Origin of the sequence: Haloterrigena gelatinilytica (genome assembly GCF_013342145.1) — an archaeon.
GTDB lineage: Archaea > Halobacteriota > Halobacteria > Halobacteriales > Natrialbaceae > Haloterrigena > Haloterrigena gelatinilytica.
In genome coordinates this window covers 334,162-389,083 of the sequence record NZ_JABUQZ010000001.1, presented here as the reverse complement: position 1 = coordinate 389,083, position 54,922 = coordinate 334,162, and the positions used below count along the sequence as shown (strand labels likewise).

Annotated in this window: 55 protein-coding genes, 1 tRNA gene and 1 rRNA gene (1 of these 57 cut by a window edge); 23 read left to right on the top strand and 34 right to left on the bottom strand. The window is 67.0% G+C overall.

Features of this window, described 5'->3' with window-relative positions; translation table 11 throughout:
- Positions 1 to 161 precede the first annotated feature (161 nt).
- Together HTZ84_RS01920 and HTZ84_RS01915 are read right to left on the bottom strand one after the other, a co-directional pair.
- Positions 162 to 235 (bottom strand) — tRNA-Thr (locus HTZ84_RS01920).
- Between the two features lie 93 nt (positions 236 to 328).
- Entirely contained in the window at positions 329 to 1,360 is a 1,032-nt protein-coding gene (locus HTZ84_RS01915; protein ID WP_174679135.1) for a class I SAM-dependent methyltransferase, read from the bottom strand.
- 125 nt (positions 1,361 to 1,485) lie between these two features.
- Here HTZ84_RS01915 and HTZ84_RS01910 point away from each other — a divergent pair, with 125 nt between their 5' ends.
- The 4 genes from HTZ84_RS01910 to HTZ84_RS01895 all read left to right on the top strand — a co-directional run bounded on the left by HTZ84_RS01910 (position 1,486) and on the right by HTZ84_RS01895 (position 4,091).
- Positions 1,486 to 1,950: a Rieske (2Fe-2S) protein gene (locus tag HTZ84_RS01910; RefSeq protein WP_174679134.1), complete on the top strand. Its 465-nt coding sequence runs from the start codon at positions 1,486 to 1,488 to the stop codon at positions 1,948 to 1,950.
- A 118-nt stretch (positions 1,951 to 2,068) separates the two neighbouring features.
- Positions 2,069 to 2,239: a hypothetical protein gene (locus tag HTZ84_RS01905; RefSeq protein WP_254611692.1), complete on the top strand. Its 171-nt coding sequence runs from the start codon at positions 2,069 to 2,071 to the stop codon at positions 2,237 to 2,239.
- 74 nt (positions 2,240 to 2,313) lie between these two features.
- Positions 2,314 to 3,102, top strand: a complete 789-nt coding sequence (gene dph5, locus HTZ84_RS01900; protein WP_174679132.1) for a diphthine synthase — start codon at positions 2,314 to 2,316, stop codon at positions 3,100 to 3,102.
- Positions 3,103 to 3,224: 122 nt separating this feature from the next.
- On the top strand, positions 3,225 to 4,091 hold the full coding sequence (locus tag HTZ84_RS01895; protein ID WP_174679131.1) for a hypothetical protein: 867 nt from the start codon (positions 3,225 to 3,227) through the stop codon (positions 4,089 to 4,091).
- Between the two features lie 6 nt (positions 4,092 to 4,097).
- Here the strand turns inward: HTZ84_RS01895 and HTZ84_RS01890 are convergent, their stop codons facing one another.
- The 17 genes from HTZ84_RS01890 to HTZ84_RS01810 form a co-directional block, all read right to left on the bottom strand.
- On the bottom strand, positions 4,098 to 5,183 hold the full coding sequence (locus tag HTZ84_RS01890) for an alpha/beta hydrolase (protein WP_174679130.1): 1,086 nt from the start codon (positions 5,181 to 5,183) through the stop codon (positions 4,098 to 4,100).
- 96 nt (positions 5,184 to 5,279) lie between these two features.
- Entirely contained in the window at positions 5,280 to 5,723 is a 444-nt protein-coding gene (locus tag HTZ84_RS01885) for a PTS fructose transporter subunit IIB (RefSeq protein WP_174679129.1), read from the bottom strand.
- Entirely contained in the window at positions 5,720 to 7,441 is a 1,722-nt protein-coding gene (gene ptsP / locus HTZ84_RS01880) for a phosphoenolpyruvate--protein phosphotransferase (protein ID WP_174679128.1), read from the bottom strand. Before ptsP ends, HTZ84_RS01885 begins: the two co-directional genes overlap by 4 nt.
- 4 nt (positions 7,442 to 7,445) lie before the next feature.
- The gene (ptsH1, locus tag HTZ84_RS01875) at positions 7,446 to 7,739 is read right to left on the bottom strand and encodes a phosphocarrier protein HPr (RefSeq protein WP_012943901.1); all 294 of its coding nucleotides are present in this window, start codon (positions 7,737 to 7,739) and stop codon (positions 7,446 to 7,448) included.
- The gene (locus HTZ84_RS01870; protein WP_174679127.1) at positions 7,739 to 8,209 is read right to left on the bottom strand and encodes a PTS sugar transporter subunit IIA; all 471 of its coding nucleotides are present in this window, start codon (positions 8,207 to 8,209) and stop codon (positions 7,739 to 7,741) included. The genes ptsH1 and HTZ84_RS01870 overlap by 1 nt, the downstream gene beginning before the upstream one ends.
- Positions 8,210 to 8,254: 45 nt before the next feature.
- Entirely contained in the window at positions 8,255 to 9,433 is a 1,179-nt protein-coding gene (locus HTZ84_RS01865) for a PTS fructose transporter subunit IIC (protein WP_174679126.1), read from the bottom strand.
- Between the two features lie 111 nt (positions 9,434 to 9,544).
- Positions 9,545 to 10,453: a 1-phosphofructokinase gene (pfkB, locus tag HTZ84_RS01860; protein WP_174679125.1), complete on the bottom strand. Its 909-nt coding sequence runs from the start codon at positions 10,451 to 10,453 to the stop codon at positions 9,545 to 9,547.
- Entirely contained in the window at positions 10,443 to 11,216 is a 774-nt protein-coding gene (gene glpR, locus HTZ84_RS01855) for an HTH-type transcriptional regulator GlpR (protein ID WP_174679124.1), read from the bottom strand. The genes pfkB and glpR overlap by 11 nt, the downstream gene beginning before the upstream one ends.
- A 243-nt stretch (positions 11,217 to 11,459) precedes the next feature.
- Entirely contained in the window at positions 11,460 to 12,440 is a 981-nt protein-coding gene (leuB, locus tag HTZ84_RS01850; protein ID WP_174679123.1) for a 3-isopropylmalate dehydrogenase, read from the bottom strand.
- A 75-nt stretch (positions 12,441 to 12,515) separates the two neighbouring features.
- Complete coding sequence (locus HTZ84_RS01845; protein WP_174679122.1) at positions 12,516 to 13,430, bottom strand: DMT family transporter; 915 nt, start codon at positions 13,428 to 13,430, stop codon at positions 12,516 to 12,518.
- A 186-nt stretch (positions 13,431 to 13,616) separates the two neighbouring features.
- Positions 13,617 to 14,306, bottom strand: a complete 690-nt coding sequence (gene leuD, locus HTZ84_RS01840; RefSeq protein WP_174679121.1) for a 3-isopropylmalate dehydratase small subunit — start codon at positions 14,304 to 14,306, stop codon at positions 13,617 to 13,619.
- A complete protein-coding gene (gene leuC / locus HTZ84_RS01835) occupies positions 14,303 to 15,724 on the bottom strand; it encodes a 3-isopropylmalate dehydratase large subunit (RefSeq protein WP_174679120.1) in 1,422 nt (473 codons plus the stop codon). The genes leuD and leuC overlap by 4 nt, the downstream gene beginning before the upstream one ends.
- Positions 15,721 to 16,002, bottom strand: coding sequence for a hypothetical protein (locus HTZ84_RS01830; RefSeq protein WP_174679119.1), 282 nt, complete (start codon positions 16,000 to 16,002; stop codon positions 15,721 to 15,723). The genes leuC and HTZ84_RS01830 overlap by 4 nt, the downstream gene beginning before the upstream one ends.
- Before the next feature lie 16 nt (positions 16,003 to 16,018).
- Complete coding sequence (gene ilvC / locus HTZ84_RS01825) at positions 16,019 to 17,077, bottom strand: ketol-acid reductoisomerase (protein WP_174679118.1); 1,059 nt, start codon at positions 17,075 to 17,077, stop codon at positions 16,019 to 16,021.
- A complete protein-coding gene (gene ilvN, locus HTZ84_RS01820) occupies positions 17,070 to 17,735 on the bottom strand; it encodes an acetolactate synthase small subunit (RefSeq protein ID WP_174679117.1) in 666 nt (221 codons plus the stop codon). Before ilvN ends, ilvC begins: the two co-directional genes overlap by 8 nt.
- Positions 17,732 to 19,546: a biosynthetic-type acetolactate synthase large subunit gene (ilvB, locus tag HTZ84_RS01815; RefSeq protein ID WP_174679116.1), complete on the bottom strand. Its 1,815-nt coding sequence runs from the start codon at positions 19,544 to 19,546 to the stop codon at positions 17,732 to 17,734. The genes ilvN and ilvB overlap by 4 nt, the downstream gene beginning before the upstream one ends.
- Before the next feature lie 347 nt (positions 19,547 to 19,893).
- Positions 19,894 to 21,138, bottom strand: a complete 1,245-nt coding sequence (locus HTZ84_RS01810; RefSeq protein ID WP_449271954.1) for a LeuA family protein — start codon at positions 21,136 to 21,138, stop codon at positions 19,894 to 19,896.
- A gap of 469 nt (positions 21,139 to 21,607) precedes the next feature.
- Between HTZ84_RS01810 and HTZ84_RS01805 the strand changes: the two genes are divergently transcribed.
- Both HTZ84_RS01805 and HTZ84_RS01800 read left to right on the top strand, forming a co-directional pair.
- Positions 21,608 to 22,063: a ferritin-like domain-containing protein gene (locus tag HTZ84_RS01805; protein ID WP_174679115.1), complete on the top strand. Its 456-nt coding sequence runs from the start codon at positions 21,608 to 21,610 to the stop codon at positions 22,061 to 22,063.
- A gap of 213 nt (positions 22,064 to 22,276) precedes the next feature.
- Positions 22,277 to 22,567 (top strand): DUF5779 family protein, encoded by a 291-nt coding sequence (locus HTZ84_RS01800; protein WP_174679114.1) that lies wholly within the window; start codon positions 22,277 to 22,279, stop codon positions 22,565 to 22,567.
- Between the two features lie 51 nt (positions 22,568 to 22,618).
- On the opposite strand, the gene HTZ84_RS01795 is transcribed toward HTZ84_RS01800, so the two are convergent.
- Positions 22,619 to 23,116, bottom strand: coding sequence for a YciE/YciF ferroxidase family protein (locus tag HTZ84_RS01795; RefSeq protein WP_174679113.1), 498 nt, complete (start codon positions 23,114 to 23,116; stop codon positions 22,619 to 22,621).
- Between the two features lie 229 nt (positions 23,117 to 23,345).
- Between HTZ84_RS01795 and HTZ84_RS01790 the strand changes: the two genes are divergently transcribed.
- Positions 23,346 to 24,932, top strand: coding sequence for a sensor histidine kinase (locus HTZ84_RS01790; RefSeq protein WP_174679112.1), 1,587 nt, complete (start codon positions 23,346 to 23,348; stop codon positions 24,930 to 24,932).
- A 75-nt stretch (positions 24,933 to 25,007) separates the two neighbouring features.
- On the opposite strand, the gene HTZ84_RS01785 is transcribed toward HTZ84_RS01790, so the two are convergent.
- Positions 25,008 to 25,691 carry a VOC family protein gene (locus HTZ84_RS01785; RefSeq protein WP_174679111.1) on the bottom strand — a complete coding sequence of 228 codons (684 nt, stop codon included), beginning with the start codon at positions 25,689 to 25,691 and terminating at the stop codon, positions 25,008 to 25,010.
- Positions 25,692 to 25,878: 187 nt separating this feature from the next.
- Between HTZ84_RS01785 and HTZ84_RS01780 the strand changes: the two genes are divergently transcribed.
- Positions 25,879 to 26,562, top strand: coding sequence for a hypothetical protein (locus tag HTZ84_RS01780; protein ID WP_174679110.1), 684 nt, complete (start codon positions 25,879 to 25,881; stop codon positions 26,560 to 26,562).
- Between the two features lie 162 nt (positions 26,563 to 26,724).
- Entirely contained in the window at positions 26,725 to 27,150 is a 426-nt protein-coding gene (locus HTZ84_RS01775) for a hypothetical protein (RefSeq protein WP_174679109.1), read from the top strand.
- A 397-nt stretch (positions 27,151 to 27,547) separates the two neighbouring features.
- Here the strand turns inward: HTZ84_RS01775 and HTZ84_RS01770 are convergent, their stop codons facing one another.
- Positions 27,548 to 27,757, bottom strand: coding sequence for a ribbon-helix-helix domain-containing protein (locus HTZ84_RS01770; protein ID WP_008894315.1), 210 nt, complete (start codon positions 27,755 to 27,757; stop codon positions 27,548 to 27,550).
- A 169-nt stretch (positions 27,758 to 27,926) separates the two neighbouring features.
- Between HTZ84_RS01770 and HTZ84_RS01765 the strand changes: the two genes are divergently transcribed.
- Positions 27,927 to 28,256 (top strand): DUF5789 family protein, encoded by a 330-nt coding sequence (locus HTZ84_RS01765; protein WP_174679108.1) that lies wholly within the window; start codon positions 27,927 to 27,929, stop codon positions 28,254 to 28,256.
- Positions 28,257 to 28,260: 4 nt separating this feature from the next.
- Here the strand turns inward: HTZ84_RS01765 and aglJ are convergent, their stop codons facing one another.
- The 3 genes from aglJ to HTZ84_RS01750 all read right to left on the bottom strand — a co-directional run bounded on the left by aglJ (position 28,261) and on the right by HTZ84_RS01750 (position 31,500).
- On the bottom strand, positions 28,261 to 29,283 hold the full coding sequence (aglJ, locus tag HTZ84_RS01760) for an S-layer glycoprotein N-glycosyltransferase AglJ (RefSeq protein ID WP_174679107.1): 1,023 nt from the start codon (positions 29,281 to 29,283) through the stop codon (positions 28,261 to 28,263).
- A gap of 136 nt (positions 29,284 to 29,419) precedes the next feature.
- Positions 29,420 to 30,709, bottom strand: a complete 1,290-nt coding sequence (gene aglM / locus HTZ84_RS01755; protein WP_174679106.1) for a UDP-glucose 6-dehydrogenase AglM — start codon at positions 30,707 to 30,709, stop codon at positions 29,420 to 29,422.
- A gap of 104 nt (positions 30,710 to 30,813) precedes the next feature.
- Positions 30,814 to 31,500, bottom strand: a complete 687-nt coding sequence (locus tag HTZ84_RS01750) for a helix-turn-helix domain-containing protein (RefSeq protein ID WP_174679105.1) — start codon at positions 31,498 to 31,500, stop codon at positions 30,814 to 30,816.
- Positions 31,501 to 31,674: 174 nt separating this feature from the next.
- Here HTZ84_RS01750 and HTZ84_RS01745 point away from each other — a divergent pair, with 174 nt between their 5' ends.
- Entirely contained in the window at positions 31,675 to 32,469 is a 795-nt protein-coding gene (locus HTZ84_RS01745; RefSeq protein ID WP_174679104.1) for an alpha/beta fold hydrolase, read from the top strand.
- A gap of 63 nt (positions 32,470 to 32,532) precedes the next feature.
- Here HTZ84_RS01745 and HTZ84_RS01740 read toward each other — a convergent pair whose 3' ends face one another.
- Entirely contained in the window at positions 32,533 to 33,492 is a 960-nt protein-coding gene (locus tag HTZ84_RS01740) for an alpha/beta hydrolase (protein ID WP_174679103.1), read from the bottom strand.
- Between the two features lie 108 nt (positions 33,493 to 33,600).
- On the opposite strand from HTZ84_RS01740, the gene pyrE reads away from it, so the two are divergent.
- Positions 33,601 to 34,125 carry an orotate phosphoribosyltransferase gene (gene pyrE, locus HTZ84_RS01735; RefSeq protein ID WP_174679102.1) on the top strand — a complete coding sequence of 175 codons (525 nt, stop codon included), beginning with the start codon at positions 33,601 to 33,603 and terminating at the stop codon, positions 34,123 to 34,125.
- Between the two features lie 28 nt (positions 34,126 to 34,153).
- Here the strand turns inward: pyrE and HTZ84_RS01730 are convergent, their stop codons facing one another.
- Both HTZ84_RS01730 and HTZ84_RS01725 read right to left on the bottom strand, forming a co-directional pair.
- On the bottom strand, positions 34,154 to 34,798 hold the full coding sequence (locus tag HTZ84_RS01730; protein WP_174679101.1) for a class II aldolase/adducin family protein: 645 nt from the start codon (positions 34,796 to 34,798) through the stop codon (positions 34,154 to 34,156).
- Positions 34,795 to 35,502 carry an HAD family hydrolase gene (locus HTZ84_RS01725; protein ID WP_174679100.1) on the bottom strand — a complete coding sequence of 236 codons (708 nt, stop codon included), beginning with the start codon at positions 35,500 to 35,502 and terminating at the stop codon, positions 34,795 to 34,797. Before HTZ84_RS01725 ends, HTZ84_RS01730 begins: the two co-directional genes overlap by 4 nt.
- A 141-nt stretch (positions 35,503 to 35,643) precedes the next feature.
- Between HTZ84_RS01725 and HTZ84_RS01720 the strand changes: the two genes are divergently transcribed.
- The gene (locus HTZ84_RS01720) at positions 35,644 to 37,785 is read left to right on the top strand and encodes an NERD domain-containing protein (protein ID WP_174679099.1); all 2,142 of its coding nucleotides are present in this window, start codon (positions 35,644 to 35,646) and stop codon (positions 37,783 to 37,785) included.
- Positions 37,786 to 38,012: 227 nt separating this feature from the next.
- Positions 38,013 to 39,968, top strand: coding sequence for a threonine--tRNA ligase (gene thrS / locus HTZ84_RS01715; RefSeq protein WP_174679098.1), 1,956 nt, complete (start codon positions 38,013 to 38,015; stop codon positions 39,966 to 39,968).
- A 6-nt stretch (positions 39,969 to 39,974) separates the two neighbouring features.
- Here the strand turns inward: thrS and HTZ84_RS01710 are convergent, their stop codons facing one another.
- Complete coding sequence (locus tag HTZ84_RS01710; RefSeq protein ID WP_174679097.1) at positions 39,975 to 40,595, bottom strand: methyltransferase family protein; 621 nt, start codon at positions 40,593 to 40,595, stop codon at positions 39,975 to 39,977.
- Between the two features lie 178 nt (positions 40,596 to 40,773).
- Between HTZ84_RS01710 and HTZ84_RS01705 the strand changes: the two genes are divergently transcribed.
- From HTZ84_RS01705 to glmS, 3 genes are all read left to right on the top strand, one after another.
- Complete coding sequence (locus HTZ84_RS01705; protein WP_174679096.1) at positions 40,774 to 41,493, top strand: helix-turn-helix domain-containing protein; 720 nt, start codon at positions 40,774 to 40,776, stop codon at positions 41,491 to 41,493.
- Between the two features lie 109 nt (positions 41,494 to 41,602).
- On the top strand, positions 41,603 to 42,313 hold the full coding sequence (locus HTZ84_RS01700) for a phosphoribosyltransferase family protein (protein WP_174679095.1): 711 nt from the start codon (positions 41,603 to 41,605) through the stop codon (positions 42,311 to 42,313).
- Between the two features lie 210 nt (positions 42,314 to 42,523).
- Positions 42,524 to 42,973, top strand: coding sequence for a methylaspartate mutase subunit S (glmS, locus tag HTZ84_RS01695; RefSeq protein ID WP_174679094.1), 450 nt, complete (start codon positions 42,524 to 42,526; stop codon positions 42,971 to 42,973).
- A gap of 108 nt (positions 42,974 to 43,081) precedes the next feature.
- Here glmS and HTZ84_RS01690 read toward each other — a convergent pair whose 3' ends face one another.
- Positions 43,082 to 43,516, bottom strand: coding sequence for a universal stress protein (locus tag HTZ84_RS01690; RefSeq protein WP_174679093.1), 435 nt, complete (start codon positions 43,514 to 43,516; stop codon positions 43,082 to 43,084).
- A 61-nt stretch (positions 43,517 to 43,577) separates the two neighbouring features.
- Positions 43,578 to 45,689: a pyruvate dehydrogenase (acetyl-transferring) E1 component subunit alpha gene (pdhA, locus tag HTZ84_RS01685; RefSeq protein ID WP_174679092.1), complete on the bottom strand. Its 2,112-nt coding sequence runs from the start codon at positions 45,687 to 45,689 to the stop codon at positions 43,578 to 43,580.
- A gap of 237 nt (positions 45,690 to 45,926) precedes the next feature.
- Here pdhA and HTZ84_RS01680 point away from each other — a divergent pair, with 237 nt between their 5' ends.
- Positions 45,927 to 47,465 carry a S8 family peptidase gene (locus HTZ84_RS01680; RefSeq protein ID WP_174679091.1) on the top strand — a complete coding sequence of 513 codons (1,539 nt, stop codon included), beginning with the start codon at positions 45,927 to 45,929 and terminating at the stop codon, positions 47,463 to 47,465.
- Positions 47,466 to 47,576: 111 nt separating this feature from the next.
- Here the strand turns inward: HTZ84_RS01680 and HTZ84_RS01675 are convergent, their stop codons facing one another.
- Both HTZ84_RS01675 and HTZ84_RS01670 read right to left on the bottom strand, forming a co-directional pair.
- Positions 47,577 to 48,167 carry a 50S ribosomal protein L15e gene (locus tag HTZ84_RS01675; RefSeq protein ID WP_174679090.1) on the bottom strand — a complete coding sequence of 197 codons (591 nt, stop codon included), beginning with the start codon at positions 48,165 to 48,167 and terminating at the stop codon, positions 47,577 to 47,579.
- A gap of 207 nt (positions 48,168 to 48,374) precedes the next feature.
- Positions 48,375 to 48,908, bottom strand: coding sequence for a hypothetical protein (locus tag HTZ84_RS01670; protein WP_174679089.1), 534 nt, complete (start codon positions 48,906 to 48,908; stop codon positions 48,375 to 48,377).
- 255 nt (positions 48,909 to 49,163) lie between these two features.
- Between HTZ84_RS01670 and HTZ84_RS01665 the strand changes: the two genes are divergently transcribed.
- The 4 genes from HTZ84_RS01665 to HTZ84_RS01650 all read left to right on the top strand — a co-directional run bounded on the left by HTZ84_RS01665 (position 49,164) and on the right by HTZ84_RS01650 (position 53,630).
- Positions 49,164 to 50,060, top strand: a complete 897-nt coding sequence (locus HTZ84_RS01665) for a helix-turn-helix transcriptional regulator (RefSeq protein ID WP_174679088.1) — start codon at positions 49,164 to 49,166, stop codon at positions 50,058 to 50,060.
- A 408-nt stretch (positions 50,061 to 50,468) separates the two neighbouring features.
- Positions 50,469 to 51,620 (top strand): ABC transporter substrate-binding protein, encoded by a 1,152-nt coding sequence (locus HTZ84_RS01660; RefSeq protein WP_174679087.1) that lies wholly within the window; start codon positions 50,469 to 50,471, stop codon positions 51,618 to 51,620.
- A 4-nt stretch (positions 51,621 to 51,624) separates the two neighbouring features.
- A complete protein-coding gene (locus HTZ84_RS01655) occupies positions 51,625 to 52,737 on the top strand; it encodes a FecCD family ABC transporter permease (RefSeq protein WP_174679086.1) in 1,113 nt (370 codons plus the stop codon).
- Complete coding sequence (locus HTZ84_RS01650; protein ID WP_174679085.1) at positions 52,737 to 53,630, top strand: ABC transporter ATP-binding protein; 894 nt, start codon at positions 52,737 to 52,739, stop codon at positions 53,628 to 53,630. Before HTZ84_RS01655 ends, HTZ84_RS01650 begins: the two co-directional genes overlap by 1 nt.
- A gap of 195 nt (positions 53,631 to 53,825) precedes the next feature.
- Here HTZ84_RS01650 and rrf read toward each other — a convergent pair.
- A 5S ribosomal RNA gene (gene rrf, locus HTZ84_RS01645) occupies positions 53,826 to 53,947 on the bottom strand.
- A 339-nt stretch (positions 53,948 to 54,286) separates the two neighbouring features.
- On the opposite strand from rrf, the gene HTZ84_RS01640 reads away from it, so the two are divergent.
- A protein-coding gene (locus tag HTZ84_RS01640; protein ID WP_174679084.1) for an SDR family NAD(P)-dependent oxidoreductase crosses the window boundary here: on the top strand, positions 54,287 to 54,922 show its 5' portion. The gene runs 135 nt beyond the window's last position; the window shows 636 of its 771 coding nt (coding positions 1-636); its start codon is at positions 54,287 to 54,289; its stop codon lies off the right edge, out of view.

The window sequence follows — 54,922 nt, the reverse complement described above, 5'->3', positions numbered from 1 at the left end:
TTCACCGAAAAGGCTTCAAATGCAGCGGTTACCGGAATTCGCTTCGAACCGACGGAAGAAAGCCGGTGGAGGGGATTGTGAACCACGGTCGGAGCGAAGCTCCTCCCTGATTCGAATCCCACCAGTCGCTCTTTCGTTCCCACTATCGTTCGAACAGAAAGAGCCGGTGGAGGGATTTGAACCCTCGACCTAATCCTTACGAAGGATTCGCTCTGCCAGTCTGAGCTACACCGGCACACCGTCGCGGTGCGCGTTTAATCGTAGGGCCGATACCAGCCATAAGGATTGCGAATCGTTGCGGCCGTGCGATGGGATCCCGCACCTCGAGTCAGCGCTCGAGTCGGACGTCCAGACAGACGTTCAGTTCGTGGGGCGCGTAGGAGCGAACGACCCGTTCCGTCTCCACCGAAACGTCGTATTCCGGTTCGGCGGCCTCGCGGATCGCCCGCTCGCCCGGACCGAACGGGTCGTCCTCGTGCTGGATGTCGTAGTAGTGGAGCACGCAGTCGTCGCCCGCGACGGTGACGGCGGCCTCGAGGAACTCGTCGGCGCTGTGGGGGAGGTTCATCACGACGCGGTCGGCCCAGCCCTCGTACTCGGGCGCCACTTCGCGAACGCCGTCGCACTCACACCGTTCGCGCGACGAGCCCGCAACGAGGTTGCGGACGTCATCACAGATCGCCGTCACCCGGTCTTCGACGCCGTTGCGGCGCGCGTTCTCGCGCAGGTAGTCGATCGCGTCGGGGTTGACGTCGACGCCGACGCAGTCGGCGCCGCGCTTCGCGAACGGGATCACGAACGGCCCGACGCCGGCGAACATGTCGAACGCATGCTCGCCCTCGGTTACCTGCTCTGCCACTCGATTGCGCTCGGTCGCCAGCCGCGGCGAGAAGTACACCTCGGCGAGATCCAGCAGGAACTCGCAGCCGTACTCGCGGTGGACGACCTCCGTGTTCGCGCCCGCGAGCAGTTCCCAGTCGCGGACGCGGGTCTCCCCCTTCACTTTCGAGGCCTTGTTGAGGACCGTCTCGAGGGGCAGATCCGACTCGCAGATCGCATCGGCGATCGCGCGAGCGCGCTCGGGATCGTCCTCGTCGAGCAACGCCGCCTCGCCGAGCCGCTCGTAGGTGGGTTCGAACCCCAGCAGATCGGTCGGGGTGGTCTGGGTTTCCCGTTCCTCGAGCGTCCGGGAGACGAGCTCGAACTCCGCGGGAACCGCGTCGGGGTCGGTGACCGGGATGTAGAGGCTGCCGTCGTCGACGGTCAGTTCGTACTCGTCGTCGATCAGGTCCGCGTCCGCGAGTCGCTGACGCGTGGCTTCCCCCTCCTCGCGCGGCGCGCGGACGCACGGCACTTCCATACCCGGACGAAGCCGTCGAACCGCCGTAACGGTGACGTTTCGCCGCGCCGTCGGACGCCGAGATCGAGACTCGAGCCGCGGACGCCGGAGTGACAGTTTTCAGGCCGCCGCCGGTACTGGTCAGTATGCGAGCGCTGACGACCGCGGAGACGGTCCGCGAGGAGGGATCGTGGCTGTTCACGGTGCGGGACCGGTACGGCGAACTGGACGAAGTGATTCTCGTTCCCTGCGATGACGATGACGAGAGCGGCTCGACCGGCGGTCCGGCGTCGACCGACGGCGGCGTCGAGGCGTGGATCAACCGCTGTACGCACGAAGCCCAGCGCTTCGATACGGGCCGGGGCGTCCCGATGCGCGAGGGCCGGATCATCTGTCCGAAACACGGCTCGATGTTCGATTCCTGTTCGGGCTACTGCGACAACGGCGAGGCCGCCGACACGACGCTCCCGTCGGTCGACGTCTCGGTCCGAAACGACGGCCGAATCGTGCTCACCGACGACGAACTGACGTTCGTCGGCGAGGGCGGGATCGACGATAACGAGGGCGACGGCGACGACGGGCCCGCCTCGACGTCCCACATCGGGTTCTGAGACTCGTTCGCCGCGGACGGCCCCCGCGTGGCAAGCGCAACCCGCCGTCTTTTCCCCGTCGCGGTCGTCGCTCAGTCCGATACAGATGTCGTCGACAACGGACGATCGATCGGGACTGATGAGGAAGGTCAGCGTCGTGACGACCCTGATAGACGCGATACGGGAGTTCTCGAAGGGACACCGCGGAAGCGGTCTGGTGCTCCTCGTCGCGGCCGCGCTCTCCTCGCGGATCCCCGGTATCGGAACGGCCGCGTCGCTGCTCCTGCGGGCGTACCGACGGCTCCGCTGAGACGGCGGCGCGATCGGTGACCGCCGTCTCGAAATCTCGAAAGCGTATTCCGGACGCTGATACTACGAGCGTCCATGCTCACCTTCATCGGTCTCGGACTCTACGACGAGCAGTCGATCACCGTCGAGGGCCGGGACGCCCTCCGGAACGCCGACCGCGCCTACGCCGAGTTCTACACCAGCAAGCTGCTCGGCGCGACCGCCGCGGACCTCGAGTCCGCCCACGACGTCGACGTCGAGGTCCGCGACCGCGCGGGCGTCGAACAGCACCCCGACGACATCCTCGAGGCCGCCGAGAGCGAGGACGTGGCCTTTCTGACCGCCGGCGACACGATGATCTCGACGACCCACGTCGACCTCCGCCTGCGGGCCCACGACCGCGGGATCGAGACGCGGGTGATCCACGGCGTCACGGCCCAGACGGCCGCCAGTTCCCTGACCGGGCTCCAGAACTACCGCTTCGGGAAGGCGACCACCCTCCCCTTCCCCTACGCCCACGGCGCCGACGGCCTGCCGGCGAGCGTGACGGACACGATCGACGCGAACCGGGAGGACGGCCTCCACACGGTCGTCTACCTCGATATAAAAGTCGATCACGAACTCACCGACGAGGACGAGTACATGACCGCCGACGTCGGCGCCGACCTGCTCGCCGAAGCGTATCCCGACCTCGTCGGCGTCGTCGTCGCTCGCGCCGGCAGCCCTGATCCGCTCGTCGCGGCCGGAACCGTGTCGGAACTCGCCGAGCGGGAGTTCGGCGATCCGCTGCACCTGCTCGTCGTTCCCGGCGAGTGTCACGCCCTCGAGGCCGACGCGCTGGTCGAACTCGCCGACGCCGATCGGGACGCGCTCGAGACGCACTGACTCGGATCGCGAGCGATGTCGTCCGGGCGCACTGACGCGACGCGAGCGGATCCGTCGGTCTGCCAGTGACGCGAGCGCGTCGAACGCGTGACTATTTAGGGCCCCGGCGGCTGTCCTGATCCATGAGCGGTCGGGAGCGAACGGACGAATCGGCCGGTGACGAGGCGATCGGCACCGCGACCGACGGAACGAACGACCTCGACGCGGAGACGGTCGCCGTCGCCCGCGAGGAACTCCAGCGGACGTTCGACTACCAGGTCGAGCGCCTCCAGGAGATCGACGCCAAGGCCATCGAGATCCTGAAGGCGAACCTCCTGCTGATCGGGCTGGTCGTCACCGGCGGCTCGATCGTTTTCCAGACCGATATCCACATCATGGCCTTCGCGAACCTCTTTACGATCGCCGGCGGGGTACTCCTGCTGGTCTCGACGGGACTCGCCGGAGTGACCTACACCGCGTCGAACCTCCGGGGCGGCGTCGACACCGACGCCGTCGAGGTCGCGCTCGCGTCGGCTCGAGCCGACCCCGAGACGCGAGCCGGGACGGCGCAGTTCGAGGAGCGCCTGCTGCGCAGCTACGGCCGCTGGATCGAGTACAACGCGCGGGTGACGGCCGTCAACGACATGTTCGCGACGATCACCGTCCTCATGGTGATCGCCTCGCTCGTCTACGTCACCGCCGGGATCGCGGTCGGTGCCGCCGGCACCTCGAGGATCGTCTCGGTGCTCTCGTTTCTCGTCCTCACGGCCGTGCTGGCGTGGCTCGGCGCCTTCGCGTACTACATGGACCACCTCGGCGTGAGCGAGGAGTCCTGGGAGGGAACCTTCGACGGCGTCCGCCTCTCGAAGGGCGTCACCCGAAAACGGGGCCTCTCGACGCTCCGGACGATGCGCAGCGAACGCGACGAGGCGGAGGCGGACGAGGCGGAGGCGGGGGCGGACGGAGCGGAGGCCGACGGAGCAAAAGCCCGAACGAACCCGCTCGATTGACCGCCGTTAGCCGTCCAGCACGCCCTCGAGTTCGTCGCGGAAGTCGCCGGGAACCTCGATGTGGGGCGCGTGGCCGGTGTTCCCGAAGACGACCTCCTCGAACTCGCCGCCCGCGTCGGCGTAGTCCTCGAGGACGGCCCGGGTCTGGTCGACCATCGGCTGGGGCGGGAAGACGTCCTCGCCGGGCCAGTCGGGGACCTGTCCCATCCGGCCGAGCGTGCCCACGTCGAAGACGGACTCGTTGGAGACGATCTGGTCCGAGTCGCCGCGGATCCACAGGACGGGCGGTTTCTCGCCCGGGTCGATATCGGTAATCGCCGCGAGGTCGCAGTACTTCGGCGAGATGGCGTTGTTCACGCCGCGTTCCCCGGGCGCGACGCCCGGCCAGTTCTCGCTCTCGACCGCGTCGCCGGGATAGTGCTCGTCGCCGGTCGCGGTGTCGAGCATCCCCGTCAGGTACGACTCCTCGCGCTCCTCGTCGAACACGTAGCTCGGATCGACGTAGAACGTCCGCAGGACCTTCCGCGGCGAGGATTGCCCCTCCTCGCCGCGGTCCCGTTCGGCGAGTCCCGCGACGAACCCCTCGTTGCCCAGACCGCCGCCTGACCCGGCGTAGTCGTCGAAACACGGCGTTCCCTCCTCGTCTTTCGTCCCGCCGAAGCCGTACGGCGAGAGCGGGTTGACCAGGACGAGCGAATCGACCGCCTCGGGATTGTCGATCGCGTACCGCATCGCAACGCCCCCGCCGTTCGACCAGCCGACCAGCGTCACGGGCTCCTCGAGGTCCAGTTCGGAAAACAGCGCGCGGAGGTCCGCCTCGAAGTCCCGGAGGCCGTCAGTTGCATCGATCGGCTTCGTCTCGGAGTCGCCGTACCCCCGTAGATCCGGCGCGATGGCGCGATAGCCGGCCGGCAGTTCGCGCATCACGTCTTCGAAAAAGCGCGACGATGAGACGTTCCCGTGGATGAAAACGACGGTTCCGTCGGCCTCGGCGGCCCCGTCCGGGGCGCCGGCCTCGAGGTAGTGGGTCTCGAGGCGGTCGGTGTCGGCGACGTGCGATTCGATGCCGGCGAGGGTGTCGTCTCGAGGCATGGCCGGGGGTATCACGGCGACTGTGATAGGTGTCGGTGTTGCAGAAGTGTCACTGCGGCGAACCGCCGAGGCGAACGCCGGCCAGCGTCGCCCCGCTCAGGAGAGGAGTCGCTTGAGTCTGGCGAACAGTCCCTTCGAGGGGTCGCCGCCCCGGCGCGGCGCGCCCGAATCGGCCGTCTCGGTGCCTGAACCGGCCGCGTCCGCCGGCTGCGTCGATTCGGCGTTTGCCCCCTCGCCGTCGGCCGCCGCGATTGCTCGCTCGAGGAGGTCCTCGACGTCGTTGACGGCGTCTTTCACCGGCGCCGTGACGACCGGTTTCCCCTCGAAGCGATCCTGATTCACCGACGTGTCCGCGGCGATGATCACCGCGTCCGCCTCGGCGATCGCGTCGCTCGAGAGTTCGTTCTCCTGACCCATGGCGCCCTGGACCTCGACGTCGATCTCGTGGCCGAGATCGGTCGCGGTCTGCTCTAGGTTTTCGGCCGCCATCTGGCTGTGTGCGATACCCGTCGGACAGGACGTTACTGCGACGAATTTCATTGGTCTGTGGTGGTATTGACGTGCTCGTACACGGTCGTTCTGGTAGCCGCATCGGTCGCTCGGTTCGCGAGCGCTTCGGCCGCGTCGGTCTCGAGGTCGGCGATCGCGGCCTTCACCTCGGGGATCGTGACGGCGCTCATGCTGAGTTCGTCGAGCCCGAGCCCGACGAGCAGCGGCGCCAGGTCGGAATCGCCGGCCATCTCGCCGCACATCCCGACCCAGGCGTCGCCGGCGTCGGCGGCCGCGACGGTGCGTTCGATCGCCCGGAGGACGGCCGGCTCGCAGGGATCTCGGAGGTCGGCGACGCGCTCGTTCTCCCGGGCGGCGGCCATCACGTACTGGGTGAGGTCGTTCGTGCCGATGCTGAGGAAATCGACGCGCTCGGCCAGCTCCTCGGCGATGAAGGCGGCGCCGGGCGTCTCGATCATCGCGCCCAGCTCCGGCCGCTCGTGTTCGATCCCCTCGGACTCGAGGTCGGCCGCGACGTCCGCGACCGTCTCGAGGGCCGCCTCGAGCTCCGGCACGGTCGCCACCATCGGGAACATCACCGAGAGCGTCCCCGATTCGGCGGCGGCCGCTCGCAACAGCGCCCGGAGCTGGGTCTCGAAGAGGTCGGCGTCGGGACCGAGCGAGCGGCGGATCCCCCGCTGGCCGAGGAACGGGTTGTCCGCGTCGGGCGTCTCGAGGTAGGGGATCGGCTTGTCGCCGCCGACGTCCAGCGTCCGCACGACGACCCGCCCCTCGGGAAACGCCGCCAGCGCCTCGCGGTAGACCTCGAACTGCTCGTCCTCGTCCGGCGGCGCCTCGCGGTCGAGAAAGAGGAACTCGGTCCGGAAGAGGCCGATCCCGTCCGCGCCCTGCGCGACGGCGCCCTCGAGTTCCGCGAGAGTACCGACGTTGGCCGCGACCTCGACGGCGCGCCCGTCGGCCGTCGCGACCGGCTCCTCGCGAATCTCGACGTCGCGACCGCCGGCCGCGCGCTCGCGCTGGTCGGGCGTCGGATCGGCGATCACCGTCCCGTCCTCGCCGTCGACCAGCACGTCGGTGCCGTCGTCGATCGACTCGAGGTCGTCGCCGACGCCGACGACGGCGGGGATCCCCAGCGAGCGGGCGAAGATCGCGGCGTGGGAGGTCCGGCCGCCCTCGATCGTCGCGAAGCCGGCGACGCGCTCGGGATCGAGCTGGGCGGTGTCGCTCGGCGTCAGTCGCTCGGCCAGCAGGATCGAACCGGTCGACAGCGAGGCGAGGTCGACGCGATCCGCGTCGGTCAGCAGCCGCAGCAGTCGGTCCCGCACGTCGCGGAGGTCGTCGGCGCGCTCGGCCATCCGGCCGTCCATCCCCTCGAACTGCGCGATGGGGTCCTCGAAGGCGGCGTCGACCGCGTGCTCGGCGGGCAGGCCGTCGTCGACGGCCGCCTCGACGCCGTCGATGATCTGCGGATCGTCGACGAACTGCTTGTGGGCGTCGAACACCGCGGCCTCGTCCTCGCCGACGCGCTCGGCGGTCCGTTCGCGCTCGCGCTCGAGTTCCGCTCGGGCGCGGTCGCGGGCGTCCTCGAACCGCTCGCGTTCGGCGTCCGGGTCGACCGCTTCGGCCGCCGGCGGCTCGCCGAGTTCGAGATCGGCGTTCGGATCGTACCAGACGGCGCTGCCGACGCCGGACAGCGGCGTGACGCCGGTTCCCGCGTGCGATCGCGGTGCGGACTCGTTGGCGGCCATCGGTTCAGGTCCCCGAACTCGATTCGGCCGCGGACTCGGTCTCGGGCGTCGCGAGCAGTTCCTCGAGGTCGTCGAGGGCCGCCTCGGCGTCGTCGCCCTCGGCGATCAGCCGGACGTCCTCGCCGCTGGCGACGCCGAGGCTGGTCACGGCGAGCATGCTCGCCGCGTCGACCGGGTCGTCCCCGTCGGCCGGGGCGACCCGCACGTCGGCGTCGAACTCGGTCGCCGTCTCGACGAACTTCGCGGCCGGCCGCGCGTGGAGCCCGTCCTCGGGGACCACGGTGACGGTGCGCTCCATCACGCGACCGCCTCCGTGATCGTCTCCTCGATCGCCGCCTTCGAGTCGGCCTCGTGGAGGCGCTCGCGGACGTCGTCGTGCATCAGGGCCCGCGAGAGCGAACTCAGGAGCTCGAGGTGGTCCTCGCCGCCCTCGGCGGGGACGAGCAGCATGAACAGCAGCGTCGCCGGCTCGCCGTCCATCGCGTCGAAGTCGATGCCGGCCGAGGAGCGCGCGAAGACGATGGTCGGCTCTGCGACCGCGTCGGTCTTCGCGTGCGGGATGCCGATTCCCATACCGACGCCGGTCGTCGTCTCCTCCTCGCGGGCGAGCAGCGCCTCGAGGGCCGCCTCGCGGTCGGTGACCCGGCCGGCGTCGACCGCGCGGTCGAGCAGGAACTCGATCGCGGCCGCCTTCTCTTCGGGCGGTTCCTCGAGCGTGATCAGTTCGGGGGTCAGTACGGCGTCGATCGTGGGTTCGGACACAGTCATCGTATGATCGCTATGGTGTTGAACGGTGAGGGTTGCGTCGGGGAGTCAGTCGTTCGTCTGTCCTGCGTTCGTCTGTCCGGAATCGGTTACGGATTTCGCTGGTTCGGCGCCGGCGACGCGCTCGTGGTAGTCGGGCTTGATCAGCGTGGCGACCGTCGCGGTGACCGCCGTTCCGAGCGCGATGCAGGCGAGGAACAGCAGCGCGCTGCTCGAGAGGATCACGACGAAGATGCCGCCGTGGGGCGCCGGCATCGTCACGCCGAGCCAGAGCGCGGCCGCGCCGGCCGTCGCGCTGCCGAGAACTGCCGACGGAATCACCCGGAGCGGGTCGGCGGCGGCGTATGGGATCGCTCCCTCGGTGATGAAGGCGAGGCCGAGCGGGACGGCCGCCTTCGCGTTCTCGTACATCTCCGCGGAGTACTTCTGGGGCGCGATGAAGTTCGAGAGCGCGAGGCCCAGCGGCGGGACCATCCCGCCGATCATCACGGCGGCCATCGGCGCGAAGATCTGGTCCGCGACGAGGACGGTCCCGAACACGTACGCGACCTTGTTGATCGGGCCGCCCATGTCGACCGCCATCATCGCGCCGAGGATCGCCCCGAGCAGGATGGCGTTCGACCCCTGCATCCCCTCGAGCGCGGACGTCAGCGCGTCGTCGATCATGGCGATCGGGACGCCGAGTCCGAGGATGACGATCGGGGCGAGCAGCAGCGTCGTGAAGACGGGAATCACGAGGATCGGCATCATCTGGGAGACGACCGACGGCACCGACCATCCCTTCATCCAGCGAGCGACGTAGCCGGCGAGCAGCCCGGCGACGATCGCCCCGAGGAAGCCGGCGGCGGCTCCGTCGGCTTCGAATCCGATGACCAGGCCGGCGGCCTCGATGATCGCCTCCTGCTGGATCGCCCACGAGAGGATGAACCCGGGCGCGAGACCGGGCTTGTCCGCGACCGCGTACGCGATGTACCCGCCCAAGACGGGGATCATAATCGTCAGCCCGAGATCGCCGATCTGGGCCATGTACCACGCGATCGAGCCCGTCTCCTCGAACACCGTCTCGGTGTTGCCGGCCGTCCACGGCAGCTCCGCCACCATGAACGCGAGCGCGAGGAAGATCCCGCCGATCGTCACGAACGGGATCATGAACGACACGCCCGTCATCAGATCCTCCTTGACCGAGAGGAGGTGGGCGCGGAGTCGTGATTCTACATCGTTTTCCATGCTATCTCTGCCGCAGTTCTTCGACAGCGGCTGCAAAAGTGGTTTCGAATATGTTTGTTTTAGATCGAATTTATTCGAAATATGGTTTCGATCGGATATTCGGAGCGGCGATCAGTACGCGGAGACGCTGATCGACTCGCGTTCGTCCCGGAGCCCCGTCAGCGACGGCGCTCGCGTCCCCGACACCGAGACCACCCGGGAAGCGACGGCGACGCCCGATCTGAGCGCGACCGCGTCCGATTCCTGGCGGGTCCGAGCGGCGAGCACGCCCGACAACAGGGCGTCGCCCGCTCCGACGGTGTCGACCACGTCGACGTCCGCCGCCGGCGCGCGCAGCGTTCGGTCGGGCGTCGCCATGATCGCGCCGTCGGCGCCCAGGGACGCGACGACGCGCTCGAACCCGTCAGTCTGTAGCTCCTCGGCGGCCGCGATCGCCGACTGCACGTCGTCCACGCGCCGCCCCGTCGCCGCCGCGAGCTCCTCGTGGTTGGGTTTACAGAGCGCGTACTCGGCCTCGAGGTCGGCGAGGGTCGCCCCGCCGACGTCGACGACCGTCTCCCAGGGGCCGGCCGCGGCCAGGCGGTCGATCGTCTCGGGACCGGTTCCCGGCGGCAGACTGCCGGCGATCACGACCGTCTCGGGATCGTATTCCCGAAGCGTGTCGACGATCTCCTCGATCGCCGGCGGAGCGATCCGAGGGCCGTTCTGGTTGATCTTGTACTCCCCGTCGGGGCCGAGGAGGGTGGTGTTGAGCCGCGTCTCGCCGTCGATCTCGACGAAGTCGGCGTCGATCGCCGCCGCGGAGAGTCGCTCGAGGAGCGAGCGACCGAGGAAGCCGCCGGCGACGCCGGTCGCAACGGTCTCGACGCCGAGTTCGGTCAGGTACTTCGAGACGTTGATCCCCTTGCCGCCCGCGTCGTAGCGGTGCTCGTCCGAGCGGGCGACGGCCCCGTCGGTCAGCGGTTCGGAGAGCTCGACCGTGTAGTCGACCGCCGGGTTGAGCGTCACGCTAGCGATCATCCGGCACCTCCACGCCGACGGTCACGTCGGCCGCCGCGCAGGCCTCCTCGATCTCGCCGGCCGGTTCCGCGTCGGTCACCAGCACGTCCACGTCGGCGAGCGACGCGAACTCGACGAAGCTCCGCTCGCCGAATTTGGTCTCGTCCGTGACGAGGACGACCCGCTCGGCGCTCTCGACCATCAGCTCCTTGATCCGGGCCTCGTCCTCGTTCGGCGTCGTCAGGCTCCCGTCGCCGGCGATACCGTTCGTCCCCAGAAAGAGCAGGTCGAAGTTCGTCCGATCCATGAACGCCTCCGCGCTGGGACCGACGAGCGCCCGCGTCCGGTGGCGGAGCGTCCCGCCGGTGAGCTTGACGTCGTCGGCGTTCTTCCCGAGCTCGAGCGCCAGCAGGGGCGAGTTCGTCACCGGAATGAACGCCGTCTCGGTCGGCGCCCGCTTTGCGACCTGCATCGTCGTCGTCCCCGAGTCGAAGAAGACGACCTGCCCGTCGTGGATCTCCGTCGCGGCGCGCTCGCCGATCGCGGTCTTCGCCTCGAGGTTCTGGACTTCCTTCTGGACGTACGTCTGCTCGCGTCCGACCGCCGTCACCGGGACGGCGCCGCCGTGGGATCGCTCGACGAGGCGCTCCTCCTCGAGGGCGTCCAGATCCCGCCGGATGGTCGCCTTCGAGACGTCGAGTTCGGCGGATAGCTCCTCGACGGAGCAACCGTCCCGCTCCGACACGAGTTCGACGATCGTCCGTTTGCGCTGTTCGGGTAACATGTGCCTGGGTGGTCTTCCGATCTACCTGCGTCCTGCACGGTTTTATTTGTTTATGCCGGTATTCGTGATCGTTTCTGATCGTAGAGGACGAATACAATACGGGTCGGAAACAGACCGGTGAACTTCGACCGCAAATACGCATCTCGAGCGTTCGAAACGGCGACGAACCGTAATACAGAAACGAAAGTCAGCCTGCGAATAACGAGAGGAACGCGCGATCGAGCGCCCGCGACTCGAGCGCCGTTACAGTCGCTCGATGATCGCGTCGGTCACGTCCTCGGTCGACGCGTCGCCGCCCAGATCGGGCGTCCGCGGCCCGTTCTCGAGGGTGTCCTCGACGGCCTCGTGGACGCGGTCGCTCTCCTCGTCGTAGCCGAGGTACTCGAGCAGCATGGCGGCGGAGACGATCGTCGCGGCCGGGTTCGCGACGCCCTCGCCGGCGATGTCGGGCGCGGTGCCGTGGACGGGTTCGAACAGGCCGCGCTCGGGGCCGACGTTGGCCGAGGGCAGGAGGCCGAGTCCGCCGACCAGTCCCGCGGCGAGATCCGAGAGCACGTCGCCCGCGAGGTTCGGGCAGACGACGACGTCGAACTGCTCGGGGTCGAGACAGACCCGCGTCGCGAAGGCGTCCATCAGCACCTCGTCGGTCTCGACGCCCTTCTCGTCGGCGACGGATTTGACGGTGTCGCGGAAGAGGCCGTCCGTCTCGCGCATGACGTTGGCCTTGTGGGCGATTGTGAAGCCGTCGTGGTCGCCGTCGGAGACGTAGTCGCAGGCGAACTCGGCGAGGTCCTCCGAGGCCGATTCGGTGACGACGCGAGTCAGCGTCGAGACGTCCTGGGTCAGCCGATCCTCGATCCCCGAGTAGACGCCCTCCGTGTTCTCCCGGAGGAAGACCAGATCCGTTTCGGGTCGGACGGCGTCGATGCCGGGGTAGGCCTTCGCGGGTCGGATGTTGACGAACGAGTCGACGGCGGTCCGGAGCGGCAGGATGACGTCGGCCGCGGTCTCGCCGGCCGCGCCGAACAGCGTCGCGTCGGCCGACGCCGCCAGATCGTAGGTCTCCTGGGGCAGCGCCTCGCCGGTCGCTTCTTTCACCGCGTCGCCCGCGTCCGCTTCGGTGAACTCGAAGTCGATCTCGAGGGACTCGAGCACGTCGACCGCGGCGGGGGTGACTTCCTGTCCGATTCCGTCGCCCGGGATGACGGCGATCTCGTGAGTCATACTCACCCCTCTCTGCGGCGGCGAAAAGAGGGTATCGATACGGGCATCGCGTCGGCGATCGGTGACCGCCTCGAATCACGGACTGCCGACGCCCGTCGAGAGCCCCACCGCGTCGGCGATGGTTCGGCGCTTGAGTAGGGCGAAGCCGACGGCGACCAGCGCGAAGCCCGCGATCGTCAGCGCGCCGATCGACTCGCCGAGCAGGACGACGCCCGCGGCGGTCGCGACGATCGGCACCAGGTAGCCGATCAGCGCCGCCTCGAACGCGCCGTGTTCCTCGAGGATCGTGAAGTAGATCATGAAGGCGACGGCGGTCGCGAAGACCCCGAGGTAGAGCAGGGCAGTCAGCGAGACGGGACCGATCGCGGCGGCGCCCGGACCCTCGCCGGCGCCGAGGCTGACGGCGTGGAGGACGAGGCCGCCGACGAGCATCGACCAGCCGACCAGCGGCAGCTGCTCGAGGGTCGGGCCGGCCCGCTGGATCAGGACGCCGCCGAGCGCGACGCTGCAGACTTGCCCGACGATGAGCAGCCGCGCGCCGGTGTCGCCCGCCAGCAGGTTCCCCGGATCGGGTTGGACGACCAGACCGACGCCGAAGAAGCCGATCGCGGCGCCGACGGCCCCGAGCCCCGAGAGCCGCTCGCCCAGCAGCGGGATCGCCCACAGCGCGGTCAGGATCGGCACCAGTCCCTGCAGGATCGCGGCGACGCCGCTGGGGACCGTCTGCTGGCCGAGGAAGAGCAGCCCGTTCCCGGCGATGAGGAAGACGCCGCCGCCCGCGACCGCCGCGAGGTCGTTTCGGGCGGTCGGCCGCCACTTCTCGACTCGGACGATAGCCGCCGTCAGCAACAGGACGGCGGCGATATCGTACCGGGCGGCCGCGAAGAGCAACGGCGGGAGCGACTCGAGGCCGACCGAAATCGCCGGAAAGGAGAAACCCCACAGCACGGCCAAGGACAGAAACATCGCGATATCGCGGTTCCGAGACATACCCGTCGTTGCGGACTGGCGCCGAAAGCGGTAGCGATGCCGGCACGGATCTGCCGCTTCCGGTGTGATAGCGAATCGCTCGACCTCGAGCGCTCGAGCGGGGATCAGGCCGGACGAGCGCGAAATCGAGATGTCTCTGGCTGGGTTTCGGAAACGGAAAAACGGCGAACGAGCGTCTCGAGCGAGTTACTCGGCGTCCGGAATCGCCGCGTCCTCGACGTAGGGAAGCTCCGCGGCCTTCTTCCGAACTTCGCCGGCGTTGGACTTCATCAGCGCCGTCGTGTCCCAGACGCCCTCGACTAAGGCCTTGCGCTGGGCGTCGTCGACGGTGACGTCGATCGTTCGCCCAGCATCAGAACTCTCCGAGTTCTGATTAGCACCCGAATCATCCGATTCGGGAACGCCGTAGGTGACCTCCTCGGACTCGACGTCGATGTCGATCTCGCCGTCGGGGTTCTCGTCGACCCAGTCCTGGAGGTCCTGGATCGTCTCGCTGTCGGCCGTGACGGTCGGGATCCCCAGCGCCAGACAGTTGCCCGCGAAGATCTCGGCGAAGCTCTCGCCGATGATCGCGTCGATGCCCCAGCGCATCAGGGCCTGGGGCGCGTGCTCGCGCGAGGAGCCACAGCCGAAGTTGCTGTTGACGACCATCACCGAGGAGTCCTGGAACCGGTCCTCGTTCATCGGGTGGTCCTTGGGGTTGTCGTCGTCGTCGAACCGGACGTCGAAGAACGCGAACTCGCCCAGTCCGTCGAAGGTGACGACCTTCATGAACCGCGCCGGGATGATCTGGTCGGTGTCGATGTCGTTGCCCCGAATCGGGACGCCCGATCCGGAGACGCGGGTGACCTCGGGAATCTCGACTTCGTCACTCATACCGAGGTCACCTCCTTCAGTTCGCGCACGTCAGAGACTTCCCCGGTGATCGCCGCCGCGGCGACCATCTGCGGGTTCATCAGGACGGTGCGACCGTCTTTCGAGCCCTGTCGGCCGACGAAGTTCCGGTTCGAGGACGAGGCGCTGGCCTCGTCGCCCTCGAGTTGGTCTTCGTTCATACCGAGACACATCGAACAGCCGGCGTTTCGCCACTCGAAGCCGGCCTCCTCGAAGATGTCTTTGAGCCCTTCCTCCGCAGCGGCTTCCTGGACGCGCTGGCTGCCGGGGACGACCAGTGCGCGGACGTCATCGTCGACCTGCCGTCCCTCGACGATCTCGGCGGCACGTCGCAGGTCGGGCAGGCGCGCGTTCGTACAGGAACCCAGAAAGGCGACGTCGATGTCGTAGCCCTCCATCGTGTCGCCGGGTTCGACGCGCATGTGTTCCTGAGCGCGTCGGGCCGTATCCTGTTTGTCTTCGGGCAGGTCCTCGGGGGCCGGAATCGGCTCGGTGACGCCGACGCCCTGGCCGGGCGTGGTCCCCCAGGTGACGACCGGCTCGAGTTCGTTCGCGTCGATGTGGACGACGTCGTCGTACTCTGCCGTCTCGTCGGAGCGAATGGACTCCCAGTACGGTTTGAGTTCCTCGAACTTCTCCGGGTTCTCCCGGAAGTAGTCCGTCTCCTCGAGCCACTCGTAGGTGGTCTCGTCGGGGTTGACGTAGCCCGCGCGGGCGCCGCCTTCGATCGACATGTTACAGATCGACATTCGGCCTTCCATCCCCAGGCTCTCGATGGCCTCGCCGGCGTACTCGTAGACGTAGCCGACGCCGCCCTCGGTGCCCAGACGACGGATGATCTCGAGGATGATGTCCTTGGCCTCGACGCCGTCGCCGAGTTCGCCGTCGACCTGGATCTTGCGGACCTTCTGTTTCTCCATCGCGACCGTGCCCGTCGCGAGCACGTCGCGGATCTGGCTGGTGCCGATCCCGAACGCGAGCGCGCCGAAGGCGCCGTGGGTGGAGGTGTGGCTGTCGCCACAGACGATCGTCTTGCCGGGCTGGGTCAGTCCCTGCTCCGGGCCGATGACGTGGACGATCCCCTGATCGCCCGTCGTCGGGTCGGAGAACTCGATGCCCGCCTCGCGGACGTTCTGCTCGAGTTCGGCCATCATCTCCTCGGCCGCGTCCTCCTCGTAGGGTCGGGACTGATCGGCCGTCGGGACGATGTGGTCGACCGTCGCGTGAGTCAGCTTCGGATAGGCGACCTCGAGGTCGCGCTCGCGGAGCATCCCGAACGCCTGCGGACTCGTGACCTCGTGGATGAGGTGGAGTCCGACGAACAGCTGATCCTGTCCCGTCGGCAGCGTGGTGACTTTGTGTCGATCCCAGACCTTGTCGTACAGTGTTCCCTCGCTCATTCCTCGTCCTCTACGGGGTGGTCCCGTCCGCGCTCGAAGACGCGGTTCGCGTCTTCGGCGTCCTGTGGCGGCGTGTGATCCACGTCCGCCATCGTGTCGTTCGGTTGCTCGTCCGTGCGTTCGCTCGAGTCGGTCGCGGCTCGCTCGCGGCCGTCCGTCCCGCCGTCGGCGACGACCGTCGGCCCGCGACTGAACAGCCGACCGACCGTCTCCCCCGTGTAGGGGTTGGTGTGGCTGACGTCGGCCATCGTCTCGGATGTCGTTTCGTTCTCGTTCATTGGTGGTGTCCCCTCGTTAGTCGTCCGCCTGCACCTGGACGGACTCGTCTTCGTCTTCCGCTTGTTCTTCCTCCTCGGCCCAGGCGAACAGGTCGCGCAGCCGTTCGCCGACCTGTTCGATCTCGTGGTTCTTCTCGGCCTGTCGAAGCTGGGTGTAGCTGGGTCGGCCGGCCTGGTTCTCGACGATCCACTCGCGCGTGAACTCGCCGTTCTGGATCTCCTCGAGGGTCTCCTCCATGTTCTCGCGGACGTTCTCGTCGACGATCCTGTCGCCGCGCGAGAGGCCGCCGTACTCGGCGGTGTCGGAGACCGAGTCCCACATCTCGGAGTGGCCGCCCTCGTACATCAGGTCGACGATCAGTTTGAGCTCGTTGAGACACTCGAAGTAGGCGATCTCGGGCGAGTAGCCCGCGTCGACCAGCGTCTCGTAGCCGTGTTTGACCAGCGAGGTGACGCCGCCACAGAGGACGGCCTGCTCGCCGAAGAGGTCCGACTCGACCTCCTCCTGGAACGTCGTCTCGATGACGCCGGCGCGAGTGCAGCCGATCCCCTTCGCGTAGGCGAGCGCGCGCTCTTCGGCGTCGCCCGTGGTGTCCTGGTAGATCGCCAGCAGGCCGGGGGTCCCCTCGTCGTTCTCGTAGTTCCGCCGGACGAGGTGGCCCGGGCTCTTCGGCGCGACCATCGTCACGTCGACGCCCTCGGGGGGCTGGATCTGGTTGTAGTGGATGTTCAGCCCGTGGGCGAACTGCAGCGTGTCACCCGCCTCGAGGTTGGGTTCGATGGCGTTCTCGTAGACGTCCGGCTGGACGGTGTCGGGCACCAGCACGGAGACGTAGGAGGCCTGGGCGACGGCGTCGCCCGGCGTCGCGACCTCGAGACCGTCGGCTTCGGCGGCCGAGCGCGAGGACGACCCCTCGCGCAGGCCGACGACCACGTCGACCCCGCTGTCGTGGAGGTTCAGCGCGTGAGCGTGGCCCTGGCTGCCGTAGCCCAGCACGGCCACGGTCTCGTCGTCGAGCGTCGATACGTCTGCGTCGTCGTCGTAGTAGATGTCGGTGGTGAATTCGTCAGTCATCGTTAGCTGTCTGGTATGGTTTGTCGTGGTTCGCCTCGGTGGCGGTCGATTCAGTCGCGTTCACGGCTGCCGCGGTCTCCTCGGTGCCGCGGGCGAGCGCCGTCGTCCCGGTTCGGGAGATCTCTCGGATCCCGAACTGGCCGAACGTGTCGATCGCCGCCTCGATCTTCTGGCGCGCCCCCGTGATCTCGAAGGTCGCCGTCTCGGGACTCGAGTCGACTGTCGTCGCGTCGTACATGTCCGCGACGGCGCTGACCTGCGCGGGATCCTCGGCGTCGACCTTGATCAACGCCAGCTCCCGCTGCATCGCGTCGGGCTCGAGTTCGCGCACCGAGATCACCGGCACGAGCTTTCGCAGCTGTTTCTTGATCTGGTCGATGCCCGGATCGGGCTCCTCGACGACGACCGTGATCCGCGCGCGGTCCTCGTCTTTCGTCGGCCCGACGGTCAGGCTCTCGATGTTGAACTGGCGCCTCGAGAATAGTCCCGAGACGTCCGAGAGCACGCCGGGCTCGTGTGCGACCAGCGCCGAGATGACGGTGCGCCGGGGCTCGTGGGTCGCTTCGACCTCGGGGTCGATGCGGATACCCTGCTTGTTGCGTCGACCCGCGGGGGTCGGTCGGTCCTCCGGCGGTGGTCCCTCGAGTCCTCGTTTCATAGTTGGTCCTCCGTCAGAGCGAACTGTCCGTTGTCGCCGCCGCTTGGAACCATCGGGAAGACGTTGGCCTCGGGATCGATGTGGACGTCGATCACCGAGGGGCCGTCGTAGGAAAGCGCCTCCTCGATGGTGTCGGCGACCTCGTCGTAGTCGTCGATGCGGAAGCCGGCCGCGCCGAAGGCCTCGGCGAGCTTGTCGAACTCCGGCATCCAGTGGTAGTCCGAGGCGGAGTGGCGGCCCTCGAAGAAGGCGTCCTGCCACTGTCGGACCATCCCGATGTACTCGTTGTTGAGCACGGCGACCGTGATGTCCAGATTCTCGCGGACCGCAACCGAGAGACCCTGCAGCGTCATCAGGAACGAGCCGTCGCCGTCGAAACAGACGACGTCCTGATCGTCGTCGGCCGCGATCCGGGCGCCGATCGCCGCCGGCAGTCCGTACCCCATCGTCCCGAGTCCGTGACTCGAGACCCACGTGCGGGGCTCGGTGTAGGTCCAGTACTGGCAGGCCCACATCTGGTGTTGGCCGACGCCGGTCGTCACGATGGTGTCGTCGTCGGTCGCCTCGTCCAAGGCCTCGACGACGAACTCCGGCTGGAGCGGCTCGTCCTCTGGCGCGTCGTAGGCCATCGAGTAGTCGGACTTCCACTGCTGGCACTGCGCGCGCCACTTCGTGGCCTCGGGCGACTCGTCGACGGCCGCGGTCAGCTGTTCGACGACGGTCGCGGCGTCGCCGATCAGCGGGTAGTCCGCGTGGATGTTCTTCGAGATCTCCGCGGGGTCAATGTCGACGTGGATGAGCTCCGCGTCGGGCGCGAAGGTCTCGATGCCGCCGGTCAGGCGGTCGTCGAACCGCGTGCCGATCCCGATCAGCGTGTCGCAGTGGGTGATCGCCATGTTGGCGTAGCCGGTGCCGTGCATCCCCGCCATCTCCAAGGAGAGCTCGTGGTCCTCGGGGAACGCACCGATGCCGGGCATCGTGGTGATGACCGGAATCTCGTGTTCGACGGCGAACTCGCGGCAGGCCTCGCTGGCCTCGCCCTTGATGACGCCGCCGCCCAGCAGCATGACGGGCTTGTTCGAGTTCTCGATGCGCTCGGCCGCGGCCGCGACGATCTCCTCGTCGGCTCGCTCCTGGACCTCGTAGGTCTCGGGCACCGACGGCGCGTCGGGCTCCCGGTCGGTCTCGCCGTTGGTCACGTCCTTCGGCAGGTCGACCAGCGTCGGACCCGGCCGGCCCTCGCCGGCGAGAGCGAACGCCTCGCTGACGTCGCTACCGACGGTGTCCGAGTCGCTCGAGAAGGTGTTATCCTTCGTGACCGGCGTCGTGACGCCCGTCGTGTCGGTCTCCTGGAAGGCGTCGTTGCCGACGAGCTCCGTCGGAACCTGCCCCGTCAGGGCCACCATCGGATCCGAGTCCATGTCGGCGTCGGCCAGCCCCGTGACGAGGTTGGTCGCGCCCGGCCCGGAGGTCGCCAGGCAGATGCCCGGCTTCCCCGAGACGATGCCGTAGGCGTCGGCCGCGTGGGCCGCGCCCTGCTCGTGGGCCATCGTCACGTGGTAGATGTCCGAGTCGTAGAGGGCGTCGTAGACGGGCATGATCGCCCCGCCCTGCACGCCGAAAGCGTGTTCGACGCCCGCGTTTTCTAGCGCGCGGACGACCGCTTCGGCACCGCTGGTGACGGGCGCCGGCGTCGTCTCCGACTCGGCGTCGATCTCCTGGGCCGCGTCCGGGGCCGCGCTGTCGGTGATCTGGTCGTCGTCCTGTTCCTCCTCGTCTGCCGGTGTGACCTTTGCTGCGCGTTCGCTCATCGATTACCTCCCGCCGCGTGGCGGCTGTCGATCGCTGTGGATGTCGGGTATGCTGTCATCTGCTGGATTTGCTGTCGCTGTGAGAACGGTGCGACGAATTCGGGTCCGAAGCTACGAGGTACTAGATGCGGGGCGTAGGCGCCCCTACAATACGAATCGGAGCGAGCGCGCTGGTGTCGACCGGACTGCGAGCCGACAGTGAAGCGCGGACCGTCATTATCGTTCTCGTAGGACCCTCGAGTGACATAACCCTTGCGAGTTTTCAAGCCGTTGCAAGTATTGCTGGTCGGCCCGCTCGAGCGCGACAGCAGGGGCTCGCGAACGGTGGCAAACGGGGAGGACATCCCTTAGACGCGCACCTCCTCCTCTTCGGACTGGCGTTCGATGCCAGCCTCTTCGGCGAAGCGCTCCAAGTCGTCGACGGTGACGCGGCGCTTCTCGGCCCCGAAGTCCTTGACCCGGCGGGTGACCGCCCGGACCTGGTCGTCGGTGGGTTCGAAGCCCAGCTCGTCCAGACGTTCCCGCACCGAGTGGGTGCCGGTGTGCTTGCCCAGGATCAGGCGGCGTTCGGCGCCGACCATCTCCGGGGTCATCACGCCGGGCTCGAAGGTGTCGGAGTTCTCGATGACGCCGGCGGCGTGGATGCCGCTCTCGTGGGAGAAGGCGTTGTCGCCGACGACGGGCTTGTTGCCCGGCGTCGCCATCCCGCTTTTCTCCTCGACGACGTTCGAGAGCTCGGTGATGCGCGTCGTGTCGATCCCCGTGTCGGTCTGGTAGAGCGACTCGACGGCCATCACGAACTCCTCGTAGGCGGCGTTGCCCGCGCGCTCGCCGATGGAGTTGACCGAGACCTGCGCCTGATCGGCCCCCGCTTCGATGCCGGCCAGGGCGTTGGCGGTGGCCAGCCCGAAGTCGTCGTGGGTGTGGACGTCGATCCGCGCGTCGGTGTGGGCACAGACCTTCTCGATCATGGCCCGGAACCGCGTCGGCGTGGCGACGCCGCAGGTGTCCGGAATGTTGATCCAGTCGACGCCGGCCTCGCTGACGGCCTCGATGATCTCGATCAGGAACTGCTCGTCAGTTCGCGTCGCGTCCATCGGCGAGAACATGCAGGTGGTTCCCGTCTCAGTGACGCGCTCGACCGATTCGACTGCGCGTTCGACGACTTCGTCTCGCGTCGCGTGCATCGAGTCCTCGATCTGGACGTCGCTGGTGCTGACGAACGTGTGCACCATCTCGACACCCGAATCGAGTGCGGCCTCGATGTCCGCATCGACGACGCGGGCTAGCCCGCAGGTCGTCGTTTGCGTCGACGACGCGATATCGCGAACGGCTTCGAATTCCGCGTCCGAGTTGACCGGGAAGCCCGCCTCGATGACGTGGGTTCCCATGTCGTCCAGGATGGACGCGATCTGCCGTTTGTCGTCGTAGGAGAACGAAGTTCCGGGCGACTGCTCGCCGTCCCGGAGGGTCGTATCGAAGACACGTGCTGACTCTATTTCGTCAGTGGAATCTAACGTGCCCTGGAAGAACTCGACCCCCCTGACTGGTGTCAGAGGACGAATCGTCTTGTGAAGACATTGTATCTGAATTCGACGGGCGACGAGGTATATAAAGATACCGCTGTCTCGACTCTCGAGTGCCAAGTCATCACAACCCACAACATCCGATGGAGGTCTAAAACCGCACGACACCAACGGCCTTTCCCATCCTATTACCTCCTATTATCATACTTCGATCGAGAGCGAACGAGACCGCGATCGACTCGAATCGACCCCGATCGCGAACTGACGACGACCGAAACTCGCTGGCGCGCGCTCGCCGGTTGACAGTCGGGTAGAATTCGCCCTCCTGATTCGAACCGAGACGAACATTTCGATTATATCGGTTCATTAGCGCCCATTCGTCTATATATCTCTAAACGCCCGCCCTCAGCGCGGCATCGTGCGGGCGAACGTAGCCGCGCCCTGCGGATCGGTGACGAACGGCCGGGCGTCCATAAACGCGTCATGCAGGCGCGCGGTGCAGGGTTTTACCGCTCGCTGTGGTAGGTCGGTCGGCATGACGACCGACGAGATTACGGACCTCCTGACGGAGGCCTACAACGACGAACTCGAGACCGTGATGAACTACCTCTCGAACGCGATCGTCCTCGATGGCATCCACGCCGAGGAGGTCAAGGAGAGCTTGGAGGAGGACATCCAGGAGGAACTCGATCACGCGCGGATGCTCGGCGAGCGCCTGAAGCAACTCGACGAGTCCCCGCCCGGCTCCGAGCAGTTCCAGGCCAAACAGCACAGCCTCCAGCCGCCCGAGGACACCACCGACGTCCAGTCGGTCATCGAGGGCGTCCTCGAGGCCGAAAACGATGCGATCGAGACCTACCGATCGCTGATCGAGGCCGCCGACGACGCGAACGACCCGGTCACGGAGGACGTGGCGGTGACGATCCTCACCGACGAGGAGGCCCACCGCACGGAGTTCCGCGGGTTCCAGAAGGAGTTTCCGATGGACTGAGCGTCTCGAACTCGAGTCGGGCACGCGACTGCAGCCGCGAGCGAACGGAGTGAGTGAGCGGGCCGAGGAACCCTCGAGGCCGCGCCGCAGGCGCGGCTGAGGGGGTGACGCAGGCTTTTCATCGAAGTTTTGCCGAGGGCGCGCCGAAGGCGCGCCCGCAGAGCAAAAGTTCGGAGGCGAACGTTTTTCTCGTCCCGGTTCGACGCACCCCCTATGAGCGATTTCGACCTCGACCTCCGGACCGTCGAGGAACACATCGATGAGGAACTCGAGATCGAGGGCAGTATCGTCCTCGGGGTCCTCGACGGGGAGACGCCCGCCGAGGAGTGGCTCGAGGCGATCTCGAAGGGGAACGTGCTCGTCCTCAACGTCGAGGGCGACGTCAACGAACTGGCCGCCGGCTTCGCTCGCGACATCAGGGAGTCGGGCGGAAACCTCGTTCACTTCCGCGGGTTCCTACTGGTGACGCCGCCGGGCGTCGACGTGAACACGGATCGACTGTAGTCTCGTCGTCTCGCGATCGAGAAAAAGCGAGGGTCGCGCGGGTCGACGCCGTCAGTTCGACGCTTCGAGTTCGCCGTAGTCGAACTGCTCGCCCTTCTCGGAGAGGGTGTCGAGCTCGTCTTGCTCCTCGCGGAGGGTTTCCTCGAGCAGGTCGGCGGCGTCGTCCATCCCGAGCTGGTCGGCCATCGGGATGAGGTTGCCGTAGGTGGCGATCTCGTAGTGTTCGGACTTCTGGCCGGCGGCGATGTTGAATCGGTCGATGGCCTGCTCGCTCGGATCCTGATCCATGAACTCCTCGTGGGCCTGGATCATCCCCTCGACGACGGGGTCTTCCTCGGCTTCGGCGTCGGCGTCGAGCTGGTCGAACACCTGCTCGATGCGATCGACGTGCGTCTTCGTTTCCTCGCGGTGCTCGGCGAACCCGCTCTTGAGTTCCTCGCTCGAGGAGGTCTGCTCGAGTTCGTCGAGGGCGTCGACGAGTTGCTGTTCGGTGTAATACGCGTGCTTGAGGCCGGATACGAAGAGGTCTTCGGTTGAGTCGATGCTCATGGCGATCCGTTTGTTGGGACAGCGCTCGGTTCGATAAATAGCGGGCTTGCAGTCTGCGGGCGTATCGGGCCGGCGGCAACCGGCTCTAGGGGCGTGCTCATCACAGGGGTCCCCGGTCGTCGGAGACCGTTCAACGATTCGACGCCCGCTCGGTGCATGGCAGCGAGTTAAACAGTCTCTACGGTGCTTTCGACCCAATCTATAACTGATACAAGTAGCAAACAATCGTATGGACTGGCGTTTTCCGAGCTGGCTCGGAGCTGCGATCGTCGCGACGGTTTTTCTCTTCTCGCTGGCCGTCTCCGTCTATCACGTGCGGATTCACGAAACGCAGTTGCTGTTGTCGATAGTCGGGCAGTGGTCGCTGGTCGTGCTCTCGCTCACCTTCGGCTGCATCGGCTACTACGCGCTCGCGAACGTCGACGCGCCGAACGGGGTCGGTATCATCGGTCGCTATACGGTCGCCGGGTACGTGCTCGCGGGGCTGTCGTCCGGGGGATACGCGTCGCATCAGTACCTGGTACCGGAGGCGACGATCGAGTTCGACGTGATCCTGTTCCAGGCGATCTTCGTGGCGCTCGTCGGGGGGATAGCGGGCGTCATCGTCGGCTTCGAAACCGCCCGCCGGAAACGCTCTATCGCCGATCTCGAGGCGATCGAGGACGAGATCCGAACCGAGAAGCGGCGGTTCGAGTCGCTGTTCCAGAACGCGCCGTCCGCGGCCGCGGATATCCAGTACGCGGACGGCGAGCCGACGATCGATCGCGCCAACGCCGTCTTCGAGGACCTCGTCGACCACACGAGCGCGGACGCTCAGGGCAAGAACCTGTTCGAGGTCGTTCCGCTCCGGGAGACGGAGACGGAAGCGGCGGTCGCGACCCACGTTGCGGAAAACGAGATCTACCGGGACGAGGTCACCGTCGACCGCCCCGACGGCCGCGGTCACTACAAGCTCCGCGTGATCCCCTACGAGGTCGGGAAGGAGGGCGAGCGGGCGTTCGCGCTCTACACCGACGTGACGGAACTCAGACGGACCCAACAGGAGCTGGCCGAAAGCGTCGACCAGCTCGAGGCGTCGAACGAGCGCTTAGAGCAGTTCGCCTACGCCGTCTCCCACGACCTGCAGGAACCCCTGCGGATGGTCTCGAGCTACCTCCAGTTGCTCGAGGACCGCTACCGGGCGGACCTCGACGAGGAGGCCGAGGAGTTCATCGACTTCGCGGTCGACGGCGCCGACCGGATGCGGGCGATGATCGAGAACCTCCTCGAGTACTCCCGGGTCACCACCCGCGGGGACCCCCTGGAGCCGACGGACGCCGCGGCGGTTCTCGACGACGTGCTCACGGACCTCGAGCCGCGGATCGAGGAAACTGACGCGACGATCACCGTCGACGAACTCCCGACGGTGACCGCGGACGGCGACCAGCTCGCGCAGGTGTTCCGCAATCTCCTCTCGAACGCGCTCAAGTACAGCGGGGACGAGCCGCCACAGGTGCACGTGGGCGTCGAACGAACCGGCGACGAGTGGCGGTTCGCGATCGCCGATCAGGGAATCGGGATCGATTCCGAGCAGTCCGAGCGGATCTTCGACGTCTTCGAAACCGCCCACACGTCCGAGGAGGGATCGGACTCGGGCATCGGACTGGCGCTGTGCCAGCGGATCGTCGAGCGCCACGGCGGGAAGATCTGGGTCGACTCCGAACCCGACGAGGGCGCGACGTTCTACTTCACGCTGCCGCGCACCGAGGCCCGGGAGTCGGCACGGACTCGCCCGCCTCGAGCCGACAGCGAAGAACCGCCGGACAGTCGACCGTAGCGGTCGTCGCTACCGCCTCCACCGCGGCTCGCTGACCAGTCAATGGCCGACCCGTCTCCGAGAGACTCGCGTTCCTCACTTCGTGAACGTCAGGAAATGGCCGTCCGGATCCCGGACGACGACCTCCTCGTCGTCGACGCGGTCGACGCGCCGGACGCGATCGCTGACCGCCTCGAGTTCCGCGGTCGGTTCGGTGCTCTCGAACCCCAGATCGACGTGGACGCCGCCGCGGGCGTCGGCGATGCCGAGGTGGGGCTCCCAGAGCTCCAGCGCCATCGGGCCGTTCATCCGGATCCGCTTTCGTTCGTCGCCGCCGTCGACCGTCTCGAATCCCAGCGCGGCGTAGAACGACTCCGCGCGCTCGAGGTCCTCGACTTCGAGGACGACCTCGAAGATCCCGTCGATTCCGGGGCCCTTCACGCCCTGCTGACCGAGTTCGACGCAGTTGCCGTCGGGGTCGTACAGGTACAGCGACTTCGCGGGGCCGAACCGGGCCTCCTCGAGGTCGTACTCGGCGCTCAGGCGGTCCCACCAGTCGTCGTACTCGTCGTCGGGGATCGAGAACGCGTAGTGAGTGTGGAGCCCGCCCCGCGGGACGGTTTCGGGCCGGCGAACCACGAGGTCCGTCTCGCCGGCGGCGAAGACGAGTTCGTCCTCGCGCGCCGCGGTGCAGGCCAACTCCAGCGTCTCCTCGTAGAACGACCGCGCCGGCTCGAGGTATTTGGCCTCGAGTGCGAGCCAGGACAGCCCGGTGAGCATGGCCGGACGTACGCGGGGCGGCGACATAGTGTCATTGCCTACCTGAATCAGGGAGAGAGTCCCCGTCGTTTACGCCGTTAACGAAAGCGAAGCTCTCGTTCGCACACCAAAACGCTTCGCGTTCTGGGGCCGGGCGTGAATCCGACGCCCTGACATGCTTTTACGCGCCGCCGTCGTAGTCGTCGGTATGCCGTTCCGCGTCGACGAGAGCGCGACCGAGTTCCGAGAGATCGACCGTTTCGACGGCGGCGTCGGCTGGATCGCCCATCCCGACGAGGAGATGCAACGGGCGAGCCACGCCCTCGAGGTAGACGGGGACGTCTGGCTCGTCGATCCCGTCGACGCCGCGGGGCTCGACGAACTGGTCGCCGAGTTCGGCGACGTACGGGGGGTCGTCGTGCTGCTCGATCGCCACACGCGGGACGCCGAAGCGATCGCCGACCGGCACAACGTGCCGGTCTATCTCCCGCGGATCTTCGAGGGCGTCACCGAGGACCTCGACGCGCCGGTCGCCCGCTTTTCGGACGAACTCTCCGACACGGGAATCGAGGCCCACACGATCGTCGACAATCGCTTCTGGAAGGAGGTCGCCCTCTACGATCCCGAGGACGGAACGCTCGTCGTTCCCGAGTCGGTCGGCACGGCCGCGTACTTCCGCGCCGGAAGCGAACGGCTCGGCGTCCACCCGATGCGCCGGCCCGTCCCGCCCCGCGAGGAACTGGGCGGCTTCTCGCCCGAACGGATCCTCGTCGGGCACGGCCCGGGGATCGCGACCGACGCGCCGGCGGCGCTCGCGGACGCCCTCGAGAACGCCCGGCGGCGCGCGCCGCAGGTGTACGCGGGGATGGCGTGGCAGTTGCTGCCGATCTAACGACGAATACCAGTTACTACCGCCGCCGAAGGCGGTATCGATACGATCGAAGCGCTCGCATCGCGTTCCAGCACCGTCGAATCGCTCGTATCCTGTTTCGGCATCGGTTTCGGTGACGTCCGTGGGGGTACAACTAACTACGATCGGTACTTATCGAGAGTAGTGGTCTACATCACGCGAGCCCTCGTCGACGTGCTCCTCGATCTCGCCAGCGACGCCGATCCGGACCGCGTGACGACCGGCGTCTCGGTGACGCCCGCCGGCGAACTCGAGGGCACGACGACCGAGTTGTCGCCCGAGACGCCGGTCTTTACGGACTTCTTCCTTCCCGACCCCGACAACGCCCTCAACGCCGTCTTCGGCGTCGATCTCACGACCCCGGCCCGCCAGACGCAGGGGCAGTTCGTCTCGCACCCGCTTCGGGAGCTCGAGGTGACCAGACGGGACGACCTTGCCGAAGTGATCTTCGTCGCCGTTCCGCCCTGGGAGCTCGACGACCGGTCGTTCGGCGCCTTCGATCGCCGCGGTCGGCGCCAGCCCCTCGAGGTCGTGGACGCGCGACCGCCGGACCAGTCGCTGACCGACTGACTGCGGCGGCGGGAAGAAGTATCGAATCCGAACGCGCTGTGAGCGCGCGACCGCTACCAGAACGAGGCCGGAACCGGTTCCGGTCGCGGTGCGGCGCTCGTCGGCCCGTGTCCGTCACCGATTATTCGATCGATGATGCTCCGACGCTCCGGCTTACGATCGTCGTCAGCGTCGTCCGACGGCGATGGGAAGTCCGGGACGTGTGGCATCTGTCTTCGACCTCCAGTGTGAACTAGGGCCTCGAAACGGATAATAGCCGTGCCTGTGCTGACGAGGTAGCGGTGATCGTGCTGTCACGGCCCGTCTCGTACCGCTCGGTCTCGCAACGCTCCCGGGCGAGCATCGGCCCGACGACTCGAGCGCACTGACTCGAGACTCGAGAGCGGTGACGCCCGCGCTACTCGAGGTAGCCGAGGCCGCGAAGCTGTTCGGTGATCTCCTCGAACTCGGCTTCGGTGAGTTCGCCCTCCTTCTGGTGCTGGATGACGATGCTCCGGAGCAGGAACCGGACGAGGTCGCTCGTGCTCTGGAAGCTGGTGCCGTCGATCGTCTCCTCGACGCGGTCGGCCAGATCCTTCGGAATCGAGACCGTGGTGTATTCGGTCATACAGGTGTCTTCATCGCCGGCGACAAATGCGTGTCGGGAGCGGACGTCCGTCGCGGTCCGGCAGCGTCGCTTTGCTCCCGAATCGGGAGCGCGATTCGACCGCGACTGAGAGCGCGATTCCGTGGTCGTCTTCGTAGCGGTTTTGCGGCCGGACACGGTACGTGATCGTATGGGAGTCCGGCCACCATCGAGCGGAGACGACGACGAACCCGAGAGCGTCGAGTTCGGTATCGCCGCCGTCGACGCTCGTCTCAAGGACGCGGAGCTATCGTTTCCGGCGACCAAGGACGACGTCGCGGCCGAACTCGGCCACGAACGCGTTCCGTACAACGTCCACGGAAACGACGTCGCGCTGAGCGAGATGCTCGCGGAAGTCGACACCGAGGAGTTTCGCTCGCGCCAGGAACTGTTGAACGAACTGCACGGGCCGTTCGAGGAGTATCGGCGGAACAACTCGAACGGCGTCTTCCAGCAGGTTCGCTCGATGCTGCCCTTTTAACGCGCTATCGTCCGTCGTCGTCTCGCTCGCGGCTCTTGCGAGTGATCTGCTCGAGGCGGCGCCGTTGCTCGCGGTGCAAGGAGAGGAGCATATCGGAGAGGACGCCGAAGATGAGCAACTGAACGCCAAGCAAGATCGCGGCCGCGGAGACCAGCGCCATGATCTCGTGGCCGATCTGGTACTGCACCCACTCCCAGAGGACGTACGACGCGATCGCACCGCCGAAGAGGATCCCGCCGACGCCGAAACTGCCGAAGTAAAACAGCGGGTTGTTCGTCTTGGCCAGCGAGTACAGCGCGAGGATGATCGTGCCGCCGTCCTTGATCGGGTGGAGGTTCGTTTCCGACTCGTCGGGACGGGCGCGGTAACTGATCGGTACGACGGTCGTGTCGATACCGTGTTTGACGCACTCGACGGCGAGTTCCGTCTCGAGGGTGAAGCCGTCCGAGTCGATCGAGAGCCGGTCGAACGAGTCGACGGTGAACGCTCGGTACCCCGAGAGGATGTCCTCGTAGTCGGCGCCGTGAATGACGCTGAACGAGCGGTTGATCATCCGGTTGCCGAAGCCGTTCAACGCCTTCATGGCGTCGTCGTCCATGTTGGCAAACCGGTTGCCGACCACGTGCTCGTATCCCCGCGAGAGGGGCTCGATCATGGCGTCGACGTCGGCGGGGTCGTAGGTTCCGTCGCCGTCTAACATCACCACGTAGGGGACGTTGACGTATTCGATCGCCTCGCGGACGGCCTGGCCTTTCCCGTCGCCGGACTGGACGAAAACGTGGGCGCCGCAATCGCGGGCGATCTCCCGAGTGTCGTCGTCGCTCCCGCCGTCGGCGACGAGGACGTTCGTGTAGCCCTGTTCGTGGAAACCGTCGATGACGTCGCCGATCGTCGCCGCCTCGTCGAGGGTCGGAATAAGGACGCAAACGTCGTCGGGAGCGATCTCCCGCGTCTCGGAACTCATCGCGATGACCTCGCCGTCGCCGCTCGAGAGCATCGCGTCCGCGCGAACCGCGTCATTTCCCATCGACGATCATTCCCGTGCGCGGCCGCAAAAGGATACTGATTGCGTAATACGCGTGTTATAACGGCTCCCGTAGACGGCCCGTCGCGCGTCGCGGTTCGGCGACCCGACTCGAGCGACTCCATCATCGGTATCGGCGCTACCAGGTGAGTCCCTCGTAGACCTCGAGGGCGTCCCGGTCGACGTCGATCCGGCGGCCGTCGACCAGCACGCGGTTCGCCATCCCGTCGAACGCGAGGTCGTCGAACTCGGGCCAGTCGGTCGCGACGACCGCGCCGTCGGCCCCCTCGAGGGCCGCGTCCGCGGAGTCGGCGTACTCGATCTCGGGGTAGTCCGGCCGGACGTTCTCGATCGCGACCGGGTCGTAGGCGACGACCTCGGCGCCGCGCTCGCGGAGGTGCTCGATCACGTCGAGCGCGCGGGACTTGCGCACGTCGTCGGTTCCGGGCTTAAAGGAGAGGCCCAGCACCGCGACGCGGGCTCCCTCCAGCGGGACGTGCTCGGCGAGCAGGGCGACGAGCCGGCGGGGTTGCTCGTCGTTGACCGAGACGACGGCGTCGAGCAGGTCGGGGTCGTACCCCTGCTCGCGGGCGCCGGCCCGCAGGGCGTTGACGTCCTTCGGGAAGCAGGAGCCGCCCCAGCCCAGCCCCGAGCGCATGAACCGCTCGGAGATGCGGTCGTCGAGCCCGACCGCCGCGAGCACCTCGTAGGCGTCCGCGCCGTACTCCTTGGCGACGTTCCCCAGTTCGTTGACCAGCGAGACCTTCGACGCGAGGAAGGCGTTGTTGGCGTACTTGATGAGTTCCGCCTCCCGGACGTCGGTCTCGACGAGGTCGGTCTCCTCGCGCTCGAGAATCGGGTCGTAGAGCTCTCGCAGCGTCGCGCCGGCGCCCTCGCTCGAGGCGCCGATCACGACCTTATCGGGCTCGAGGAAGTCCTCGACGGCCGTGCTCATCCGCAGGAACTCGGGGTTCATCGCGATCTCGAGCCCGTCGCCGATTCGGCGGCCGGACTCCTCCTCGAGGATCGGGGCGACGACCTCCTCCGTGGTACCGGGGAGGACCGTGCTCTTGACGACCACGAGGTGGTCGCCGTCCTTCTCGGCGAGCGTCCGCCCCAGCGACTCGGCGCCCGCCCGCATGGGCGCCAGATCGAGCGCGCCGTCGTCGGTCTGGGGCGTCGGGAGACAGAGGAAGGTGACGTCGGTTTCCCGGATCTCGTCGTAGTCGGTCGTCGCGCGGAGGTTCGTTCCCGCGTGCTCGGCGATGCGCTCCTCGAGGCCCGACTCGTGGATCGGGGCTTCGCCCGCGTTGATCGTCGCGACGATGTCCTCGTCGATCTCGACGTTCAGCACGTCGTGACCGAGGTCGGCGAGGCAGGCGGCGATGGTGGTGCCGACGTAGCCGCTGCCGATGATAGAGACGTCCATGCTGTATCGCAATATCGGCCGTCGGTAGATGCTTTTGGGTTCCGGTCGAGACTGCGCGTGGAACCCGCTCGATCGTCGCCCGTACTCGACGGTGGCACCGACCGTTACGTCGAGAGCGGCGGCCACGTCGTCGCGACCGTCTCTCGGATGAGTCGCGTCTGCGCCCGACGGAGGCGCTCGGAGACCGCGGAGGCGGAGATGTCCAGTTCCGCGGCGACCTCCTCGAGGGACGCGCGCCGCGGGACGTCGAAGTGACCCAGTTCGTAGGCCGTCCGGAGCGCCTCGTGCTGGCAGTCGGTGAGCCCCTCGCCCGGCGGCGCGGGCGTCCGGTCGCGAGTGAGACGGTGCAAGCGGAACCCGGCGTTTCGCTGCCAGAACGACGAGAACGCGGTGAAGGCGTCCCGATCGGCGAACCATCCCGTCTGTCGCCACCCGTTCGGTTCCACCTCGATCCGTTCGATGACGGCGTCGACCGTGGCGAGGGCCTCGAGCCCCGCGAGGTCGTCGATCTCGTCGCCGAGCTGTTCTTCGAAGCTCAACGCCGGCGTGAGCTGATAGCGACGCGTCTCTCCGGCCCGTCCGATCAGGGTCCAGTCCTCGACGTCGACGGCGTCGGTAAACGCGGTCTCGGTCGCTGTTCGAGACCCTCCGGTCACGGTGGCGATAAACGGCGGCCGATTCCCGTGGTTGTACTGCAACTCGAGGAGGACGGTCGCGTCGGGCACCGCCGCCGCGACCCCGACGAGCGGGAGCGCATCGCAGCGAATCTCGAATTCGGCGACGAGGCTCATACGACATCGTTTCCGTCGAGGCAAATGGGGACATCGAAACGATCAGGCGAGCGACGGATCCGTTCGCCGGCCGAGCGATCGACGGCCGACTTTGGTGTCTGCCCGACCCCCGACTTAAACGGCCGGATCACTGAGAGAACGACTTAGCCCGGTCGCCTCCCTCGGTAGCGACCCATGCAGACGACGCGATCCGAAGACGGTCGGAGAGTCGAGTACGAACGACGCGGCGACGGTCGACCGTTGATCCTGCTCCACGGCGGGATGGCCCCTCGAGCGTACTGGACGCCCGTCGTCCCCCACCTCGAGGAGTACACGACGATCGTCCCCCAGCGGCCGGGCTTCGGCACGTGCCTCGACGACCCGGCGGAGACGAGCGCGGACGAGGTCCCGGAACGCGAAGCCCGGTACGTCCGGGCGCTCGCCGACGACGTCGACGGCGTTCCGATCCTCTTCGGGCACTCCTACGGCGCGCTCACCGCGCTCGAGGCCGCGACCGACGCGGCGGTCGACGCGGTCGTCGCCTACGAACCGGCGGTGCTCCCCGACGAGTTCCGGAAACGAGCCGATCTCGCCGATCGGATGGAGGCGCTCATCGAAGACGGCCGACGCGGCGAGGCGGTGAAACGCTACGTAGAACTGGTCCTCCATCCCGACGGAATCGACGATCTCGACGCCTGGTTGGCCGAGTGGCCGGTCTGGCCGGACTGCGTCGACCTCGCCGAGGAAGTCCTGCGGATGAACCGTGCCGTCGAGCGGTACCGACTCCCGGATTCGCTCGACGTCGACGCCCCCGCGCTCGTGCTGACCGGCACCGACGGCCCCGACTTCCTCCGGAAGAGCGCCCGCGCCGTCCACGACGCGCTGCCGCACAGTCGCTTCGCGGAGTTCGACGGGATCAGCCACAGCGGCCCCGCCGAAGCACCGGAACCGATCGCGGCGGAAATCGAGTCGTTCCTCGGCAGGCAATAGCCCGTCGTCGGTTCGGACGCCTTCGCTCTCGGGACGACCGCTACCGATCGAGTCGACGTCCCGTCACTCGAGGGCCCGCTGCAGATCGCGACCGACGTCGTCGTAGGCCTCGTGGGCGCGCTCGAGGTTCATCGGCTCGGCGAACATCCCGAAGAACCCGTGGATCATGTCGTCGTAGTGGTAGTGCGTGACCGGGACGCCGTCGGCCTCGAGGCGCTCGGCGTAGCGCGCGCCGTCGTCGCGCAGCGGGTCGAAGCCGGCGGTGACGACCGTCGCCGGCGGGAGGCCCGAGAGGTCGGCCGCCAGCCGCGGGCGGGCGTAGACGTTCCCCCGATCGATCTCGCGCTCGAAGTAGCAGTCGTCGAACCACTCCATGGTGTCCCGATCGAGGAAGTAGCCCTCGGCGTTCTCCTCGTAGGCGTCGGTCTCGGTGATGTCGCCGGTGATAGGGTAGATCAGGAGCTGGTGGGCCGGTTCGACGCCGCCGCGGTCGCGCGAGAGCAGGCTCGTCGCCGTCGCGAGATTGCCGCCGGCGCTGTCGCCGGCGAGGACGATGCGATCCCGATCGCCGCCCAGCGTCTCGATCTCGTCGCCGGCCCACTCCAGCGCGGCGTAACAGTCCTCGAGCGCGGCGGGGAACGGGTGTTCGGGCGCCAATCGATACTCGACGCTGGCGACGGTGTAGCCGGTCTCGGCGGCGAGTTTTCGGCAGGTGTCGTCGTGTTCGTCGACGCTCCCGACGACGAAGCCGCCGCCGTGGAAGAAGAGGATCGTCGGTCGCGGCGTCTCGCCCGCGGGCCGGTAGACGCGGATCGGGAGGTCTCCGGCCGGTCCGTCGATCGTTCGATCCTCGACCGACTCGAGGTCGATCGACGGGCCGTCGGCGTCGTCGAACAGATCATCCAGTACTGCGCGCGCCTCGTCGACCGGTAGTTCGTGCAGCGCCGGCGTCTCCGCCGAGTCGAGGGTCTCGAGGAACGGTTTGAGGGCCGGATGGGGCTCCGGAGCGCGAGTAGGTGTCATATCACCTGACACTCATCGGCGGAACAAAAAGGTATGCGCATCGGACGTCGGCGCGGCCGTCGATCCGTTCCACACCGCTTATTTCGGTTCGGCGCGGCCCTTCGAGCAATGACGAACGAGGCACTCATCGCGGCCCTGCGGGACGCGGAAGCGGTCAAGTTCGGCGAGTTCGAACTCTCCCACGGCGGCACCAGCGAGTACTACGTCGACAAGTACCTCTTCGAGACCGATCCCGACTGTCTCGAGGCCGTCGCGGAGGCGTTCGCCGACCGACTCGCGGCCGACGACAAGCTCGGCGGCGTCGCGCTTGGCGGGGTGCCGCTGGCCGCCGCGACGAGCGTCGCGGCCGGCGTCCCCTACGTCATCGCGCGCAAGCAGCGCAAGGAGTACGGCACCGGGAACCTGATCGAGGGGCGACTCGAGGACGGCGAGGAGGTCGTCGTCGTCGAGGACATCGTGACGACGGGGACGAGCCTCGTCGAGGCCGTCGAGGCGCTTCGAGAGGCGGGCGCGACCGTCGAGCGCGCGCTGGTCGTCGTCGACCGCGAGGAGGGCGGCCGCGAGACCGTCGAGGAGGCCGGCGTGGAAATGGAGGCGTTGGTGACCGCGAGCGACCTGCTCGACTCGCAGTGAGACCCCCGGCGACCGACGGTACCGACGACTACTGTCCGTAGGACTCGAACTGCTCGACGACCGTCTCGAGTTGGGCGTCCGAAAGCGTCCGCGGCTCGAGGCCGGCGGCGCGGGTCTGGAGGTACAGCCGAGCCAGGCTCTCGACGTGGTGGGCGTTCTCGAGCGCGGTCTCGAGGTCCGACGCCGTGACGACGAGGCCGTGGTTTTCGATGAGCGTCGCGGTCGCCTCGGCCTCGTCCATCGCCCGGACGATGTTCTCGGCCAACTCGTCGGTGCCGTAGGGCGCGTACTCGGCGACGGGGACGCGCTTGCCGACCGCGACGATCATGTAGTGGATCGGCGGCAGCGGCTCGCGGGCGACCGCCAGCGTCGTCGACCACGGCGAGTGGGTGTGGACGATCGCGCCGACGTCCTCGCGGCGGTAGATCGCGGCGTGCATCGGCACCTCGCTGCTCGGAGCCATCGCGCCGTCGCGCCGCTCGCCGTCGTCGACGCCGACGACCGGGACGTCCGCGGCGTCGAAGCCGTCGTAGGGAACGCCGGTCGGCGTGATCGCGAAGGCGTCGCCGGCCTCGCCGTCGCGAACACTCAGGTTGCCCGTCCGGCCCGGCGTCAGCGCGGCGAGTTCCGGGGCGTGGTCGACCACCGCCCGTCGCTGGGGCTCGAGGATCATTCGATCGCCTCCAGCACCGCGGCGAAGTCGTCGATCCGCCGGTCGGGCTCGCGGTCGCCCTCGAGCGACTCGTCCGCGTCGACGTCGCCGTTGAACAGCACCGTCTCGAGGCCGACGGCGTTGGCGCCGCCGACGTCCGCCTCGAGGTCGTCGCCGACCATCACCGCCTCTCCGGGACGCGCCTCGAGTCGCGACAGCGCCAGCGTGAACATGACCGAGCCCGGCTTCTCGCGGCCGGTCTCCTCCGAGGTCAACAGGAGATCGATCGAATCCGCGAGGTCGAGCGCCTCGAGTTTCTCGAGTTGGATTCGCGTCGTGAGGTTCGTCACGATCCCGACGTCGATCCCGCGATCGCGCAGGGTCGCGAGCGTCTCTGCGACGCCCGGGAAGAGTTCCATCGCGTCCACGTACGCCTCCCAGTAGGCCTCGCCGAGCGCGAGCGCGTCGCCGGGTCGGGGCTCGCCGGTCAGGCGCTCGAGGGCGCGTTTGAAGTAGCAAAACCGGTTGTGCGTCGCGGCCGTACCGGAGAGTTCGCGTTTCACCTCCCGGCGGCCGTCCCGGTACAGCGCGTCGAAGGTGTCGGCGTCGACGTCGTACCCCCGTTCGCGGGCGGCCTCGAGGGCGCCCGCTTTTCCCGCCCGGTGACACGGCGGGTAGGGATAGAGCGTGTTGTCGAAGTCGAAGAGAACGGCTTCGGCGGTCATACGCGGTCGTCAACGGGGACGGAAAAACGAGTATCGGTCACGGAACCGTCGGGCAGTGAATACTGGACGGCGGAGAGAGAAGGTCTACGAAGTCCGACGACAGCCGATTGGTTTATCCCGTACGGATTCCTGACACAAGCCGTGAAATTCATCTCGGCCGAATACGACTCTACCGGGGCCGGCGTGGATGCCGAGTTAGCCGTCTGGGATCGACTCAAGGGGTGTTTCACGGCAGACGATATCGGCGTCTGTTACTATCGCTATCCGATCGTCGATCAGCAGAACGACGACCTCGACCGAGAGGCCGACTTCGTTCTGCTGCACAGGCGATACGGGCTCGCCGTCATCGAGTGCAAGGGGTATCAAATCGACCACATCGAGGCGATCGAGGGCGCCCGATGGTCGCTGAACGGAACGACACAGGATCACGCGGCACCGTACTCGCAGGCGCGGGACCAGGGGTTCCGTATTCGGTCTCCGATGATGCGCGAACCGTCGCTGGCCGACGAACGCGGCAACTGTCATATCGCGATGACGCCGATCGTCGCGCTCCCGAATATCACTCGCGAGGAGTGGGAGGAGCGCGGGTTCAGCGACGGGCCATCCGCACCGCGCGTGATTCTGCGAGATGACCTCACGGCGTCGTCGCTCCGCGAAGTCTTCGAATCGTTACCCGGCGACACCGAACTGACGACGGAGCAGTATGCCGACGCTCGAGCGGTGCTCGGCGGTGGCCAGGCGATCAGTAATGATCGGGGACCGGTGCTCTCCGAGGAAGACACGAAGGCGGGGCTGTACGAGACAGTCGAGAAGGGATTGAAACGATTCGACGAGCGCCAGGAGGAGATCGGCATTCAGATCCCTGACGGGCCACAGCAGATCCGCGGCATCGCTGGCTCGGGAAAGACCGCCCTCCTCGCACGGAAGGCCGCGGCCATGCACGCTAACCACCCCGACTGGCGGATCGCGATCACGTTCAACACTCGAAGTCTCTATCAGACGATCCAAAACTCCGTCGAGCGGTTCTACGCCGACTTCGGCGGCGGCGAACCCGACTGGGAGCGCCTCGAGGTACTGCACGGATGGGGTGGAAAGAGCGAACACGGAATGTACTACAAGATCGCACAGGATGCGGGCGTCACGCCCCACCACGTCGGCTCCGCTCAGGACGAGTTCGGCGACGGCGGTCCGGGGGAGTTACTCGAGGCCTGCTGTCAGCAACTCGTGGACGACGCACCGATTCAGGAGCGCTACGACGCGATACTCATCGACGAGGCACAGGACATGGAGCCGGCGTTCTACGAGATGTGTTACGAGGCGTTGAAGCCGCCGAAGCGACTGATCTGGGCCTACGACGAGGCACAGAACCTCACGAGTCTGTCGGCGCCGAGTCCGAAACATATCTTCGGGACGGACGACGAGGGGGAGCCGGCAGTCGATCTGCGCAGTTCCTACCCCGGTGGGATCCAGAAGAGCCACATCATGCGCAAGTCCTACCGGACCCCGCGCTCGGTGCTAATGCTGGCACACGTCTTCGGAATGGGTCTCACGAGCGACCGCGGTGCCGTGCAGGCGATTACGACTCAAGACGGCTGGGAGGATATCGGCTACGAGGTGCTCGAGGGGGACTTCCGACGAACGGGTGAACCGGTGTCGATCCGTCGACCGACGGAGCACTCGCCTCATCCGTTATCCGATAATCCCGAGGCGAAACCGTTCGTCGGATTCGATTCGTTCGAGGAGAAAGCCGACGAACTGGTAGCCGTCGCTGATGCGATCGCCTGGGACGTGCAAGACCACGGTCTCGATCCCGAGGACGTCCTCGCGATTCCGCTCGGACCGATCCGCAACATTCGATCGATCGGCAGACGACTGGCCGACCTTCTCGCGGAACGGTCGCTCGACGCAAATCTGGTCTGGAACGGCAACAAGAGCGTCTTCGCGAAACAGGACGAAGTGACGATTTCCGGAGTCAATCGCGCGAAGGGCAACGAAGCGGCGTCCGTCTACCTGCTGAATCTCGAGTACCTCGAGGACCCGTACTGGCACGATAACCGCGTCAGTCCCCGAAACGAGGCGTTCGTGGGGATGACCCGGACTCGAGCGTGGTGTCAGATGACAGGAACCGGTGACAAAAACGGCGTCTTCAACGAACTCGAGCGACTCGTCGAGAGCGTCACCGACGAGAATCCGGTACTGACGTTTCCCGCTCCGGAGCCGACGGATCTCGAGAACGAGATCGGTAGCGACGAGACGATCGCCACGACTATTGACCAGTTCTGACGGACCGACACACCATCAGAAGGTTTTTAGCCCGCTCGAGACAATTCGCATCCACGATGGTAGGTGTCCGCTTTACAGGGGCTTACGCCCGCTTCTAACCCACACCTACCGCCGGCTGCGTCGGAATCGACCCGCAGCCGAGCGGCCACGGCGGACGCCCGACCGAACTTCTCACCGAAGTTCCCAGACCAGCGACAGCCACAGCACTACCCACAGTCACACTACCCATGTCAGAATCAGATTCCCAGTCACAGGAACGGATAACGGTCGTACTGCCCGACGGCTCCGAACTCGAGGTCGCGTCCGACGCGACGGTCGAGGACTGCGCCTACGAGATCGGCCCCGGTCTCGGCCGCGACACGGTCGCCGGCAAACTCGACGGCGAACTCGTCGCCAAGGAGGAACCCGTCTACGACGGCGTCGAACTCGAAATCGTCACCGACGGCTCCGAGGAGTACCTCGAGGTCATGCGCCACTCCGCGGCCCACTGCCTCGCTCAGGCCGTCGAGCGTCTGTACGACGAGGACGAGGTCAAACTCGCGATCGGCCCGCCGACGGACGAGGGCTTCTACTACGACTTCGATAACCTCGACGTCGACGAGGAGGACCTCGCGGAACTCGAGGACGAAATCGAGGAGATCATCGCCGAGGACTACGAGATCGAGCGCGAGGACGTCTCGATCGAGGAGGCCGAACAGCGCCTCGAGGGCGAGCCCTACAAGCTCGAGTTGCTCGAGGAGTTCGCCGACGAGAACGACACCGTCTCCTTCTACAAACAGGGCGAGTGGGAGGACCTCTGTGCCGGCCCGCACGTCGACTCGACGGGCGAAATCGGCGTCGTCGAACTGCTCGAGATCGCGGGCGCCTACTGGCGCGGCGACGAGGAGAACACGATGCAGACGCGCATCTACGGGACGGCCTTCGAGGACGAGAGCGACCTCGAGGACTTCCTCGAGCGCAAGCAGGAAGCCGAGAAGCGCGACCACCGCCGGATCGGCAACGAGATGAACCTGTTCTCGATCCAGGACGTCACGGGCCCCGGACTGCCGCTGTATCACCCGCCGGGCAAGACGGTCCTGAAGGAGCTCGAGGACTTCGTCGAGGACCTCAACACGGACGCGGGCTACGACTACGTCGAGACGCCCCACGTCTTCAAGACGGATCTCTGGCACCGCTCGGGCCACTACGAGAACTACCAGGACGACATGTTCATCTTCGACGTCGGCGACGACGAGTTCGGTCTGAAGCCGATGAACTGTCCCGGCCACGCCGCCATCTTCCAGGACCAGTCCTGGAGCTACCGCGACCTCCCGATCCGGTACGCCGAGAACGGGAAGGTCTACCGCAAGGAACAGCGCGGCGAACTCTCGGGGCTCTCGCGAGTCTGGGCGTTCACGATCGACGACGGCCACCTGTTCATCCGGCCCGACCAGATCAGACAGGAGGTCGAGGAGATCATGGACATGATCACCGACGTCCTCGAGACGTTCGACCTCGAGTACGAGATGGCCCTCGCGACGCGCCCCGAGAAGTCGGTCGGCTCCGACGAGATCTGGGACCGCGCCGAGGAGCAACTCGAGAACGTCCTCGAGAACCGCGCCCACGACTACGAGGTCGAAGAGGGCGACGGCGCGTTCTACGGGCCGAAGATCGACTTCGCGTTCGAGGACGCCATCGGCCGCTCGTGGGACGGCCCGACGGTCCAACTGGACTTCAACATGCCCGAGCGGTTCGACCTCAACTACGTCGGCGAGGACAACGAGGAACACCGCCCGGTCATGATCCACCGCGCGCTGTACGGCAGCTACGAGCGGTTCTTCATGATGCTCATCGAGCACTACGAGGGTCGGTTCCCGCTGTGGCTCGCGCCCGAGCAGGTCCGCGTGCTGCCCATCTCGGACGACAACCTCGGCTACGCCCACCGGGTCGCCAACGAGTTCGACGACTTCCGCGTCGAGGTCGACGGCCGCGACTCCACGCTCGAGCGCAAGATCCGCGCGGCCCACGACGATCGGGTCCCCTACCAGATCATCGTCGGCGACAACGAGGAGGAGGACGGCAACATCTCGGTTCGGGACCGCTTCGAGGACCAGGAGTACGACGTCGAAATCGAGGACTTCAAGCAGCACCTCGAGGACGAAATCGAGGAACAGCGGACGCAGCCGGACTTCCTGCAGGACTGATCGCGGTCACCCGCCGTCGCCGACCGCCGTTTCGTCTGCCCGATTCCCGACGAGTGCGCGAACGGTCCGTCTCCCCACGAACCGCGGCACGCGCTCGGAGTACCGCTCGTACTCTGCGCCGTACCGCTCGCGAAGCCACGGCTCCTCGGCGAACGGCAGCGAGAGCCACCAGCCGAGGTAGATCGCGCAGACGACGGCCACCAGCGTCGAGTTCGCCACCAGCGCGAAGCCGACGGTCGCGACGACGTAGCCGACGTACTGGGGATTCCTCGAGTAGCGATACCAGCCGCCGGTTCGCAGGTCGCCGGCCAATCCCTTCGTTTCCTCGACGCCGAGGTCCAGGCCGGCCGCGATGGCGACGGCGTAGCCGCCGACGAACAGCGCGGCGCCCGCGGCCAGCGACGGGACCCGCGGCAGGCCGAGACTGTTCCAACTGAGGTACGTGAGCGCGAGCACGACGACGTTGAGCGAGTGCGAGATGCCCCAGTGGACGTAGTAGGTCCAGTCTCGCTCGCCCGGCGGCCAGTACGAGACCAGCCCCAACGCGCTGGCGACGATTCCCGTGAAGTTCGCGAGCGCGAGGCCGACACCCGCGACGAAGACGGCACTCGTCAGCGCGTCGGTCATCGGTGCATCACCGCCGCCATCGACGGCTCGAGCGTCTGCATCCGTACTGGATCGACTGTCGACAGCTGTCCGGGATCGATCGTCATATCTTCACGTCGGCCGGCGATCGCGCTGTCGCTTCTCACGGACACACTAGGGGATTTATATGTAGCCCGGTGCTGTCGTGAACCCACCGCCGATGAAGTACCTCGACGTTCGGCTCCGTCAGCCCGACCGGATGCTTCACCCGATGCAGCGGTTCATCCGCGAGGAGGACGCCGTCCGCTACGAGGAACTGCGCACGTGGAACATCCTCGGCCCCGAGGGCGACCGCGAGTACGAACTGTTCTACGCCGAAGCCGACCGCGAGGCGTACGAGGCGGCGATCGAGGCCGTCGACTCGGTCCGCTGGTACGATCTCACGCCGATCGACGAGGACTCCTTTTACGTCTACATCTGTCAGGAGACCCGCGAGGAAGACGTCCGCTGGCGCCAGTCGTTCGCCGCGCTCGATCTCGTTGTCGTCCCGCCCGTGATCTACGACTCCGAGGCCGCGTTCTACATGACCGTCGTCGGCGCCGGCGAGGACCTGCGGGCGATGCTCGAGGGGCTCCCCGACGAGATCGACGTCACCGTTCGCGCGATCGGGGAGTACGACCGCCGGCACGCGCCGCTGACCGGTGGGCTCACCGAGCGCCAGCTCGAGGCCGTTGCGGCCGCGGTCGCGGTCGGCTACTACGCGGTTCCGCGCGAGGCGGGGCTCGAGGCCGTCGCCGAGCGGCTGAACTGTGCCGCGAGCACGGCCGGAACGCTCCTCCAAAAGGCGCAGGCGCGGGTGATGCAGCGACTCGTCCGACAGCGCGGGCGGGGTTTCCTCGGGGACGAGACGAACGCGACCGCCCTCGATGCGGGGAAATAGAAGTGACCCGGCCGATTCGGCCGATTCGCGGCCGCTGATCACGGACGTGGCTATCTCGACGCGGAATCCGATCGAAACCCCCATACTTGCGGAATCGTGCATATCCGATATGAACAGAGCCGAGAAGGCAGCCCTGCAGTTACGGGCCGTCGACGTGTTGCGGATGCTGAAGGAGACCCGGACTTACGACGAACTCGCCGAGACGACGGGACTGCCGGCGGGCGACCTCAATCGGTACGTCAACGGGCACGTGCTGCCGGGAACCGAGCGCGCACGCCAGGTCGTCGAGGACCTCGGCCGCGAGGCGCTGGCCGGCGAACTCGAGGCCCGCATCCGGGTCGACGACGAGGGCTACGTCGACAACAGCGCGGCGGTCTTCGACCAGTCGTTTCTCGACCTCGTCGCGCCCGTCGTGGCCAACGCGTTCGACTTCGATCGGCCCGACGTCGTCCTCACCGCGGCGACCGACGGGATCACGCTCGCCGCCTCGCTCGCGAGCTACTACGGGACGCGCTGTGCCTACGCGAAGAAGAGCAAGGAGACCGCCGTCGAGGAGTTCATCGAGGCCCGCGAGCGCCTCCAGTCGGGGATCGAACTCACCTACTACCTGCCCGAATCGGCCATCGACGCCGGCGAGTCGGTGCTGGTCGTCGACGACCTCATCCGCTCGGGCGAGACCCAGGAACTCCTACTGGACATCGTCGACACCGCCGACGCCGACGTCGCCGGCGTCTTCGCGCTCATCGCGGCCGGCGAGGACGGCATCCAGCGGGCCCGGAGCCACACCGACGCGCCCGTCGACGCCCTCACGACGGTTTGAGCGATCCGACGGCCGTCTCGAGTCGTTCCGTTCATCGATCGCTCGCCGCGTTCGCCGGTCGCTGACCGCGTTCCGCGCGTTCATCGCTGACTGCGTTCCGTTCGGTCGTCGTTGACCGATGAGTCTCCCACCGGGGAAACCGTGCGAACCATTGCCACATGATTAATCATTAGGTTTATTGTGCTCCCGCCAGTTTGTGGTGGTACGACCATGACGAAGACAGTCATCCTCGGCGTGATCGGCTCCGACGCCCACGTCGTCGGGATCACCATCCTGGAGCAAGCGTTCGAGGCCGCGGGGTTCGACGTCGTCAACCTCGGGGTCCAGACCTCCCAGACGGAGTTCGTCGACGCCGCGGCCGAACACGACGCCGCGGCGGTACTCGTCTCCTCGCTCTACGGTCACGCCAAACAGGACTGTCAGGGCTTCCACGGCGAACTCGCCGACGCCGACCTCGAGGACGTCACGACCTACATCGGCGGCAATCTCGCCGTCGGTCAGGACGACTTCGAGGAGACCCGCGCGTTCTTCCGCGAACTCGGGTTCGACCGCGTCTTCGACTCCGAGACCGACCCCGAGGACGCGATCGAGGCGCTGCGGGCCGACCTGGATATGCGGTCCGCGGAGTCCGAGCGGGAGAGCCAGACCGTCTCCGCCTGAACCGATCCACCGGGCGCCGTTTTCGCCGTTCGCTACGCTACGGAGCGCCCGCTGTTGCGGTCGCTCATACTGAGATATCAGGACTCGAGCCGTTGCTCCCCCGACCGCTCAGCGGACGATCGTCACCGGAACGGGCGAGCGGCGAGCCACCTTCTCGGCGACGCTGCCCAGCAGGATCCGGCTCGCGCCCGTGCGGCCGTGGCTCCCGATCGCGATGTGGTCGACGTCGTGTTCGGCGGCGTAGTCGACGATCGATCGCGAGATCCCGCCGACGACGTGGTCCGTCTCGATCTCGACGCCGTGGTCGGCGGCCTGTTCGCGCGCCGACTCGAGGATCGCCTCCGCCCGGTCCTGGTGGTGTTCCTGGAGTTCGTCGTAGTTCGCCACGGCGCCGCCTTCGATGCCGGTCGCGGCGTAGAAATCGCCCGGGTCGAGGACGTGCAGCGCCGTGATGCGGGCGTCGGGATACTCTTCGCAGGCGAACTCGAGGGCTTCGCTCGACTGGTTCGAGTCGTCGACGGGAACGAGAACGTGTGCGACCATGACCGCTAGTACGCCGCCCCTCGAAATAAACGTCGGGCCGGCGACGGGACGGAAGCGGCGCCTACGGCGACGCGACGCGTTCGATCGCCCCCCGAATGCGCTCCTGGTCGGGCCGGTACGCCTCCTCGCGGCCCGGCAGCGGCACCGGGACGTCGTAGCCGGCGACGCGCTCAATCGGTGCCTCGAGGTGCCAGACCGCCTCGTCAGAGATGCGGGCCGCGACCTCGGCGCCGAACCCGCCCGAGCGCGGCGCTTCGTGGACGACGACGCACCGGCCGGTCTTCCGGACCGACTCGCGGACCGTCTCGGTGTCCATCGGGCTGATCGTCCGCAGGTCGATCACGTCGGCCGACGCCTCGCTCTCCTCGAGGGCGCCTTCGACCTCCCGGACCATCGCGCCCCAGGTGACGACCGTGACGTCGGTGCCCTCCTCGACGACGCGGGCCTCGCCGAGCGGAGTCACGTGATCGGCGGGCACGGGCCGCCGAGCCGCCCGGTACAGCGGCATCGGTTCGAAGAACAGGACGGGATCGGGACTGCGGATCGCCGACCGGAGCAGTCCGGCGGCGTCCCGCGCGGTCGAGGGAATCACGGTCTTGAGACCGGGGATGTGCGCGTAGCCGGCCTCGTAGCTCTCGGAGTGGTGCTCTAGGGCCTTCACGCCCAGCCCGTACGGCGCGCGGATCACCATGGGGCAGGTGAGTTTCCCGCGCGAGCGACTGCGCAGGCGCGAGACGTGCTGGTGGATCTGGTCGAACGCCTGGAAGGTGAAGCCGGCGAACTGGATCTCCGCGACGGGTCGGTAGCCCGCGGCCGCGAGGCCGACGCCCAGTCCGACGATGCCGGCCTCCGCGACCGGTGCGTCGTGGACGCGGCCGGGGAACGCGTCGAGTAGCCCCTGGGTCGCCCGGAAGACGCCGCCGTCGACGCCGACGTCCTGCCCGTAGACGACCACGTCCTCGTCGCGGTCCAGTTCCGCGTGCAGGGTCTCGCGGATCGCCTCGACCATGTTCAGCCGATCGACCCCCTCCGTGACGCCCGAGTCGGTCGCCGTCCCGCCGTCGCCGCGGGCCCCCTCCGCCGCTCGAGGCGGCGCGATCTCGCCGTCGGCGCCGCCGGTGAACGCCTCCCGCTGGCGCTCGAGGTAGTCGGGGAGTTCCGCGTAGGCGGTGTCGAACATGTCGACCGGGTCGGCGTTCGCTTTGGTCTCGCGGGCCGCCTCGAGGGCGTCCTCGAGTTCGGTCTCGATCTCGTCCTCGATCGCCGAGACCGTTTCGTCGTCGAGGACGCCCCGGTCGCGGAGGTACCGCTCGAAGCGCAGGATCGGGTCCAGCGGCTCCCACTCCTCCTCTTCCTCGGTGGTGCGGTAGACGGAGGGGTCGTCCGCGGTGGTGTGCATCTCCCGCCGGTAGGTCGTCGCCTCGATCAGCGTCGGGACGCCTCGCAGGGCGCGCTCCCTGGCCTCCTTCGTGACCGCGTAGACGCCCAGCACGTCGTTGCCGTCGACCTGGATCGGTTCGATGCCCGCGGCGACGGCCTTCTGGGCGAGCGTCGCGGCCCGCGTCTGTTTCTCCAGCGGCGTCGAGATGGCGTACTGGTTGTTCTGACAGCAGAAGATCGTCTGGGCCTCGTAGACCCCCGCCAGGTTCATCGCCTCGTAGACCTCGCCCTCGCTGGTCGCACCGTCGCCGAAGTAGGTCAGGGCGACCCGGTCGCTGTCGGTCATCGCCTGGGCCCAGCCGATCCCCGCGGCGTGGAGCGGCTGGGACCCCACCGCGATGGCCGGCGGCATGATCGGCACGTCGTCGGGCGGTTCGCCGCCCTCCTCGAGCCCCATCGCGTACTCGAAGACCCCCTGCGGCGAGAGCCCGCGGGCCAGCGCCGAGGGGTGCTCGCGGAAGGCCGGCACCGTCCAGTCGTCGTCGGCCAGCGCGGCGGTGCTGCCGACCTGCGCGGCCTCCTGGCCCGTCGCCGGCGCGAAGGTTCCCAGTTCGCCCCGGCGCTGGAGGGCGATCGTCCGCTCGTCGAGGCGCCGGGAGAGCTTCATCGTCCGATACCACTCGCGCAACCGCTCCCCCTCGAGGTCCGGCTCCATGGACTCGTCGACGCGGCCGTCCTGATCGAGAATCTGGACGCGATCGATCGAGAAGTCGGCGACCGTCGATCGTGGCATACGGGCGGTACGACGGACGGCCACTTAGTGCTCGAGTCGGCTATCGCACGCTCCGCGGCGCTCGAGGCGGCCATCGCGCTCCGCGCCGATCGCCGGACGCTCTCGGACCGTCCGAACCGACTACCGCCGGCGACTCATCGACGTGCTCGGAGCTCCCGTAAGGTTGGGTTTCCAATATCTTTTTATTACCTATTATATTACTTGGATAATAGATGCTTCAGGCATTCGTGAAAGACAATGACTGAGGACAATTCCACGGAGCGAGCGACTCGGCGGACGGTACTCAGGAGCGTCGGCACCGGTATCGCCGGTTCGGTCGCGTTCTCCGGAACCGGCGCGGCCTTCGACGGCGAGTCCGTCGGCGAGGCGCTCGAGGGCGTATTCGAGGCCGGCGGCGCCTTCGTCGACGACGCGCTCGATCCCGAGAGCGACGCCCTCCAGGAGGTCGTGATCGTCTTCGAGGACACCGAGCACGTCGTTCGCCTCGAGGAACTCGACGTCGAGTTCGCGATCGGCTTCGACACCCTCCCCGTCGGCTACGCCAAACTCCCGGGGTCGCTGGTCGAGACCGTCGCCGACTGGGAGCCGGTGCGGTACGTCTCTTCGAACTACGAACTGGAGTTCCACAACGACGACGCCCGCGAGGACACGAACGCGGACGCCGTGCAGGCCGGTGCGGGTCTCGAGACGCCATACACCGGCGAGAACGTCCACGTCGCGGTCATCGATTCGGGAATCGGCGGCGGACACCCCGATTTGCGGCCGAACCTCGAGGCGAACTATCAGTACGTAGGGATTCCGGGAATTCAAGACGAACCCCTCTGGTGGCACGACGTCGACACCGCCGATACGGACCTAAACGGCCACGGCACTCACTGTGCGGGAAGCATCGGCGGAACCGGGTCGGAGAGCGACGGCGAGTACGCGGGAATGGCCCCCGACGTCGATCTGACGATGTACTCGACGAGCGCGGGTCCGGCGATCGCGTTCACCGTCGCCGCGTACGACGATCTGATCCGCCGACAGCGGGCGGGCGATCACGATATTCAGATCGTCTCGAACTCGTACGGCTCGGGGCAGGTCGGCCGTCCCTTCCTCCCCGACGATCCCCTCAACGTCGCGACGTGGCACGCTCACGAAGAGGGGATCCTCTCGGTCTTCGCGGCGGGTAACGACGGCCCCGATACGGGAACGCTGAACCAGCACGCGAAGGCGCCGCACGTTCTGGGGGTCGGAGCGACCGACGCCGAGGGAGCGGTCGCGGACTTCTCGTCGCGCGGTCGCCCGCAGGACGGCTCGTACGACGAGGACAATTACGACCGCGCGGCGGCCTACGAGAACCTCGCCGCGTTTCACGACGGCGTCCCCGCGGACGAGATCGACGGCCCGCTGGGGATCTACCGCAACGGCGTCGTCGCCAAAGGTGACGCCGTAATGAGTACGCTCGATCGGTTCGACCTCATTAACGTGCTTCAACCGGACGACGAACGCTACTACGGGCCCGCGTCCGGGACCAGCATGTCCTGTCCCGTCACCGCCGGTTGTGCGGCCTTAGTCTACGACGCCGCCATCGAGCGCAACGGCGACGCGCCCGCCCCGATGGACGTGCTCGCGACGCTCGAGGCGACCGCCGACGAGCGGCGACACGAATCGTACACCGCGGAGTCCGTCGGAGCGGGATACGTCGACGTTCAGGCGGCCGTCGAACGCGCCGAAGCGGGCGAGTTCGCGACGGGCGACGAAATAGACGTCGCGCCGAGCGGCGCTCAGCGGTGAGACGGCGGTGTCGATAGGCGGGGACGCAGTCGCTCGTCGATTCGCGTGGCCGTCGCTCGCGAGGCGAGTCGCAGAAAAATCGAGGTTCGGATCGTCGAAACCGACCGGTCGTTACTTCGCGCGACCCTGTCCGCCGTTGTTGGACGGACGGACCTTCTCGGCGCCCTTGCCGCGGTTGTTGAGGCCGCGGTTGGACTTCCCGGCGTTGGTGAGACCGCGGAACGCGCGGTTCGTGTGGTCGTCGTCGCAGATCCAGTTGAGATCGTCGTCGTTCTCGATCGCCGGGTGGTTCGGATCAACGAGGATCGCTTCGAACCACTTCTGGCTGCCGTCTTCGCCGACCCAGTAGCTGTTGAGCACCCGCAGGTTGGGGTACTTTCGGGAGACGCGCTCTTCGCCGATGCGCTGGATGTTCTTGCGCCGCCCGATGCGGTTGACACCCTGGCGCTTGGTACGGCGACCGGCCGTGAAGCGTTCCTTCCGGGCCGTCCCCTTGCGGACCGCAACGCGGACCACGATAATGCCCTGCTTGGCCTTGTAGCCGAGTTCGCGCGCCTTGTCCAGTCGCGTCGGGCGTTCGATGCGCTCGATTGCGCCCTGGTCGCGCCATTCCTGCTTTCGCTGCCACTGCAGTTCCCCGAGCTTGCCGTCGTCGGGGTCCTTCCATGCGTCCTTGATGTGGGAGTAGAAGCTTTCTGCCATCGTAATCACCGCGGGCGTTTCCTGGTTCAATCCCGACCGGGGTCCGTCCCCGCGGATCACATCCCGACCTGTGGCGGCGGTGCCGTACAGGTGCCCGCTGGCGCCCGCGACCCAGCGAGTCTACCCTATCTTCCGAACTCTCGAGTATAAGGGCTTCGAACTACGAGGCCACGCCGCGTCGAAAAACGAGGAGGGTTCGGGGATCGATCACCGCTCGAGCGGGACGCGCTCGCTGACGCCGCCTGGAACGATGCCGTTGACCGTCGCGAACACGGCACCGAGGACCAGTCCGTAGACCAGGTGGCCGATCGCGAACAGGAGCGCGCTGACCAGTTCCCCCGCGACGCCCGGAACGGGGAGGAACGGCAGCGGCAACGCCGCGACGCCCGCCTGCTGCATCGCCAGCGGGAACAGGAACCCGCCGGCGAAGAGTCCGAGGAGGGCCCCGAACACCAGTCCGACGACGAGGTAGTCGCTAAACGAGTCCACCAGGTCCTGGACCGTTCGCCGCGAGGCGAGGGCGGCGAACGTCAGCCCGAACAGGACGCTCAAGATCATGTGGACCGTCCAGCCGACGCCGACCGCCGTTTCGGGACCGGCGATCAGCGCGCCGAGCAGTTCGATCTGGCCCGCGCCGAGGTGGAGGACCAGCCCCATGGCGATGCCGCCGACCAGTCCGCCGGTGAAGCCGCCACCCCAGACGCCGACGCCGTCGAGGTCGTGGGTGTTATTCTCACCCATATATGACGGGTACGAACGCGAGTGTAATCAAACCAACCATTGGTTGGGTTGTACGAGAGTCTGATAACCGAATAAGTCGCCACCGTGTCACCGGAAAACCGTTCGAATTCGGTCGTAGCTGCGACGACGCTGTACGGCCGGTATTCTGGATGCGTACTCTCCGATAGAGATGTCGGAACGGGGACGGCTCGATCGCTTCACTAGACGACAGGTTTTAGGTGGGCCTAAACAAGATGATGGTAACAGGTGCCGACAATGAGCGAGAACGTATCGACGGACAGACCGTCAGGAGGGGGGACGAACGCGACGAGCGACGCCATCGAGAGCGCGGCGTTTCTCGCGCGGTCGGAGCACCGCGTTCGCGTCCTCGAGTTGCTCGCGGACGACCGACGCACGCGCGAAGAGTTGATGGCGGGGACCGACGTCACTCGAGTAACGCTGAGCCGGATTCTGGGGGATCTGGGCGAGCGCGGCTGGGTCGACCGGGACCACGCCGACGGCGGCTACGCGATCACGAACACGGGCCGGGACGTCTACGAGCAGTTCGACCGCCTCCTCGAGACGATCACCGTCGGGCAGCAGTATCCCGATGTCGTCGACTCCCTGCCGACCGAGTGGTTCGCCTTCGAACTCCGCTGTCTCGCCGAGGCCGAACTCGTCGCCGCCGACAGCGCCGATCCGCTGGCCGGGATGCGCGTCGTGGCCGACGCCGTCGGCCGCGCGACGACCGTCCGGGCCGTCGTCGACTCCTTTACGAGCCTCCCGATGTACACCTACGGCGAGACGCTGGCCGCCGGCGACCGGCCGGACGCCGAGGTCGTCTTCGATCGGAACGCGAGCGCCGTCGCGCTCGAGAACCCGGAACTCGTCGACCGGTGGCGGGAGATCGAGCGTCGCACGGACCAGTCGGTCTACTACAGCATCGACGAGACGGTCCCCTGTAACGTCGACCTTGTCGACGAGACGGTCTTCCTCTCCGCCGTGACCCCGGACAACGGCGGCTTCGACGTGCTCCGCTGTACGCATCCCGCGGTCGTCGACTGGGCGCGGGACCTGTTCCGCGAGAAGCGCGCCGCGGCCGCCCCGCTCGAGCAGCGGCTGCGCGACGCTGATCCGGTCGACTCGCCGGCCCGAACCGTCGGCGTCGAGTGATCGAGAGCGGGAGCTCTCCCCCGATCCGGATCGATTTCTCCGTCAGTACCGACGTCGACGGCCGCGTCCCGCGTCTACGGCCACTTTTCGGATCGACCGATCCCCGTCGTGAGAGGGGACCGACGATCGACCATCGCGGGGCCGTTCTCGAGCGCCGTCCGAACGGCGACGAGCGAACGACGAGTAGCGAATCGAGTCTCCCGTCCTCCTCTCCCAGGTGAGACACGCTCGGAGCAGTGATATCGGTGATCACGGATACGGTATCGAGGAGGGCACCGATTCGGTTCCGAGCGCCGCCGCGGTGTCGATCCGCCGTCGCCCGCTCCGAACACGCTTCGATATAGTGTACACGGCGTGTTACACGTCACAGAGGGAATCACTAAGATGTTTTAGGGCTGCCTAAACTATATGGTAGGACGACGACAACTGCTCGCAGGAGGTACGGGATTGATCGCAACCGCGCTCGCCGGCTGTACGGGGGGTGGCGGCGACGACGAGTCCGACAGTTCGGCGGAGGACGTCGAACCCTACACCGTCGAGATCGCGCCTCACGGCGAGTTCACCTTCGAAGAAGTCCCGCAGACGTACTCGGTGATCCCGAGCGTGTATCTGGACATCGGGATGGCCCTCGGCAAGCAGCCGGTGGCGGCGACGGACATGGCGCGGGCGCCGCGGAAGATGTACGACATCCTCCCCGACGTCACGTTCAACGAGGACGAGATCGACGCGCTCGCGACCGGTTCCGAGTCCGGCTACGATAAGGAGAACTTCTACGCCGCTAATCCGGACGTGAACCTCATCGACCCCCGGGGCCTGGGACGGTTCACCGACTGGGACGACTCCGACATCCAGGAAATCGAAGACGCGACCGGCCCGTTCCTCGCGTCGGGGATCCGGTTCGGACCGACCCATCCGTTCGGAAACGAACAGGACACGTACTACGAACTCTACGACGTCTTCGAGAAGATCGCGACGGTCTTCCAGCGCCAGGAGCGCTATCAGGAATGGGCGTCGCTGCACGAGGAGTTCATGTCGAACATCGAGTCCGAACTGCCGCCCGAAGACGAACGCCCCTCGGTCGTCGCGCTGTGGCGCGGCGTCGACCCGACGTCCGGGCAGTTCTTCCCCTCGCCCCTCCACCAGTACCACAACCAGACCAAGCCGCTCTATCGGCTCGGCCTCGAAGACGGCTACGACGCGGAGATCCCGAGCGGGGGCAGTGTCGGGTACGAGGAACTGCTCGAGCACGATCCCGACTACATCTGCGTCGTCGGCTCGCTGACGTCCGACACGCACGAGGACTTCGTTGACCAGATCGTCGAACCGTTCGAGAACGATGCGAACGGGCAGGAGCTCACCGCCGTTCAGGAAGGGAACGTCATCCGGTCCGGCGGGCAGTACATGGGTCCGATCGTCGACCTCTTCGCCACGGAGGCGATCGCCAAACAGGTCTGGCCGGACCGCTTCGGCGAGTGGCCGGGCCCCGTCCGCGACGTTCCCGAGGACGAACAGCTGTTCGACCGCCAAGAGGTCAGCGACATCATCAACGGGAACTTCTAGCGAGATGGTACAGGTATTCGACCGACTCGCGAAGCTACGCGCGGAGGCCAGTGACCGATACGCCACGTCGAAGCTCGCGGTGCTCGTCGTCGGCAGCCTCGCCGTCCTGCTCGGATCGACGATACTGCAGGTGAGCTTCGGCTCGTACCCGCTGACGCTGGGCGAAGCGTGGCGGACGGTCTTCGACGCGGAGATGCTGTTCAGCCTCGACGTCTGGCGGTGGGCGCTCCTCGGCGCGGAGGTCCCGGAGTGGCTGTCCCCCCGGCAGATCGTCGTGTGGAACCTCCGCCTGCCCCGCATTCTCGTCGGCGTCCTCGTCGGCGCGAACCTCGCGGTCGCGGGCGCGCTGTTCCAGATCGTCACGCGCAACGAACTCGCCAGCCCGTACATCCTCGGCGTCAGCGACGGGGCCGGCCTGGTCGTGCTCCTCACGCTGACGGCGTTCTACGACCTCATGCCGTTCCTGCCGGTATTCGCGGCACTGGGCGGCGGGCTCGCGTTCCTACTCGTATACGCCATCGCGTGGAAGAACGGCACCAGTCCGGTCCGGTTGGTGTTGGCGGGCGTCGTGGTCGGGACCGTCTTCGGATCCGTCCAACGTGCGCTCTTCTTCTTCATCGACGACCTCGGCATCGCGATGGCCGCGCAGGCGTGGCTCTCCGGGACGCTCATGAACGCCGGTTGGCAGGAAGTGCGCATCGCGCTCCCGTTCACGGTGCTCTCGATGGTGCTCGCGTTCGCCGTCACGCAGGAGCTGGACGTCCTGTTACTGGGCGAAGACCGGGCGGATTCGCTGGGGATGCCCGTCGAGAAAGTGCGGTTCGCTATCGCCGGTATCGGCGTCCTCTCGACGGCCGCAGCCATCGCCGTCGCGGGCCTCATCGGGTTCGTCGGGCTCATCGTCCCGCACATGGTCCGCAACATCCTCGGTAGCGACTCGAAGCCGCTGCTCACGGGCTGTCTGTTCCTCGGACCGGCGCTGTTGGTCAGCGCGGACGTCGGCGCCCGGCTCGCCCTGAGCCCCGTCCAGCTGCCGGTGGGCGTCATCACCGGCATCGTCGGCGGTCCGTACTTCCTCTACCTGATGCGGAAGAAAGAGAACTTGGGTGAAGTCTGATGACGAAGGGAGAACCGCCGCAGGTCGAGCGGGAGTCTGTCGACGGAGCCACCGAGTCAGCCGTTACTGACGCCACGCGAGCCGCATCGGACACGGAAGCGGCCGATTTCAGGGCGACGGACCTCGTCCTCGGCTACCCCGGGCTTGACGACCCCGTCATCGACGGCGAGTCGATCGCCGTCCCTCCGGACGAAGTGACCGCACTCATCGGTCCGAACGGGAGCGGGAAGAGCACGCTCCTGAAGGGGCTGGCAGACAAGATCTCGCCTGACGAGGGAACCGTCTTCCTCGACGGGCGGTCCATCGACGAGTTCGGATCGAAGGAGTTCGCGCGCAAGGTCGGACTGCTCTCCCAGGAGAACGTCGTCCCTTCCGGTATCTCGGTCGAGGACCTCATCGAGCGCGGGCGCTACCCCTACACGGGGTTTTTCGAATCGCCGTCGGACGAGGACCGGGAAGCCGTCGACGAGGCCATCGAGCTCGCGGGCATCGAACACCTCCGCGAGCGCGACGTCGACAGCCTGAGCGGCGGCCAGAAGCAACTCGTCTGGATCGCGATGGCGATCGCCCAGGACACGGACGTGTTGCTACTGGACGAGCCGACGACGTTCCTCGACCCGCACCACCAGTTAGCGGTGATGCAGATCGTGGAGACGCTCCGCGACGAGAGCCGGATGACCGTCGTGCTCGTCCTTCACGACATCGGCCAGGCGGCGCGGTACGCCGACAACATCGTCGCGCTGAAGGATGGAACGATGTACGCCCGGGGACCGCCCGAGGAGGTGATCACCGAACGGCTCCTCGCCGACGTCTTCGAGATCGAAGCGGCGGTGACGACCAGTGAACACGGACTGCATATCACACCGCTGGAACCGCTCAACGACGACCGCTAGCGCGTCGCCGCTCGAGACTGCGGTCCGAGTCCGCTTCGGGCGGCTCCGATCTCCTTCAGCGACGGTCTCAGAACCGCGATGCGGTTCGAACGCACCGTCTCTCGGGCCGAACGACGGGGAACGGGAAGGCACTGGCCACGAGCGACGGCCAACCGGCTATGCGAATCTAGTTATCGGTGGAAATGGAGTATGAGTGGGTGGCGGCGAATCGGGTCTCCCAGAGGCTCGCGCACTCCAGTACTCGCCGAAACGCAGGCGGGCTTAACGTCCGTGTTCGGGATGGGTACGGGTGGAACCCCGCCGCTGTGGCCGCCGTAATTCCGACCCGCGGAATCGAACCGCGATAACGCCTGCGTCGGTGTGTTCACCTCGATATCAGGGGTACGTCGGTTTAACACTTCTGATCTTTCCGTCGAACGCCGACTCGGTTCGTTCCCGGACTCCTCGAGCGGCACGTGAGGACGCGAACTCGGCGGTGCTCGGTTCCTGCTTATTCGGCGTCGTCCCCTCGGCCGTCCTCTCGGCGGTCGCTGCTCGATATCGCTCCGTCGGGCGACGGGGTCCGCTCGCGATCGAACCGATAGTGGAGTCGCGACGAGACGTCCGAAGCGAAGGACTATATTAATTGAACAATCAATTAACACCGAGGACTACTCATGAACGGGTTAGACGGGAAGACGGCCGTGGTAACGGGCGGCGGATCCGGAATCGGGCGCGCGTCGGCGAAGCGTTTCGCCGACGAGGGGGCGAACGTCGTCGTCGCGGACGTCGACGAGGAGACCGGTCGCGAAACGGTCGATCTGATCGAGGACGCCGGCGGTAACGCGACGTTCGTCGACGTCGACGTCTCCGACCTCGAGTCGGTCGAGCGAATGGTCGACGTCGCGCTCGACGCGTACGGGAGCCTCGATTTCGCGCACAACAACGCGGGAATCCTCACGGGATTCGCGGACGTCGCCGACATCGACGCCGACGATTGGGACGCGCTCCTCGAGGTCAACCTGAAGGGAATCTGGACGTGTCTGAAGGCCGAACTTCCCGTCATGGCGGAACGCGGCGGCGGGGCGATCGTCAACACGGCCTCCGAGTCCGGGCTCGTCGGGATGGGCGGCCTCGCCGGCTATTCCGCCAGTAAACACGGCGTCGTCGGACTCACGAAGACGGTCGCGCTCGAGTACGCAACGCGGAGCGTGCGGGTCAACGCCATCGCACCGGGACCGACGAACACGAACATCCAGTCCGGGATGTCGGGAGACGGCGACCCCTCGAGCATGGCGTTCGACACGTCGGCG

Bases quoted from the DNA above. Each gene is read 5' to 3' on its own strand.
- ptsP (WP_174679128.1), bottom strand. From the start codon at position 7,441: ATGGCCGCCAACGAGTCCGCACCGCGATCGCACGCGGGAACCGGCGTC.
- HTZ84_RS01790 (WP_174679112.1), top strand. From the start codon at position 23,346: ATGGACTGGCGTTTTCCGAGCTGGCTCGGAGCTGCGATCGTCGCGACG.
- ilvN (WP_174679117.1), bottom strand. From the start codon at position 17,735: ATGAAACGAGGACTCGAGGGACCACCGCCGGAGGACCGACCGACCCCC.
- ilvC (WP_174679118.1), bottom strand. From the start codon at position 17,077: ATGACTGACGAATTCACCACCGACATCTACTACGACGACGACGCAGAC.
- HTZ84_RS01780 (WP_174679110.1), top strand. From the start codon at position 25,879: ATGCCGTTCCGCGTCGACGAGAGCGCGACCGAGTTCCGAGAGATCGAC.
- pfkB (WP_174679125.1), bottom strand. From the start codon at position 10,453: ATGATCGCTAGCGTGACGCTCAACCCGGCGGTCGACTACACGGTCGAG.
- leuD (WP_174679121.1), bottom strand. From the start codon at position 14,306: ATGAGTGACGAAGTCGAGATTCCCGAGGTCACCCGCGTCTCCGGATCG.
- HTZ84_RS01750 (WP_174679105.1), bottom strand. From the start codon at position 31,500: ATGAGCCTCGTCGCCGAATTCGAGATTCGCTGCGATGCGCTCCCGCTC.
- HTZ84_RS01905 (WP_254611692.1), top strand. From the start codon at position 2,069: ATGAGGAAGGTCAGCGTCGTGACGACCCTGATAGACGCGATACGGGAG.
- leuC (WP_174679120.1), bottom strand. From the start codon at position 15,724: ATGAGCGAGGGAACACTGTACGACAAGGTCTGGGATCGACACAAAGTC.
- aglJ (WP_174679107.1), bottom strand. From the start codon at position 29,283: ATGGGAAATGACGCGGTTCGCGCGGACGCGATGCTCTCGAGCGGCGAC.
- ilvB (WP_174679116.1), bottom strand. From the start codon at position 19,546: ATGAGCGAACGCGCAGCAAAGGTCACACCGGCAGACGAGGAGGAACAG.
- HTZ84_RS01770 (WP_008894315.1), bottom strand. From the start codon at position 27,757: ATGACCGAATACACCACGGTCTCGATTCCGAAGGATCTGGCCGACCGC.
- HTZ84_RS01915 (WP_174679135.1), bottom strand. From the start codon at position 1,360: ATGGAAGTGCCGTGCGTCCGCGCGCCGCGCGAGGAGGGGGAAGCCACG.
- HTZ84_RS01785 (WP_174679111.1), bottom strand. From the start codon at position 25,691: ATGCTCACCGGGCTGTCCTGGCTCGCACTCGAGGCCAAATACCTCGAG.
- HTZ84_RS01830 (WP_174679119.1), bottom strand. From the start codon at position 16,002: ATGAACGAGAACGAAACGACATCCGAGACGATGGCCGACGTCAGCCAC.
- HTZ84_RS01700 (WP_174679095.1), top strand. From the start codon at position 41,603: ATGAACAGAGCCGAGAAGGCAGCCCTGCAGTTACGGGCCGTCGACGTG.
- HTZ84_RS01650 (WP_174679085.1), top strand. From the start codon at position 52,737: ATGACGAAGGGAGAACCGCCGCAGGTCGAGCGGGAGTCTGTCGACGGA.
- HTZ84_RS01705 (WP_174679096.1), top strand. From the start codon at position 40,774: ATGAAGTACCTCGACGTTCGGCTCCGTCAGCCCGACCGGATGCTTCAC.
- HTZ84_RS01800 (WP_174679114.1), top strand. From the start codon at position 22,277: ATGAGCGATTTCGACCTCGACCTCCGGACCGTCGAGGAACACATCGAT.
- HTZ84_RS01885 (WP_174679129.1), bottom strand. From the start codon at position 5,723: ATGAAATTCGTCGCAGTAACGTCCTGTCCGACGGGTATCGCACACAGC.
- aglM (WP_174679106.1), bottom strand. From the start codon at position 30,709: ATGGACGTCTCTATCATCGGCAGCGGCTACGTCGGCACCACCATCGCC.
- HTZ84_RS01675 (WP_174679090.1), bottom strand. From the start codon at position 48,167: ATGGCAGAAAGCTTCTACTCCCACATCAAGGACGCATGGAAGGACCCC.
- HTZ84_RS01845 (WP_174679122.1), bottom strand. From the start codon at position 13,430: ATGTCTCGGAACCGCGATATCGCGATGTTTCTGTCCTTGGCCGTGCTG.
- HTZ84_RS01795 (WP_174679113.1), bottom strand. From the start codon at position 23,116: ATGAGCATCGACTCAACCGAAGACCTCTTCGTATCCGGCCTCAAGCAC.
- leuB (WP_174679123.1), bottom strand. From the start codon at position 12,440: ATGACTCACGAGATCGCCGTCATCCCGGGCGACGGAATCGGACAGGAA.
- HTZ84_RS01910 (WP_174679134.1), top strand. From the start codon at position 1,486: ATGCGAGCGCTGACGACCGCGGAGACGGTCCGCGAGGAGGGATCGTGG.
- HTZ84_RS01865 (WP_174679126.1), bottom strand. From the start codon at position 9,433: ATGGAAAACGATGTAGAATCACGACTCCGCGCCCACCTCCTCTCGGTC.
- HTZ84_RS01740 (WP_174679103.1), bottom strand. From the start codon at position 33,492: ATGACACCTACTCGCGCTCCGGAGCCCCATCCGGCCCTCAAACCGTTC.
- HTZ84_RS01805 (WP_174679115.1), top strand. From the start codon at position 21,608: ATGACGACCGACGAGATTACGGACCTCCTGACGGAGGCCTACAACGAC.
- HTZ84_RS01690 (WP_174679093.1), bottom strand. From the start codon at position 43,516: ATGGTCGCACACGTTCTCGTTCCCGTCGACGACTCGAACCAGTCGAGC.
- ptsH1 (WP_012943901.1), bottom strand. From the start codon at position 7,739: ATGGAGCGCACCGTCACCGTGGTCCCCGAGGACGGGCTCCACGCGCGG.
- pyrE (WP_174679102.1), top strand. From the start codon at position 33,601: ATGACGAACGAGGCACTCATCGCGGCCCTGCGGGACGCGGAAGCGGTC.
- HTZ84_RS01670 (WP_174679089.1), bottom strand. From the start codon at position 48,908: ATGGGTGAGAATAACACCCACGACCTCGACGGCGTCGGCGTCTGGGGT.
- dph5 (WP_174679132.1), top strand. From the start codon at position 2,314: ATGCTCACCTTCATCGGTCTCGGACTCTACGACGAGCAGTCGATCACC.
- HTZ84_RS01730 (WP_174679101.1), bottom strand. From the start codon at position 34,798: ATGATCCTCGAGCCCCAGCGACGGGCGGTGGTCGACCACGCCCCGGAA.
- glmS (WP_174679094.1), top strand. From the start codon at position 42,524: ATGACGAAGACAGTCATCCTCGGCGTGATCGGCTCCGACGCCCACGTC.
- HTZ84_RS01745 (WP_174679104.1), top strand. From the start codon at position 31,675: ATGCAGACGACGCGATCCGAAGACGGTCGGAGAGTCGAGTACGAACGA.
- HTZ84_RS01655 (WP_174679086.1), top strand. From the start codon at position 51,625: ATGGTACAGGTATTCGACCGACTCGCGAAGCTACGCGCGGAGGCCAGT.
- HTZ84_RS01895 (WP_174679131.1), top strand. From the start codon at position 3,225: ATGAGCGGTCGGGAGCGAACGGACGAATCGGCCGGTGACGAGGCGATC.
- HTZ84_RS01710 (WP_174679097.1), bottom strand. From the start codon at position 40,595: ATGACCGACGCGCTGACGAGTGCCGTCTTCGTCGCGGGTGTCGGCCTC.
- HTZ84_RS01665 (WP_174679088.1), top strand. From the start codon at position 49,164: ATGAGCGAGAACGTATCGACGGACAGACCGTCAGGAGGGGGGACGAAC.
- thrS (WP_174679098.1), top strand. From the start codon at position 38,013: ATGTCAGAATCAGATTCCCAGTCACAGGAACGGATAACGGTCGTACTG.
- HTZ84_RS01680 (WP_174679091.1), top strand. From the start codon at position 45,927: ATGACTGAGGACAATTCCACGGAGCGAGCGACTCGGCGGACGGTACTC.
- HTZ84_RS01870 (WP_174679127.1), bottom strand. From the start codon at position 8,209: ATGACTGTGTCCGAACCCACGATCGACGCCGTACTGACCCCCGAACTG.
- HTZ84_RS01765 (WP_174679108.1), top strand. From the start codon at position 27,927: ATGGGAGTCCGGCCACCATCGAGCGGAGACGACGACGAACCCGAGAGC.
- HTZ84_RS01725 (WP_174679100.1), bottom strand. From the start codon at position 35,502: ATGACCGCCGAAGCCGTTCTCTTCGACTTCGACAACACGCTCTATCCC.
- HTZ84_RS01890 (WP_174679130.1), bottom strand. From the start codon at position 5,183: ATGCCTCGAGACGACACCCTCGCCGGCATCGAATCGCACGTCGCCGAC.
- pdhA (WP_174679092.1), bottom strand. From the start codon at position 45,689: ATGCCACGATCGACGGTCGCCGACTTCTCGATCGATCGCGTCCAGATT.
- glpR (WP_174679124.1), bottom strand. From the start codon at position 11,216: ATGTTACCCGAACAGCGCAAACGGACGATCGTCGAACTCGTGTCGGAG.
- HTZ84_RS01660 (WP_174679087.1), top strand. From the start codon at position 50,469: ATGGTAGGACGACGACAACTGCTCGCAGGAGGTACGGGATTGATCGCA.